General features: G+C 42.2%; 47 protein-coding genes (2 of these 47 running past the window's edge). 30 read left to right on the top strand and 17 right to left on the bottom strand.

The annotated features are described in order from the left end of the window. The 8 genes from OC25_RS17320 to OC25_RS17285 form a co-directional block, all read left to right on the top strand. On the top strand, positions 1-2,270 hold the 3' portion of the coding sequence (locus tag OC25_RS17320) for a SusC/RagA family TonB-linked outer membrane protein (protein ID WP_039478585.1). Its footprint begins 715 nt before the window's first position; 2,270 of the gene's 2,985 nt are visible here — the last part of the coding sequence; the start codon falls outside the window, past its left edge; the stop codon is at positions 2,268-2,270. A 27-nt stretch (positions 2,271-2,297) separates the two neighbouring features. Next, the gene (locus OC25_RS17315; protein ID WP_039478678.1) at positions 2,298-3,905 is read left to right on the top strand and encodes a RagB/SusD family nutrient uptake outer membrane protein; all 1,608 of its coding nucleotides are present in this window, start codon (positions 2,298-2,300) and stop codon (positions 3,903-3,905) included. An 11-nt stretch (positions 3,906-3,916) separates the two neighbouring features. Then, complete coding sequence (locus tag OC25_RS17310) at positions 3,917-5,032, top strand: SusE domain-containing protein (protein WP_039478583.1); 1,116 nt, start codon at positions 3,917-3,919, stop codon at positions 5,030-5,032. 7 nt (positions 5,033-5,039) lie between these two features. Beyond that, positions 5,040-6,098 carry a glycoside hydrolase family 53 protein gene (locus tag OC25_RS17305; RefSeq protein ID WP_082018633.1) on the top strand — a complete coding sequence of 353 codons (1,059 nt, stop codon included), beginning with the start codon at positions 5,040-5,042 and terminating at the stop codon, positions 6,096-6,098. 125 nt (positions 6,099-6,223) lie between these two features. Beyond that, positions 6,224-8,653: a beta-galactosidase GalB gene (galB, locus tag OC25_RS17300; protein WP_039478581.1), complete on the top strand. Its 2,430-nt coding sequence runs from the start codon at positions 6,224-6,226 to the stop codon at positions 8,651-8,653. Positions 8,654-8,952: 299 nt separating this feature from the next. Then, positions 8,953-9,243, top strand: a complete 291-nt coding sequence (locus tag OC25_RS17295; RefSeq protein ID WP_039478577.1) for a hypothetical protein — start codon at positions 8,953-8,955, stop codon at positions 9,241-9,243. Between the two features lie 167 nt (positions 9,244-9,410). Further along, the gene (locus OC25_RS17290) at positions 9,411-9,599 is read left to right on the top strand and encodes a cold-shock protein (protein ID WP_039478673.1); all 189 of its coding nucleotides are present in this window, start codon (positions 9,411-9,413) and stop codon (positions 9,597-9,599) included. Between the two features lie 277 nt (positions 9,600-9,876). Further along, positions 9,877-10,545, top strand: a complete 669-nt coding sequence (locus OC25_RS17285; protein WP_039478572.1) for a hypothetical protein — start codon at positions 9,877-9,879, stop codon at positions 10,543-10,545. Positions 10,546-10,553: 8 nt separating this feature from the next. Here the strand turns inward: OC25_RS17285 and OC25_RS17280 are convergent, their stop codons facing one another. The 14 genes from OC25_RS17280 to OC25_RS17210 all read right to left on the bottom strand — a co-directional run bounded on the left by OC25_RS17280 (position 10,554) and on the right by OC25_RS17210 (position 21,295). After that, positions 10,554-10,895 carry a hypothetical protein gene (locus tag OC25_RS17280; RefSeq protein WP_039478569.1) on the bottom strand — a complete coding sequence of 114 codons (342 nt, stop codon included), beginning with the start codon at positions 10,893-10,895 and terminating at the stop codon, positions 10,554-10,556. A gap of 231 nt (positions 10,896-11,126) precedes the next feature. Continuing rightward, positions 11,127-12,035 carry a bifunctional molybdenum cofactor biosynthesis protein MoaC/MoaB gene (moaCB, locus tag OC25_RS17275; protein WP_039478566.1) on the bottom strand — a complete coding sequence of 303 codons (909 nt, stop codon included), beginning with the start codon at positions 12,033-12,035 and terminating at the stop codon, positions 11,127-11,129. 1 nt (position 12,036) lies between these two features. Further along, positions 12,037-12,480 (bottom strand): molybdenum cofactor biosynthesis protein MoaE, encoded by a 444-nt coding sequence (locus OC25_RS17270; protein ID WP_039478564.1) that lies wholly within the window; start codon positions 12,478-12,480, stop codon positions 12,037-12,039. 1 nt (position 12,481) lies between these two features. Continuing rightward, positions 12,482-13,588, bottom strand: coding sequence for a ThiF family adenylyltransferase (locus OC25_RS17265; protein ID WP_039478561.1), 1,107 nt, complete (start codon positions 13,586-13,588; stop codon positions 12,482-12,484). A 3-nt stretch (positions 13,589-13,591) separates the two neighbouring features. Continuing rightward, positions 13,592-13,825, bottom strand: coding sequence for a MoaD/ThiS family protein (locus OC25_RS17260; protein WP_039478559.1), 234 nt, complete (start codon positions 13,823-13,825; stop codon positions 13,592-13,594). 4 nt (positions 13,826-13,829) lie between these two features. Beyond that, on the bottom strand, positions 13,830-14,327 hold the full coding sequence (locus tag OC25_RS17255; RefSeq protein WP_039478557.1) for a molybdopterin-binding protein: 498 nt from the start codon (positions 14,325-14,327) through the stop codon (positions 13,830-13,832). A 1-nt stretch (position 14,328) separates the two neighbouring features. After that, positions 14,329-15,069 carry a sulfite exporter TauE/SafE family protein gene (locus OC25_RS17250; RefSeq protein WP_039478555.1) on the bottom strand — a complete coding sequence of 247 codons (741 nt, stop codon included), beginning with the start codon at positions 15,067-15,069 and terminating at the stop codon, positions 14,329-14,331. Positions 15,070-15,071: 2 nt separating this feature from the next. Continuing rightward, positions 15,072-16,250 carry a molybdopterin molybdotransferase MoeA gene (locus OC25_RS17245; protein WP_039478553.1) on the bottom strand — a complete coding sequence of 393 codons (1,179 nt, stop codon included), beginning with the start codon at positions 16,248-16,250 and terminating at the stop codon, positions 15,072-15,074. Positions 16,251-16,257: 7 nt separating this feature from the next. Next, positions 16,258-17,238: a GTP 3',8-cyclase MoaA gene (moaA, locus tag OC25_RS17240; protein WP_039478550.1), complete on the bottom strand. Its 981-nt coding sequence runs from the start codon at positions 17,236-17,238 to the stop codon at positions 16,258-16,260. Positions 17,239-17,457: 219 nt separating this feature from the next. Next, positions 17,458-17,688, bottom strand: a complete 231-nt coding sequence (locus OC25_RS17235; protein ID WP_039478548.1) for a hypothetical protein — start codon at positions 17,686-17,688, stop codon at positions 17,458-17,460. A 546-nt stretch (positions 17,689-18,234) separates the two neighbouring features. Then, on the bottom strand, positions 18,235-19,470 hold the full coding sequence (locus OC25_RS17225) for an RNA polymerase sigma factor (RefSeq protein ID WP_039478542.1): 1,236 nt from the start codon (positions 19,468-19,470) through the stop codon (positions 18,235-18,237). Positions 19,471-19,496: 26 nt separating this feature from the next. Continuing rightward, the gene (locus OC25_RS17220; protein WP_039478540.1) at positions 19,497-19,844 is read right to left on the bottom strand and encodes a YciI family protein; all 348 of its coding nucleotides are present in this window, start codon (positions 19,842-19,844) and stop codon (positions 19,497-19,499) included. 133 nt (positions 19,845-19,977) lie between these two features. After that, positions 19,978-20,430, bottom strand: a complete 453-nt coding sequence (locus OC25_RS17215; RefSeq protein WP_039478537.1) for a carboxymuconolactone decarboxylase family protein — start codon at positions 20,428-20,430, stop codon at positions 19,978-19,980. 160 nt (positions 20,431-20,590) lie between these two features. Further along, positions 20,591-21,295 carry a FadR/GntR family transcriptional regulator gene (locus OC25_RS17210; RefSeq protein WP_039478534.1) on the bottom strand — a complete coding sequence of 235 codons (705 nt, stop codon included), beginning with the start codon at positions 21,293-21,295 and terminating at the stop codon, positions 20,591-20,593. A 179-nt stretch (positions 21,296-21,474) separates the two neighbouring features. On the opposite strand from OC25_RS17210, the gene OC25_RS17205 reads away from it, so the two are divergent. From OC25_RS17205 to OC25_RS17170, 8 genes are all read left to right on the top strand, one after another. Next, a complete protein-coding gene (locus tag OC25_RS17205; protein WP_039478531.1) occupies positions 21,475-24,753 on the top strand; it encodes a SusC/RagA family TonB-linked outer membrane protein in 3,279 nt (1,092 codons plus the stop codon). A gap of 18 nt (positions 24,754-24,771) precedes the next feature. Further along, entirely contained in the window at positions 24,772-26,313 is a 1,542-nt protein-coding gene (gene nanU / locus OC25_RS17200) for a SusD family outer membrane lipoprotein NanU (RefSeq protein ID WP_039478528.1), read from the top strand. A 64-nt stretch (positions 26,314-26,377) separates the two neighbouring features. After that, positions 26,378-27,301: a dihydrodipicolinate synthase family protein gene (locus OC25_RS17195; RefSeq protein ID WP_039478525.1), complete on the top strand. Its 924-nt coding sequence runs from the start codon at positions 26,378-26,380 to the stop codon at positions 27,299-27,301. Between the two features lie 91 nt (positions 27,302-27,392). Continuing rightward, positions 27,393-28,535 (top strand): hypothetical protein, encoded by a 1,143-nt coding sequence (locus tag OC25_RS17190; protein ID WP_039478523.1) that lies wholly within the window; start codon positions 27,393-27,395, stop codon positions 28,533-28,535. Then, positions 28,532-29,764 carry an MFS transporter gene (locus tag OC25_RS17185; RefSeq protein ID WP_039478521.1) on the top strand — a complete coding sequence of 411 codons (1,233 nt, stop codon included), beginning with the start codon at positions 28,532-28,534 and terminating at the stop codon, positions 29,762-29,764. Before OC25_RS17190 ends, OC25_RS17185 begins: the two co-directional genes overlap by 4 nt. Next, complete coding sequence (locus OC25_RS17180; protein WP_245222040.1) at positions 29,757-31,331, top strand: sialidase family protein; 1,575 nt, start codon at positions 29,757-29,759, stop codon at positions 31,329-31,331. Before OC25_RS17185 ends, OC25_RS17180 begins: the two co-directional genes overlap by 8 nt. A 7-nt stretch (positions 31,332-31,338) precedes the next feature. Then, on the top strand, positions 31,339-33,411 hold the full coding sequence (locus OC25_RS17175; RefSeq protein ID WP_039478518.1) for a GDSL-type esterase/lipase family protein: 2,073 nt from the start codon (positions 31,339-31,341) through the stop codon (positions 33,409-33,411). A gap of 1 nt (position 33,412) precedes the next feature. Further along, positions 33,413-34,594 (top strand): AGE family epimerase/isomerase, encoded by a 1,182-nt coding sequence (locus OC25_RS17170; RefSeq protein WP_052266277.1) that lies wholly within the window; start codon positions 33,413-33,415, stop codon positions 34,592-34,594. A 6-nt stretch (positions 34,595-34,600) separates the two neighbouring features. On the opposite strand, the gene OC25_RS17165 is transcribed toward OC25_RS17170, so the two are convergent. Further along, positions 34,601-35,218: a Crp/Fnr family transcriptional regulator gene (locus OC25_RS17165; RefSeq protein ID WP_156131510.1), complete on the bottom strand. Its 618-nt coding sequence runs from the start codon at positions 35,216-35,218 to the stop codon at positions 34,601-34,603. Positions 35,219-35,417: 199 nt separating this feature from the next. Then, complete coding sequence (locus OC25_RS17160) at positions 35,418-36,629, bottom strand: helix-turn-helix domain-containing protein (protein ID WP_167335406.1); 1,212 nt, start codon at positions 36,627-36,629, stop codon at positions 35,418-35,420. Between the two features lie 333 nt (positions 36,630-36,962). Here OC25_RS17160 and OC25_RS17155 point away from each other — a divergent pair, with 333 nt between their 5' ends. After that, complete coding sequence (locus OC25_RS17155; protein ID WP_039478511.1) at positions 36,963-38,348, top strand: arylsulfatase; 1,386 nt, start codon at positions 36,963-36,965, stop codon at positions 38,346-38,348. A 43-nt stretch (positions 38,349-38,391) separates the two neighbouring features. On the opposite strand, the gene OC25_RS27005 is transcribed toward OC25_RS17155, so the two are convergent. Next, positions 38,392-39,285 carry a helix-turn-helix domain-containing protein gene (locus OC25_RS27005; protein WP_052266276.1) on the bottom strand — a complete coding sequence of 298 codons (894 nt, stop codon included), beginning with the start codon at positions 39,283-39,285 and terminating at the stop codon, positions 38,392-38,394. A gap of 519 nt (positions 39,286-39,804) precedes the next feature. Here OC25_RS27005 and spt point away from each other — a divergent pair. The 13 genes from spt to OC25_RS17085 all read left to right on the top strand — a co-directional run. Next, positions 39,805-41,010 carry a serine palmitoyltransferase gene (gene spt / locus OC25_RS17145; protein WP_039478666.1) on the top strand — a complete coding sequence of 402 codons (1,206 nt, stop codon included), beginning with the start codon at positions 39,805-39,807 and terminating at the stop codon, positions 41,008-41,010. Then, a complete protein-coding gene (locus OC25_RS17140; protein WP_039478509.1) occupies positions 41,007-42,128 on the top strand; it encodes a hypothetical protein in 1,122 nt (373 codons plus the stop codon). Before spt ends, OC25_RS17140 begins: the two co-directional genes overlap by 4 nt. Then, positions 42,125-43,114: an NAD-dependent epimerase/dehydratase family protein gene (locus OC25_RS17135; RefSeq protein ID WP_039478507.1), complete on the top strand. Its 990-nt coding sequence runs from the start codon at positions 42,125-42,127 to the stop codon at positions 43,112-43,114. Before OC25_RS17140 ends, OC25_RS17135 begins: the two co-directional genes overlap by 4 nt. An 18-nt stretch (positions 43,115-43,132) precedes the next feature. Continuing rightward, the gene (locus tag OC25_RS17130) at positions 43,133-44,458 is read left to right on the top strand and encodes an inositol-3-phosphate synthase (RefSeq protein ID WP_039478505.1); all 1,326 of its coding nucleotides are present in this window, start codon (positions 43,133-43,135) and stop codon (positions 44,456-44,458) included. Next, positions 44,458-44,913 (top strand): phosphatidylglycerophosphatase A family protein, encoded by a 456-nt coding sequence (locus OC25_RS17125; protein WP_245222038.1) that lies wholly within the window; start codon positions 44,458-44,460, stop codon positions 44,911-44,913. The genes OC25_RS17130 and OC25_RS17125 overlap by 1 nt, the downstream gene beginning before the upstream one ends. Position 44,914: 1 nt before the next feature. Next, positions 44,915-45,292 (top strand): GtrA family protein, encoded by a 378-nt coding sequence (locus tag OC25_RS17120; protein WP_039478501.1) that lies wholly within the window; start codon positions 44,915-44,917, stop codon positions 45,290-45,292. Next, positions 45,289-47,829 (top strand): DUF5686 and carboxypeptidase-like regulatory domain-containing protein, encoded by a 2,541-nt coding sequence (locus OC25_RS17115; protein WP_039478499.1) that lies wholly within the window; start codon positions 45,289-45,291, stop codon positions 47,827-47,829. The genes OC25_RS17120 and OC25_RS17115 overlap by 4 nt, the downstream gene beginning before the upstream one ends. Positions 47,830-47,839: 10 nt before the next feature. Further along, positions 47,840-49,132, top strand: coding sequence for a DUF4833 domain-containing protein (locus tag OC25_RS17110; protein ID WP_039478496.1), 1,293 nt, complete (start codon positions 47,840-47,842; stop codon positions 49,130-49,132). 3 nt (positions 49,133-49,135) lie between these two features. Then, positions 49,136-49,780, top strand: a complete 645-nt coding sequence (locus tag OC25_RS17105; protein ID WP_039478494.1) for a sterol desaturase family protein — start codon at positions 49,136-49,138, stop codon at positions 49,778-49,780. Then, positions 49,758-50,693 (top strand): phosphatase PAP2 family protein, encoded by a 936-nt coding sequence (locus OC25_RS17100; protein ID WP_052266275.1) that lies wholly within the window; start codon positions 49,758-49,760, stop codon positions 50,691-50,693. Before OC25_RS17105 ends, OC25_RS17100 begins: the two co-directional genes overlap by 23 nt. Before the next feature lie 903 nt (positions 50,694-51,596). Beyond that, a complete protein-coding gene (locus tag OC25_RS17095) occupies positions 51,597-52,982 on the top strand; it encodes an IPT/TIG domain-containing protein (protein ID WP_039478491.1) in 1,386 nt (461 codons plus the stop codon). A 20-nt stretch (positions 52,983-53,002) separates the two neighbouring features. Then, positions 53,003-56,086, top strand: coding sequence for a SusC/RagA family TonB-linked outer membrane protein (locus OC25_RS17090; RefSeq protein WP_039478489.1), 3,084 nt, complete (start codon positions 53,003-53,005; stop codon positions 56,084-56,086). A gap of 12 nt (positions 56,087-56,098) precedes the next feature. After that, positions 56,099-57,671 carry the 5' portion of a RagB/SusD family nutrient uptake outer membrane protein gene (locus OC25_RS17085; protein WP_039478487.1) on the top strand. Its footprint extends 506 nt past the window's final position, so the window shows 1,573 of its 2,079 coding nt (coding positions 1-1,573); it begins with the start codon at positions 56,099-56,101; its stop codon lies beyond the right edge, outside the window.

Here is a 57,671-nt window from a genome sequence, read left to right as displayed (position 1 = left end):
TCATTATAATTACCACTAAAAAAGGTTTGAGTGATGGACTAAAAGTGAGTTTCAATTCGGTTAATTCGATTTCGAAAATCGTTAAGCAACTGGATGTACTAAGTGCAGATCAGATCAGATCGATTGTAAATGCAAACGGTACTGCTGCACAAAAAGCACAATTGGGTGGCTTTAATACCAATTGGCAAGATTTAATTTATCAGGATGGCATTTCTACCGATAACAACATCAGCATTAGCGGCGGGATAAAAAAACTACCTTACCGTTTATCTATCGGCTACCAAAACCAGAGCGGTATTTTAAGAACCGATCAGCTGGAAAAACGATCGGCTGCATTTATACTGAATCCACGCTTTTTTGATAACCATTTAAAAGTAGACCTGAACTTAAAGGGAAGTATGCAGAAAACCCGTTTCGCCAATACATCGGCTATTGGTGGAGCACTGAATTTCGATCCTACACAGGCTACCTATACCAACCGTACAGATTATAACGGTTACTGGGAGTGGCTCGATCCCACCAGCCCAACAGGTTTGGTTAACCTGGTTGGACGTAACCCTGTTGGACTTTTAGAACAACGCGAAGACCGCGCTAAACCCTTGCGCAGTATCGGTAATATCCAACTCGACTATCAGTTTCACTTTTTACCGGAACTGCATGCCAATTTTAATGCTGGTTACGATGTAGCTTCGGGCAAGGGAACGGTATATGTAGATCCGAATGCGGCCGAATCTATTTTAAGCAAAGGGGTAAATAACCAGTACAAAACTAACCGGAGAAATACGGTGGTAGATTTTTACCTCAACTATATCAAAGAATTTAAATCGATCAAGAGCAGGATAGATGCAACAGCAGGTTATTCGTACAACGATTACTTAACTACCCAATATTTTTATCCCTCTTTTGATGCTTATGGCACTAAAGTACCCAATTCAGATCCTGCTTTTGCCACTAACAAACCGCAATACCGTTTAATATCTTATTTCGGCCGGTTAAACTACAATTACGATGAACGCTTTTTGTTGACAGCAACAGTTCGCCGCGATGGTTCATCCCGTTTCGGACCTGCTTATAAATACGGTATTTTCCCATCGGTAGCTTTAGCCTGGACGGTTAAAAACGAATCATTTTTAAAAGATATCAAAGCCATTTCGGCTATGAAACTGCGCGCCAGTTACGGTATAACCGGTCAGCAGGATGGGATTGATAATTATGGCTATTTATCTACCTATGGTTTAAGTACACTTAATGCGCAGTATCAGTTTGGCAATAGCTTTTACCAGATGTACCGCCCGAGTGCCTACATTGCCAACATTAAATGGGAAGAAACGGCAACAGCTAATATTGGTTTGGATTTTGGCCTTTTCGATAACCGTATTATCGGTAGTTTGGATGTTTACCAGAAAAAAACAAGTGATTTGTTAAACCGGATTCCACAACCTGCAGGAACCAATTTTGCCGCTACGGCTGTAGTTAATGTGGGCGATATGAAAAATGAAGGGGTAGAGCTTACCTTGAATTTTAATCCGGTTAAAGCAAAAGATTTCGATTGGAATTTCAGCTTTAATGCTACTTACAATAAAAACACCATTACCAATTTAACTGTGGTACCGAACGATCCGAATTATGCAGGTTTCCCGAGTGGTACCATTGCGGGTGGTGTTGGTGGGCAAAATGCATTTATTAATGCTGTTGGCGGACCAAAAAATACCTTTAACCTGTTCGAACAGGTTTACGATCAGGCAGGAAATCCGATTGAAGGCGTATATGTAGATCAGAATGGCGATGGCATCATTAGTCCAGGCGATTTTAAGAAAGGTAAACAGGCCGATCCAAAAGTATTTCTGGGTTTTAGCAATAACCTGAGCTATAAAAAATGGAACCTCTCTTTCACGCTAAGGGCTAACCTGGGCAATTACGTATACAACAATAACTTTAGCCAAAGCGGCAACCTGGCGCAGATTTTAGGTACTGCAGTTATTTTAAATGGCTCGCCCAATTACCTGCTTACCAATTTTAAAGGCCAGCAATTGCTGAGCGATTATTATGTGCAGAATGCTGCTTTCCTGCGTATGGATAACATCAATCTGGGGTATTCTTTTGGTCAGCTGTTTAAAAGTAAGGCCAATCTTCAACTTACTGGCAGTGTGCAAAATGTATTTGTGGTTACCAAATATAAAGGACTCGATCCAGAAGTGGCTTCCGGTGTAGATAATAACATCTATCCAAGGCCGCGTGTATTTTCTTTAGGCTTAAACCTTAATTACTAAACCATGAACTGCTTTAACAAAAAATATATGAAACCGCGTGTTTTACAACTCTTCATACTTGCCTGCACAGCTGTAATTTTTACCACATCGTGTAATAAACTGGATTTGGTACCTACCAACGATTTAACAGCAGATAAAGTGTACACCAGTGCCGCGGGTTACAAACAGGCTTTGGCCAAAGTGTACGGCGCTTTTGCGCTTACCGGAAATGCATCAGTAGGGCAGCCCGATATTCCTTCAGAAATTATTAAAGACGAAGGTAACTCCGATTTCTTACGCCTGTACTGGAACTTACAGGAGTTAACCACCGATGAAGCGGTATGGTCGTGGAAAAACGATGCCGGTATTCAGGGATTACATGAGTTAAGCTGGTCATCAATCAATTCGATCATCAATGGTCTGTATTACCGTTCCTTTTTTCAGATCACCTTGTGTAATGATTTTATTAACCAATCTTCTGATGATAACCTGAGTAAAAGGGGCATAACAGGTGCTGATGCCGATCAGGTACGTAAATTCAGGGCTGAGGCGCGTTTTATCAGAGCTTACCAGTATGCTGTGCTGATGGATATTTATGGCAATCCGCCACTGGTAACCGAGAGTACCGAAATTGGAGGGAAAGACCTGCCAAAGCAAATTCAGCGGAAAGATCTGTTTGTTTATGTAGAATCTGAATTAAAGGCCATAGAAAACGACCTTGCAGCCCCCAAAGCCAACGAATATGGCCGTGCAGATCGGGCTGCAGACTGGGCTTTGCTGAGTCGCATTTACCTCAACGCTGAAGTGTACACCGGAACAGCAAGGTATACCGATGCCATTACCTATTGCAACAAAATTACTGCCGCTGGTTACACCCTTCATGGCAATTACCGCGAATTGACCATTGCCGATAACCACTTAAATACCGATGAAAATATTTTTACCATTAATTATGATGGTACCAGTACCCAGAACTATGGTGGTACAACTTATTTAATGCACGGTCCGGCAGGTGTACCGGCTGATGTTTCAGGCTCAAATGGTAACTGGGGTGGTTTACGCATTACCCAACAGTTTGTAAATCTATTTGCCGACAAATCAGGTAATACCGATACCAGGGCACAATTTTACATGTCGGGGCAAAATATGGAAGTAAATGATCTTTATACTTCTACCGATGGCTACTCAAGTACCAAATACCGGAACAAAACCCGTTCTGGCGGACCTGCACCGCATCAGGATGTGGCTAAAGATTTTTCGGATATCGATTTCCCGCTTTTCCGCCTGGGCGAAACCTATTTAACCTATGCTGAAGCTGTCTTACGCGGCGGATCGGGTGGTAGTTTAGCAACCGCATTAGATTATGTAAACAAATTGCGTACAAGGGCATACAATGGCAGTACAGCCGGTAACATTACTTCGAGTGCCTTAACTACTGATTTTATTCTTGACGAACGTGGACGTGAGCTTTGGTATGAGGCGGCCAGAAGAACAGATCTGATCCGCTTTGGCAAATTTACTACCGCTGCCTATTTATGGGCCTGGAAAGGTGGAGTTAAAGCAGGTACGGCAGTAAACAGCAAGTATAACCTTTATCCATTGCCACCAACCGATCTTTCGGCCAATCCAAATTTACGTCAAAACACAGGTTATTAATTCCATTTAGCATGAAAACGATATTTAAGCCATTTTCTATTATTCTTCTTTTGTGCAGTGTTTTATTTGCCTGTAAAAAAGATGCGAGTACCAACGTGGTAACTCCTCCGGCTTCAGCTTCACTGGCCTTTAAAAGCTCAGCAGGAGCGGTGGTTCTAACGGCTGCAAACGATGCCGAAAAAGTAATAACTTTTAGTTTTAAAGCTGCAAACTTCGGTGTAAGCGTAACCCCAACTTATTCTTTAGCTTTCGATTTGCCATCCGATACCAGTGGTGCCAATGCCTGGGGCAATGCCATAGAGGTAAAATTGCCGGCCGGAGCATTGGAAAAAGTTTATACAGGTGCCGATTTAAATGCGTTGGCTGGTGTTCAGCTTAATTTACCTACAGGTGCGGTTAGCACTTTAGCGGTACGGTTAAAGGCCGAGGTTACACAAAATACCGGGGTTGCCTCGAGCATTAAACCCATCTACTCGACCATTACTTTTACGGTAAACCCTTACAAAGCAACTGTCGAATATCCTGCGTTGCTGGTTAGGGGCGGCAATTCGTGGAAAACGCCTGAAGTGCGTACCAATGGATTGATTTTAACCTCATCAAAATTCAATTCGAAATATGAGGGGTACCTGAACCTGCCAAATGCCGATGGATGGGGAGGTGATGGCTTTCAATTGGTATCTTCAAAAGAACCTGCTAAGGTTTATGGCTGGGGCACTTCGGCTACAACCATGAGTCTGGGCGGTGGTAATTTGTGGCTAACCCCTTCGCCAGCTTATATGAAAGTGAATGCCGATGTAGATGCGCTAACCATTTCTTACACTCCGGTTAAGTTTTTCATTTCGGGCGATGATAACGGATGGAGCACTTCATCAACCCCAATGGTTTACAATGCCGGTACCGGTAAATGGGTGGCTGCCAATGTAAGTTTAACTGCCGGAAAAACCTTCGTTTTTACCTGTAATGGAGGTTACGATATCAGTTACAAAGTAGATGCAAGCGGAGCTCTGGTTTATGCAGGTGCACCAACCTGGGGTGGTATCAATATTCCGGTAGCCAAAACAGGTGTATACACTGTTACTTTAGATTTAAGTGCAGGAGATGGAAATTATACCTATTCAGTTAAATAAAATGATTATGTTAACCATAAAAAATATAAAACGCATGAAATGTTTTGCACTAATTGCTTTGTTAATTACGGCTAATGTGAGCTGCAAAAAAAACGTCAAAGGTGAAACGCAGCTTTATCCTGCACCCGATCCGGTGGGTACTTATGCCAAAGGTGCCGATGTAAGCTGGATTACCGAAATGGAAGCTGCAGGTAAAAAGTTTTACAACAACGCCGGCGAACAGCAAGATATTTTTAAAATATTGAAAGATAAGGGGATGAATACCATTCGTTTACGGGTTTGGGTAAATCCTTCATCGGGTTATTGCAATACGGCAGATGTACTGGCTAAGGCTAAGCGGGCACAAGCAGCCAATATGCGCTTGCTGATCGATTTTCACTATAGCGATTCGTGGGCCGACCCTGGTCAGCAGAATAAACCTGCCGCCTGGGCGAATCAGGATTTTGCTACTTTAAAAACTTCGGTGTACAACCATACTGTAGAGGTATTAACAGTTTTAAAAAACAACAAAATTGTGCCGGAATGGGTACAGGTGGGCAACGAAACCAACAATGGTATGTTGTGGAATGATGGGAAAGCCTCGGTAAATATGAAAAACTTTGCCGATCTGGTACTATCGGGCTACAATGGCGTTAAAGCAGTTGATCCGGCTACAAAGGTAGTGGTGCATATTTCCAATGGTTATGATAACGGCTTGTTCCGCTGGATTTTCGATGGATTGAAAAACAACGGAGCCAAATGGGATGTAATCGGTATGTCCATGTATCCTTCGGCAAGCGACTGGGCTGCAAAAAATACACAGTGTTTAACCAACATGAATGATATGATTTCGCGTTACGGTTCAGAAATAATGATTTGCGAACTGGGGATGCCGGTTAGTGACGCTGCTGCCTGCAGGGATTTTATTAAAGATTTGATGGCAAAGAATAAGTCGTTGCCCAACAATAAAGGCCTTGGTATTTTCTACTGGGAGCCACAATCTTACAACAGCTGGAAAGATTATAAGTTAGGCGCTTTTGATGATTCGGGCAAACCAACAGTTGCCATGGATGCCTTTTTACCCTAATTCTGCTGGTCCGGATGTTGGTCCGATGTTGGTCCGGATTTGCAATCCGGACCATTTAATAATCCCGACTAGTGAATCCCGACTAATGAAAATCATCTATTTATTTTAAGTAATCATTTCTATACATGTCCCTATTTAGAAAAATATTTTTTACCGTTTTAGCGCTTAATCTTTTTTATTTTAATGCCATTGCCCAGCGAACAGAAATACTGTTAGATGAAGGCTGGAAGTTTTCGAAAGGGAGTTTTCCTGCCGCTATTGAACCCGGTTTTAACGATACACGTTGGGAAACCGTAACGGTACCGCACGATTGGGCCATAAGTGGCCCCTTTGATAAAGAAATTGATAAGCAGGTTACCGCCATTAAGCAGAATAATGAAACCAAGGCCACCGAAAAAACCGGTAGAACCGGGGCTTTGCCTTATATTGGCGAAGGCTGGTACCGCAAGAAGCTCAGTTTGCCTGTAATTCAGCCCGATCAAAAAGTTTTATTGCAGCTTGATGGTGCCATGAGCGAACCCCACGTTTACCTGAACGGAAAACTGGTGGGGCAATGGAACTACGGTTACAATTACTTTTATATCGATATTACCAATGCGCTAAGGGCGAAGGATAATGTGCTTGCTATTCAATTGCAGAATAAACCCAAATCCTCACGTTGGTATCCTGGGGCAGGTTTATATCGTAATGTGCATATCATTATTAAAGATAATAAAAGCATCGATCAGTGGGGAATTACCGTTACTACACCTGTAATAAAAAAAGAATTTGCCAAGGTGAATCTCAAAACCAGATTCACCGGCAAAGGATTAAAACTGGTGACAAGGATTTTAGACAGTTTAGGTCATCAGGTGGCGGTTGATACGGCAAAATCAATTTTTGGTAACGAAGCAGATCAAAATATAGCGGTACAAAATCCACACCTGTGGAGCCCTGAACATCCTTATCTCTACACTGCCGTTTCAACCCTTTACGAAGGGAATGTACCAAAAGACGTTGTGCGCACCCGCTTTGGGATCAGGGAAATAAAATACACTGCAGGCACAGGTTTTAGCCTGAACGGTCAGGTGCGCAAATTTAAAGGGGTTTGCCTGCACCACGATCTCGGCCCGCTGGGTACGGCGATTAATACAGCAGCGCTGAAAAGGCAGCTTACCATTTTAAAGGAGATGGGTTGCGATGCTGTTAGAAGTGCGCATAACATGCCTTCGCCCGAGCAGCTGGAGCTTTGCGATGAGATGGGTTTTATGTTCCTGGCCGAAAGTTTTGACGAATGGGCAAAAGCCAAGGTGGAAAATGGCTATCACCTGTATTTCGATACCGATGCCGAAAAGGATGTCGTGAATCTTGTACAGGCCAATAAAAACCATCCCTGCATTGTGATGTGGAGTTCAGGAAATGAAGTGCCCGATCAGTTTGGCGCCGAAGGGGTAAAAAGAGCAAAATGGTTACAGGAAATCTTTCACCGCGAAGATCCAACCCGGCCCGTAACCGTTGGGATGGATCAGGTTAAGGCCACCATGCAATCGGGTTTCGGCGCATTGTTGGATATACCCGGCTTAAATTACCGCGTACACCTGTATGAGGAGGCCAATAAAGCTTTTCCGCAGGGTTTTATCCTCGGTTCAGAAACCGCTTCAACTGTAAGTTCGAGAGGCATATACAAATTTCCGGTAGAAAAAGGAGCAGATAAGCAATATCCTGATTTTCAGTCTTCATCTTATGATCTGGAATATTGCAGCTGGTCTAATGTACCTGATGATGATTTTGTGCTACAGGACGATAAGCCCTGGGTAATTGGCGAATTTGTTTGGACAGGTTTCGATTACCTCGGTGAGCCTACGCCTTACGATACCAGCTGGCCATCGAGAAGCTCTTATTTTGGGATTTCTGACCTTGCGGGCTTACCAAAAGACCGTTACTATTTATACAGGAGTCGCTGGAATAAAACCAAACCAACTTTACATTTATTGCCACATTGGAACTGGGAGGGTAGAACCGGGCAAACTACACCAGTTTTTGTGTACACCAGTTACGATAGCGCCGAATTATTCTTAAACGGTAAAAGTTTGGGCATTCGAAAAAAAGATAAATCTTCGCCTCAAAACCGTTACCGTTTAATGTGGATGGATGTTAAATACGAACCCGGTACTTTAAAAGTTGTGGCATTCGATAGCCAGGGCAAGCCGGTAGCCGAAGAACAGATTATCACAGCAGGCAAACCTGCTAAAATTGTGCTTAGTGCTGACCGAAAGGAAATTATGGCAGATGGTAAGGATTTATCTTTCGTAACCGTTTCGGTGGTAGATAAGGATGGAAATCCATGTCCTACGGCAACTGATCAGTTAAATTTTGAGGTAAGCGGTGCAGGTAAGTTTAAGGCCGTATGTAATGGTGATGCCACCTCGCTCGAATCGTTTGTAAAACCTACCATGAAACTTTTTAGTGGTAAACTGGTGGTTGTAGTACAAGCGGATAAAAAACCTGGGGAGATAAAACTGAAAGTAAGTGGCAAAGGTTTAAAAGCGGCACAGGTTGAAATGCTGGCTAAATAATTTTAGCCCAGGTCGCATACTGGCTTTTTTGAATATATAATTTCTAAACCAAAAGTTTAACCGGCCATTTGTGTTAAATACCGCTAAAACTGAAAGTTTTAAAAGGTTGCAGCATTTTGCTGTGGCCTTTTAAATTTCCCTCCAATTGTAAAAATAAACATACCCCACAATTTCTGTTTCAAAATTGGGTTTAATGATAAAGGTTTTTATGCATAAACTGAATGTATAGGTACTGTTACAATTCACCTCCATTCAGATAATTTTTTAAATTAGCATATATTAACAAACCTGATCAGCTTATGGAAAAACTTAAAGAAGAAACCAAAATCAAAGCTTTCTTAAGCAGGATAAAAACAGAGTGGCCTGGAATAGTGGAGCGCTTTGAGTTTAAAACAAAAAGTGTAATCTACGTACATTTAAAAGAGGGCGTATCCAGTATGGATTTTCTGGGTAAACTTTCAAGACAGGTTGAACGTTTTGTCGATTTTACCATGCCAATTATCCTTTATCACATCGAAAGTGACGGTATGAATTTAAGATCACATCCAATTAACTGGTATTCATCCATTGCGCAAAGAAATAGTCAATAAACGGGGTTTTATACCTGCTTAACGCGTATTTAATGGTCAAAGTGTAAAGTTAAACGGAATAGTTGTGAAACTTTTTTTCCATTATTGTCAAATTTATTTGCCTGTAATTTTGGTTTTTGGGTTTTAATCCTATTTTTGGGTCTTTAAATTTAAAAACATCCAGTATAATGAAAAACGGAACAGTAAAATTTTTTAACTCAGAAAAAGGCTTCGGCTTTATTAAAGAAGAAGGCGGAACTGAGATTTTTGTGCATGCATCAGGCCTGATTGACGAAATCAGAGAAAATGATACAGTTGAATACGATGTTCAAGAAGGCAAAAAAGGCCTTAATGCAGTGAAAGTAAGAGTTGTTTAATTCTTCCCCTAAAAAGATTTTGAGCAGGATTTAGTCCTGCTTTTTTTATGCCTTATTTTTGGGGTTTGACTTCTTCCTGCCCAATTAAACGGAAATTAAACCTACAATAATGTCGTTCAGAAAATGAACAGTATCCGTTGAAAAAATTTCAGGCTCATTTCTAGTGAATTACCTTTTTTAACACTTTAGCCGGGCTTTTGCATAGCTGTTTTCTGGATTGGATTTTTATTTTTGTTATTGTCGATACAGTCGGCCGGAACCAGAAAACTACTTATTTTTGCAACTTTCTATTTTTTCAGTATCTACGCCCGCTACACACAATAAACGTCTGGATGAAGGCACTTTTATGGCAGCAGCCCAGTTTGTGATGGCACTTAACTTTGCGGCTGAATTTGAACTGCTAAGCCTTTCGGCCATGAATGTGCAGGCAGCCGCTAAAAAAGGCGGATTGGTATTTGTACGAAATGGAAAACTGAAAATGCATCCCGAAATTTACGATCACCTTTCGCTCATTTCCATTTCTTCTATTTGCGCCTCGAGCGTATATGTTCACGGACTCGATAAGATTTCAACAGCAATTATACACCTGCCTTACAGCGATGGTTTGTTGGATGTGAAAGGAGCAGAAGAAGATTATATGTCGTTTAAGCGCTTATGTAGCCCCATTTGCAGGTTTTTCCTCCTTCACCCTAAGAAAGTGCAATGGTCGGCAATTCTGGCTGCATTCAGGTTCTTTTTAATGGATGGCATTTGGGAAGTTGTTGGTTTTGTAGCCAGAGCCATTCACCAGGCCGATGCTGATGTGTGCTCGTGTGCACAACTTTTAGATGAAATGCAAAAACAGGATTGGTACTCCGGTTTTGCTGCAACCCTCCAAAATTTTCACCAATCCAGATATCCGTTAAGCAAGCAGGGTTTAACTGCTGAGCTTCCTGAGATGGCTTAAAACGGGTTTTATTTCAGATAATTTTCGAGCATTTCAACAATAGGACCGTCAATAGTTCTGTTGCCCATATTATTTAGCTTTTGCTGAGAAGAATTGTGTTTTTCGATGTATGTAGCTTCGGTTTTGTTGAACTTTAGATAACCTTGCTCAAAATACCGCTCCTCAATCTCAGAAGAAGAATCCAGTGAACGGAACCATAGTTTGATCAATGAACCTGTCATTTTATCAAAGTAAAGCCAGTGGTAAGTTGTTTCTGCATCTGCATTTGGAGGTAAATCAAGACGTTGTATTTCCAGGATAATTGTTTCTGAATTTTGGAAGAAGTATAAAACCTTGTATTTAGCCGACATGCGGCAAAAATAAGACTTAATTTTTGATCAGAAAAGGGAATTATGTTGTTTAGATTGAATTAAGATTAATACGTTAGTTGTATAAAATGCAGATGGGCTGGTAATCAGGAGGGTATTGGATAGGTTGTCATCCTGAGCCTGTCGAAGGATCTATGTAAATTGCTAATGAGGCGTTTCGACAGGCTCAACGTGACAAGCTTAAAGAGAAAGCAAGGTTTGATACAACAAAACCTAATGTTTTTCGCCTTTAATTACTTTGAACAGGTGAAAAACATGCGGAAATAATACATCCATACTTTCTTCTACACCATTTTTGGAGCCGGGGAAGGTAAGCACAAGCGTTTGGCCAATAAAACCTGCCACTCCGCGCGAAAGCATGGCATAAGGCATGCGTTCCTGTCCATAATGGCGGGCAGTTTCCATAATGCCGGCTATGGGTTTATCAATTAGGGGCAAAATGGCTTCTGGTGTTACATCGCGGGGAGAAAGGCCTGTACCTCCGGTAAAGATCAACAGCTGGAAACCAGCATTGCTCAATTCCGTAGCTTTATCGCCAATGGCTTTAACTTCATCAGGCACGATTTCGTATTTTTCAGTATCGATACTAAATTGCTCCAGGCGGGCCATAATGGCTTTGCCAGAGCTATCTTGCGCTTTATTTTCGTAAACAGAATCAGAGCAAACCACAACCGCTGCCTTTATTTCAGGAAACCGTGCATTTTTAAGATCGGTTTTGCCACCCGATTTTTTAAGCAATTTAATATTGGCTATTTCTACACCTTTATCAATCGGTTTCAGCATATCGTACATGGTCAACGCTGCAACAGAAGCACCGTGCATGGCCTCCACTTCTACACCGGTTTTGTAAACGGTATGCACTTCAACGGTAATAATTACCTCCAGATTAATGATTTCGTAAGTAATTGCCGTATATTCTACCGGGAGCGGATGACAATCGGGAATAACATCACTGGTTTTTTTAACGCCAAACAGCCCGGCAGCGCGTGCAAATTCGAACACATCACCCTTGGGTATTTTGCGCTGTTCAATGGCATCAATCGTTTCCTGTTTCGATACTTTTACCGTAGCGGTAGCAATGGCAATCCTTAAGCTGTTCGTTTTTTTTGTGATATTAACCATGTTACATATTTTCTTTCCACTGGTGGGTGGAGTCTTCAAAAATTTCTTTTCCCCAAACCGGTAATTCGGCTTTTAAACGTTCTACCACTTCACTGCAGGCATCAATGGCTGGTTTGCGGTGAGCAGATGAGGTAAACACAAATAAGCAGATTTCGCCTGCATTTATGGTGCCTAAACTGTGGTAAACGTGCATGCAGCTAAGCGGATATTTCGCAAAAACAGCTTCTCTGATCTCGTGCATTTTTTCGAGCGCAAGGGGTTCGTAGGTGGTGTATTCGATTGCAGCAACCAATTTGCCGGCTATTTCATCTTTGCGCACCTGGCCCATAAAAATGCTGTGGCCACCAATGCCTGTTTTGCTGCTGTGTTTGGCAATGCTATCGGCAATAAAAGCGGGTTCTATTTTGCCTTGTACAAATATGTTTTTGATCTTCTTGTCGCTCATGTTAAGGTCTCATAAAATAGTCTCTCCATTTAACAATTCCACCTTTTAAGCTGTATATTTTCTTGCTGTTGCCAAATTTTTCCTGGAGTGTTTCGGCAGCGGCAACACTTCTGATGCCATGCTGACAAATTAAAACCACATGTTTTTGCGAAAATCCTTTGGTAATAAAAGCGTTCAATTCTGACATCGGCACCTGTGTGAAAACCTGTTTATCCAATACCGGTACCTCATGTTTTTCGCGTACATCGATCAGGATAACAGATTCTTGTTGCCTGAGTTTGGTAAGTGCCGCGGTATCTATTTCTTCGTATCCGTGGGGCGCTTCGCTGGTATCCTGATATTCCATATTTAAAAATTCAGCAACTGATTTGGGCAGTACATAATCACTGCTCTGGCTAATGTTGATGATATATTGCTGGTGTGTAAGTAAGTTGTAGTTTAATATTTTATTGTTTAGCGGCTGGCCGGTTTTGGTAATCAGTTTAATGGTTTCTGCCGCTGCCATGGTACCAATTATCCCCGGTAATACTCCAAGAACCCCATTTTCTGCACAATTTGGGATTTCGCCCTTGCCGGGAGGCACTGGAAAAATATCGCGGTAGTTGGTGCTTCCTGCTAAATTATCTGCAGCATTAAATATGGCCAGCTGGCCTTCAAATCCCGAAACGGCTGCAAATATTAAAGGTTTGTTAAGCAGGGCACAGGCATCGTTAATCAGGTATCGCGATTCAAAATTATCGGTACCATCTAAAATATAGTCGTAGCGGGATAAAATATCGAGGATATTGCCTTTTTGTAGCCGGATAGGGTGGGTAACGATCCCAATCTGGGGATTCATTTCCTGTAATCTTTTTGAAGCAACCTCTGTTTTTAATTTTCCGATATCGGGCGTCGTAAACAGAATCTGACGGTGCAGGTTGGATAAAGAAACGGTATCATCATCAACAATACCCAAATGGCCTATTCCTGCCGCTGCCAGGTACTGTAATGCCGGACAGCCCAGTCCGCCCGCGCCAATAACCAGCACTTTTGCTTTTAAAAGCTGCTGTTGCGCTGCTTCACCAAATCCTTTCAGGATAATTTGCCTGTTGTATCGTTCTGCACTCATTTTTTATCCCCCGGAAAAAGGCGGCATGATGGCCAATATATCGTTTTGGTTAATGATGCTGTTTGCCTGTACCAGTTGATTGTTTAACGCAAATTTGTATTTCATACCTTTTAACTCCGGGAATAAAGTTTCCAGGTGCATTTTTAAGCTATCGGTGTCGGCAATTTCAGCGATATCAATTTTTTGATCGCTGATAAACTCGGCAATTTTTCCAAAACTGATGATTTCAATTTTCATGGGGCTAATTTACCTGTAAGATGTTGATTTTGCTCAATCCTTTTACAAATCGTCTGCCAGTGGCAAAATCGCTTGCAGTAATTACGGCAATATTACCTTTTTCGGTTTTGGCCGGATCTGTATCGTAACTGGTAAGTACCAGCAACTGGTTACCGGTTGGCGAGTTAAAAATTTCATTCCATGAATATACCACCTTATAATTGTCGGTAGCCGTAAATACCAGGTAGAACTCGCTCAGCTTTTTAGGCGAATCGGTATCGATTTCTACTTTGGCCAGAATATCTTTCAATAACACGCCTTTTACATTTTTAATGCTGCTTTTGCGCTGCATTAAGTGGTTAAAAACGGTAATACTATCCAAACTAATGGTTTTGTATTGTTTTAAATCGGCCATGGCAACCGTTAGGTTTGTCTTAACCTTTCCTTCAATTACAAATTGTTTGCTTTCTTGTGCCTGGGCAGCAAAAGCTGTAAATAATAAAGCTATAAATAAATATTTCATCTTAAGCATGGGTAAAAAGGAGTTTATAAGCAGCTAAGGCCAGCACGCAGGCCAGTACATTTTTTAATACGGTTTGCGGGAATTTCAGCGCACCAAAATAGGCACCACAAATGCCACCTGCAAAGGCAACACCCACATAAGCCAGCATGTGGCTGTTAAATTCAAAACCTTTGATTAATTGGCCACCCAAACCCGAAACTGAGTTAACAAAGATAAAAGCAGCGCTAATGGCTGCGGTTTGTTTCTGATCTGTCCATTTTAACAGCAGTAATACAGGTGAGAGGATAATGCCGCCGCCGATACCGATCATGCCCGACAAGAGGCCAATAATGCCACCAATGGCCAGTGATAAAGGAATATTTGATGGTTTAAAATCTTTGGGATCGGTGTTTTTAAAAAAGAAAAAACGAATTACAGGGATCAGTAACAGCACACCCAGTATTTTTTTGTAGATGGAACTTTCGATTGCCATCATACCGCCCACAAAGGAGAGTGGGATAGAGGCTAAAGCAAAAGGCCAAAAGGTTTTCCATTTAAAATGCCCGCCACGATAAAATTGAATAAAAGAAGTGGAGGAAACAAAAAGATTGAGTAACAGGGCTGTGGGTTTCATTACGGCAGGCGAAATGGCAAAAATGGCCATTAGTGCCAGATAGCCACTTGCCCCGCCATGACCTACTGAGGCATATAAAAAGGCAACAATAAATAGTAAACAGTAAAACAGGATAAAGCTCTCTTGCATAGTTATTGGGGTAAAATGAGTACTGTTACAGTTTCTCCTGCTTCGAAATTTTCTTGCGTTTCGTTTAAGCAAATAAGGCAATTGGATTGGGCGAAGGAACTCAGCCGGTATGATTCCTGCGCACCTAGCGGGCTAACTTTTCCGTTTTCATATTTACCTTTCAGGAAATGGGTGAGTCCGGCAGGTTTGTTATAGCGATGGCTAAGCACGGCCTGAACTTCGGTTACAGGATTGCTTTTTAGCGATAAAACCTTAATAGCTGGCAGTACATAATTATAATAGCAGCTTAGTACAGAAGATGGATTGCCGGGTAAACCAAATACCAGTTTTTGGTTATATGTACCAAAGTACAACGGTTTGCCTGGTTTCTGTTTAACTTTATGGAAAACCTGCTTTACCCCGCAACGCTTAGCCGCTTCAATCACGAAATCATAATCACCTACACTCACTCCACCAGTTAGGAGCACTAAATCATGTTTATCTAATGCTGTTTGAAGCACGTTTTGCAGGATGTTCAGGTCATCATCGGCCTCATAAACTGTAAGATCGGCTATGCCTTCAGTTTTTAGAGCAGCTGCAAGTGAATAAGAATTAGATTCGTATACCTGACCAAAAGCCAGTGCCTCACCAGGTTTTTGCAATTCCTTACCAGTTACAATCAGGGCAATCTGTGGCAATGGAAATACGCTTACTTCGGTAATGCCGATACCTGCTAAAAAACCAATGGCGGCCGGACTCAGCAAATCTCCTTTTTCCATGGCCAATGCACCGGCAGCAATTTCAGAGCCTATGCCGCGTACGTTTGAACCTGATTTTAAGTTGGTATCCTGCAAGGTAATTTTATCGCCTGTCCGGGTAATTTTTTCCTGCATCACCACGGTATCGGCTCCATCTGGTAAGGGTGCGCCGGTAAATATCCTGCTGGTTTCGCCTGCATTAATAGTAAGATTGGTTGAGGTACCCGCTGCCATTTCGCCAATCAACTGCAATTCTTTTTCACAATCTGCAAATTTCAGGGCATAACCATCCATTGATGATTGTCTGAAAGCGGGAATATCGAATCGTGCATAAATATCGGCTGCCAGTACATAGCCAGAGGCCTGTTCGAGATTGATCACAACAGGGGCTAAGCGTGTAATATTTTCAGAAATAAGGTCTTTTGCTGCTTTAACGCTAATCATGAATGTTTTATCCTCCAATGGTAATCATACTCCGGTTTTGAATGGTGGTGGCATCAATTTTTTCAAAATCGGGTACCAATTGTCCGCCAAGGGCTTTTTTCTTGCTCCAAATGGCTGCTTCAATAAGTGGGAGTATGGCTTCTTTTTTTCTGAGCGCCGTAAGCAAATCGGTTTCGCTATCCGAAAAGAGGCAGTTTTTTAATTTGCCATCAGCCGTTAGGCGCATGCGGTTGCAGGTATCGCAAAATGGGTTGGTCATGGTGCTGATCACGGCAAATGAGCCATCGTGACCGGGTATCATAAAGTTTTTAGCGGTATCGTGTGCTTCACCTTTTAGTGCCAGTACCGTAAAATCTTTTTCTATAATGGCTAAAATTTCAGCTAACGAAAACATTTTGTTGCTGGTCCATCTGTTACCGCTAAAGGGCATAAACTCAATAAACCGCACCTGGATGGGGTTGTGTTTGGTCCAATTGATAAAATCGGTAATTTCATTATCATTGAGGCCTTTCATTACCACCATGTTAATTTTGACCCTGATTTTGTGCTGCAAAAGCAGTTCTATATTACCACGTACCTGATGGAATACATCTCTCCGGGTAATGAGGAAAAATTTTTCGGGTTGCAGTGTATCGAGACTAATATTGATGGATTTAATGCCGGCTGCGGTTAAAACAGGTAACATTTCGGCAATTCGGGTTCCGTTGGTGGTAATCGTCAGCTCAACAGGCAGTTTACCCAGCGCGGTAATAATTTCAGCGGCATCTTTACGTACCAGGGGTTCGCCACCGGTGAGCCTGATTTTCTTTACCCCATTTGCTACAAATATTTCGGCAAGCTGGATAATTTCGGCTGTTTGCATTAACCGCGAAGCAGGAGTGAAATCGTATTCTTCTTCGGGCATGCAATAAAAGCAGCGGAAATTGCAGTTATCAGTAAGTGATATCCGTAAATAATCGTGCACCCTACCGAAAGAATCTGTTATCATTTACCACGTGTGATTTGATGTAATCCCGTTCTTGTTGCGCTTTAATTAGCAATATTGAACAGTTTTAAATCGGGTTTTCTGGTGAAATACGTTGGCTGATGCTAAAATATTCCGTTATTTAATGCTAATTTATGCATTATCTGTTAAAAGGTAATGAAAAAACAGTTAAAAGAACGCAGAAAATGACAATTCGTTTCGGTAAAAGCAGTTGTAAGCTTATTAGAACGGATCGGAATGGAAAGCTTCTAGATGGGTACAGTTTAAACCAATGCTGTTAAATAGTTCGGTAATTTCTTTTGTCCAGTCTTTATTCGAATCTACGCGGAGAATCTTATCGTTATCCCACAAATCGATATTCCATTTAATTTCTTTGAAGTAACGGTTCAACAGCGGACTAATTTTACTTAATTCGCTATCGGTGAATACATTTGTTTTGAAAACAGAGATCATAACGTAAGATTTTAGGTTTATTTTATGCTGTAGACGGATGACTTCAGGAATTACTTTAAATTTTTTGAAAATAATTAAGTTTTTTCTCAGCGGGAGGCATTATTAGTTTTTCCCGCAGATTTAAGGAGATAATCGCAGATTTTATTTTAGTTTTTTCTGCGTGCATCTGCGTTATCAGCGGGAGGCTTATTAGTTTTTCCCGCAGATTTAAGGAGATAATCGCAGATTTTATTTTAGTTTTTTCTGCGTGCATCTGCGTTATCAGCGGGAGGTTTATTAGTTTTTTTCCGCAGATTAAAGAAGATTTTCGCAGATTTTATTTTTTATTTTACTTTTTCTCAGCGTGCATCTGCGTTATCAGCGGGAGGTTATTAGGTTTTTCCCGCAGATTTAAGGAGATATTCGCAGATTTTATTTTAGTTTTTTCTGCGGTCATCAGCGCCATCAGCGGGAGGTTTATTAGTTTTTCCCGCAGATTAAAGGAGATATCCGCAGATTTTATTTTATCAGCTAATTATGCTTTTAACATATCAGCGGGAGATCTTATCACCAATTAGCGAGCTTTTGGATGCTCTTATCAATCATCTTTTTATCCGCTTCGGTAACCGCTAAATCAGTCGCAGTTTTAAAATGTTTTAACGCCTTTTTATTGTCAATACCGCTATACAGGTTGCCCAGTAACGAAAAATAAAGGTGGTTATCGTTGAGCTCCAGCTTTTCTGCCTCTGCTATTGCGGCCACTTTTCCGTTGGTTTTAGCGAGTGCAAAAGTGCGGTTCATGGCTATAATGGGCGAATATTCGAGAATGAGCAGCTGGTTGTACAATTGCAAAATGTTTTCCCACTTTTCAGTGCTGTCTGCTTTATGGGTATGCCAGTAGGCTATGGCTGCTTCCAAATGGTATTTACTCAGTGTACTGCCTGTTGATGCCCTGTTGAGGTAATAAATGCCCTGATCGATTAACTCCCGGTTCCATAATTTTTCGTCTTGTTCTTCGTATAAAACAGGAGTGCCATCAGCATCCGTACGGGCATCGAACCTGGAAGCATGGAAACACATGAGTGCAAATAAAGCATTAACTGCCGGTAAATCGGTAATGGTATTGCTAATGAGCAGGTAATTTAGCCGCATGGCCTCTGCACAGACATCTTTACGGAGCGTAGTATCGTTTGACACAGAATAATAACCTTCTGAGAAGAGGAGATACAAAGTAGTGAGCACAGTTTCGAGTCTTTGGTTAATAGCTGTAACTTTAGGCTGCTCGATTTTGATTCCCGTTTCTTTGAGCTTTTCTTTGGTCCGTTTTAATCTTTTGTAAATGGTATCCTTACCGGTCAAAAATCCATCGGCAATTTCCTGTACCCCAAAGCCACACAAGAGATTTAATGCCAAAGCAATCTGGGCTTCTTTCGAAATTACCGGATCACAAATGGTAAACATCATGGCCAGCTGGCTGTCGTTAATGTTTTTGTCTGATAAATCGAGATCGATTTCCGTTTCTTTTTCTACTTCGATCTGAATTTGGTTAACCAGTTTTTGTTCGAAAATAGTATGATGCCTTAGGTAATTTTTGGTTTTGTTTTTAGCAACGGTATACAGCCAGGCAGTCGGATTTTCAGGGATGCCTTTCATACTCCACGATTCGGTAGCGGTTAGAAAAGTGTCGCTCACAATATCTTCGGCTGTTTCGATATGCGCTATGCCGAAGCGGTAACAGAGCACCGAAACGATTTTGCGGTACTCTGTTCTGAATAAATGTGGTATCAGTGCGCTTTCTTCCATTTACGGCTTAAAGATAGGCTTTTTGATTATGCAGTTGGGGTAACAGCCATTCTGATTTCTACATTACCACCTAATTTTAGAATCGGGCAACCCTTGGCAATTTCTGCTGCTTCATCATAATCTTTGGCTCTGATTAACACCAAACCGCCAATAGATTCTTTAATTTCTGCGTAAGGACCGTTGATTACATTTTTATCGGCATGCACTACGCGGCCTTCCAGATCCCAGCGTTGCAGGGGCCTAACCAATTTGTCTTGCGCGGCTATCCCACCAAACCAGTCTTGCCATTGTTTAATCGAATCCTGAAGCATCTCAGGTGAGGGTTGGTCTTCGTGGGTAAATGCCCTACGGAAGATCAATAAAAATTCGTTCATTTTATTGCTTTAAAGGTTAATTATTTTGTTTCGCGCAGAGGTCGGTGGCGACACCAACTTCTAAGACTAATACTTGAATTTTGTATGAAGGAAAAGATATTATGCTGAACATTCACTTATCCAATCATTTCTCTTATCCAAACATACCAACTTTATAGCTACCTACTGCATTTGGAAAAGCAAGATTTAAGCGGTTCCAGGTGTTGATGTTGGTTACCAAGAGCGTAAGTTCGATCATTTCTAACTCTGAAAAATGTGCAGTAGCTTCCAGATATACCTCATCGGTAACATGTGCAGCGGTAACAGCTTCGGCCCAGGCTAGTGCAGCTCTTTCGCGATCAGTATAATATGGGGTTTCTCGCCAGGCGCTCAATCCGTAAAGGCGTTGCTCGGTTTCGCCGTTGGCGCGGGCATCTTTCGAGTGCATATCCAGACAGTAGGCGCAGGCATTGATTTGAGATACACGGAAATCAACCAGCTCGATAATGGTAAGGCCAATTGACGATTTTTTTAATTGCTGTCCCATTTCCAATAAAGGTTTTAAAGCGTTCATTCCTTTTGCGAATACATTAATTCTCTTTTCCATTTTGTTTTAATTTTGATTGTTAAAACCTAATGACACGCGAACGCCAGAAATTGGACAGATTTTGAAAGTTTTTTAAAATAAAATTTTGAAATTTATTTAATATATTGATTATCAGTTAAATAAATTTATGTGTTAGGCTTTCGTCTATTGGATTTTAAGTCTAATCCTCAGCAAAGAGCCGGTTAAAATGATTTTCGAGGTGATTGCGCATGGCATTGCGAAAAAGTTCGGGCGATCCGTTTTCCAGAATATCAACCAGGCCTTTGTGCGATACGAATTTGTGCAATTGGCCCTGTTTTTTGAGCAAGCCACTGTTGTGCACAAAATCAAATATTGGCAATAGCATACTCTGGAATTTCCTGAGGGTCTCATTACCGGTAATATCGTACAGTTTACCATGAAAAGCAATTTCGTGTTCGATATTAAACAAATGATCCTGCGAGGCGTCGGGTTCGTTATCAACAATCGTTCTCAGTTCTTTTAAATCCTCGTCTGTAATGCGCTGGAATAAAAAATCGGCCATTCCGATTTCGAGCACCAGCCTGATCTCGAAGATTTCTTTTAGGGTGCCCTGATCCAGAATGTGGGGGTTCATGCTTTTAGAGAGGATGCCAAATAAATCCGGACTGGTAATAACGGCACCTTTTTTCTTTTTCGATTCGATCAGGCCCATCATACGCAAGCGCAACATGGCCTCGCGCACCACAGTACGACTAACGCCCAGTGCAGCACAAAGTTCGAGCTCGGTAGGGATGCTGTCACCAACCTTTAATTTACGCTCCTGCAAAAGCTGAACAAGCTTATCTTCTACACGATCAACCAACGAACTGGTATCCACTTGTTTAAAATCACTGATGCTATCCATTATTATGTATAATTTATTTTTATTCCAAAAACGGCTTTTAAGGCTGCTTAAAGCGCAAATATAAAGCTAAGTACTTAAACTATAGTTGAGAATAAGCAGAAATTATTTGCAATTAAATAAAATAAATCGGTACTTAGTATTATTATGTATAACATAATACAAATAAAGATAACCAAATTATGAAAGAAACTTACTTCAAACTCATCAGGCTTAGCTTGCCCATGTTGCTACTCTTTGCAACGATTTCGGCATTTGCCCAGCAAACCATTACCGGTAAGGTTACCGACGCCAGCGGGCAGGGGATTCCGAGCGTTACAGTAATGATTAAAGGAACTAAAAACGGAACTTCAACAAGTCCGGCGGGCGCATACAGCATTAAAGCCAATAAAGGCGATGTGCTGGTTTTCAGTTTTACCGGCTACTTAAGTCAGGAAATCAATATTCAGGAACAAAGCAGCATTAACATTAAGCTTTTAGAAGATAGTAAAGGTTTGGATGAAGTAGTGGTGGTGGGCTATGGAACGCAAAACCGCCGCAGTGTAACCAACTCTATTGCTAAACTGGATAAAGAAGTACTGGCCAATACGCCACGTTCAAATGCAGCTTCGGCATTACAGGGTACTGTTCCAGGTTTGCAGGTGGTTACAACTTCTGGTCAGCCAGGGGCTGCACCTGCTATTTTACTGCGTGGTGGAGCATCTATTAACAGCCCGGGAGCGCCACTGGTAATTGTAGATGGGGTAATCCGTTCGTTGAGTGATATTTCTTCGGAGAATATCGAATCAATCGAAACCTTAAAGGATGCTTCTGCAACAGCCATTTATGGAGCAAGAGCCAATAACGGGGTGATTTTAGTGACCACCAAAACCGGTAAATCAGGCAGTTCGCAAATTGCCTATAAATTTACCGGAGGCTACAACCAGGAACGTAAAGGCTACAACTATATGGGGGCCGGCGATTACATTTATTATACCCGTTTAGGTTATTTAAATGCCGGTCGTACCCTGGCACAAGCCAATGCATCGCGCGGTTTAGGCCTTTCTACCAATGCTGCAGATCTGGCCAGTTTTGATATCAGGACTTATGTTCCAGGTACTACCGTACTACCTGCTGGCTGGCAAGTGCTAAACGATCCTTATGGCGGACAGATTATGTACAAAGACCATGGCGGAGAAGTTGAAGATCTTGTTTTTCAGAATACTTATACCAAAGACCATTATGTAAGTGCCAGCGGTGGTAACGACAAAGGCAAATATTTTGCAGCTTTTGATGCTTTTAACGAAGACGGGGTAATTGTGGGTTCTAAATACAAACGTTATACAGGCGATATTAATGGCTCTTACAAAATTAAACCGAATCTGGAAATCAGTTCAGGTGTAACGCTTTCCACTTCATCACAGCTGGGTACCATTGGCGGCGAGGTGAATACTTTATACAGGAGTTTGGCCATCTGGCCAACTTTTAATCCCTGGATTGACGAAGCCAAAACCGTGGCAAACCCAGGCAATAGCGCCAGTGATGGTAACCCTTTATACTGGTTGGGGCGTTTAGACCGCTCGAACGAAGTAAACCGTGTGGTAGCCAATGCAGCTGTGAAATGGGATATCATTCCCGGGCTTTACTTCAAAGCAACCGGAAATGCTTACTTGTTTGAAACCCTTGATCAGTCGTTTCAAAAATCGACACAAACCTACGCACAGGTTTTTGCCAATTCAGGAAGCAGTACTACCAGGACTTCGAGCAGTACTTTTGGCCGCGATTTCCAAACCCAATACAATGGAATATTGAACTACACCAAAAGCTTTGGCAAACACAATTTTAATGTAATGGGTGGGGGCGAGTATTTCGATGTAAAATCTTACGGTTCGCAGGTATTAGGGCAAAATGCGCCTACTGATGATATCCCGACAGCAAATGCCTCAACCACTTTTGCCGCAGGAAACAATTATACCACCCGTACTGAATATAAAATTCAATCGGCGTTTGGCCGTTTTGCTTACGATTTTGATCAGAAATATCTTTTTACAGCGGTATTCAGGATGGATGGAGCTTCAAGTCTGGCCAAAGACAACAGAAATGGTTTCTTCCCGGGCCTTTCGGCAGGATGGAATGTACACCGTGAAGCTTTTTTCAAAAATTCTAAAATCAGTCAGGTAATTTCGAGTTTAAAACCAAGAATCAGCTACGGACAGAATGGAAATATTGCAGGTTTAGGCCGGTACGAAACACAAGGGGTTTACAGTTTGCAGGGAAATTATAACGGAAGCGCAGGCTTTTTAAATACCGGCATTATCAACAGCGAGCTGCGTTGGGAAAAAAGTAAAACCACCGATTTAGGTTTGGATATGGGTTTACTGAACGACCGCATTACCGTAATTTTTGATTATTATAACCGTAAAACAAGCGATCTGTTAACCAATTTGGATCTACCCAGTTATACCGGTTTCTCTAGTTTCAGGACCAATTTAGGAACTTTTCAGAATAAGGGTGTAGAGATTGGGGTAGATGCGCGGATCATTAGTAAAGGCGATTTGAAATTAAATGCTGGTGCCAATGCCTCTTTTGTTAAAAATAAAATCTTACAACTGCCATTTAACGGCAACGCCAATAACAGACAAGGTGGATTACAGATTTACGATCCGGCAGTAGGCCAGGTAGTTTGGGTAGGTGGTTTACAGGAAGGTCAGCCATTAGGCAATATTTATGGTTACCGTCAGGTTTCCATTTTTAAAGATGCTGCCGAGATTGCCGCTGTTGCAGGTAACCGAACCGATGCCATTGCGGGCATAACCGGCCCTAATTTACCAGCTGGAACCAACGGAAGAATTACTCCAGGTGATGTAAACTGGGAAGATGTAAACGGCGATAACATTATCGATACGCGTGATCAGGTGTATTTGGGCAATATTTATCCAAAATGGACAGGTGGATTTAACTTCAATGCCAGTTATAAAGGCTTTGGTTTATACAACAGATGGGATTTTGCATTGGGCCATACCATTTACAACGATTTGGTAGCGCGTACGCTGGGCAACTATCAGGGTACCTTTAATTATATCGATTTGCAGGCACAGGCCTGGTCGCCAACCAATACTGATACCGATATTCCAAAAGTTTATTATGCCGATCAGGTTGCTGGTTCGAAACAAAATTATACCCGTGCCAACAATGGTAATGCTGTGTTAAATGGCAACAATTCGCGTTTTTACGAAAAAGGCGATTACCTGTGCCTGAGAGAAGTTACCCTTTCTTACGATTTACCGAAAGGATTGCTGCAGAAATCGAAATTCTTTAACAATGCCAAAATTTATGTAACGGGCAGTAACTTGTTGTACATCACCAAATTTTCTGGCCCATCGCCCGAACCACCGGTATCACTCGGCGCAATTACCGGCATATATTCGGGAACTTACCCAACACCGAGAACATTTATTATGGGCGTACAACTTGGGTTTTAACAATAATTAAGGATAGACATGAAAAAGATATTTAGAAATATAGGATTAGTAATTGGCCTGTTCGGATTAACCTTAAGCGGATGCAAAAACGGATTAGACCTGAGTCCGGTGAGCAGTTTAAGCGATGCCAGTTACTGGCAAACGGCCGATCAGTTTGATGCTTTTGTAAATGGCGTGTATGCCAGGTTCAGGGGGCACAATTCAAGTTTTCAGTATTTGGGTGAGCTGCGGTCTGATATTTTTGGTACTGATCCCGGATCTACAGCCACATTTACCGGTGAGGCAACCCAAGGTTTGGAGCGCATGTGGCTACAAACTTTAGATGCCGATAATGCCGGTGTAAGTGCATTTGGTGGTTTTTACAGCAATATTAACCAGATCAATTTGCTCATTCAGAAATTAAACAGCACCAGTATTTTAGCCGATGCCAAAAAGAAAAACTACCTGGCCATGGCTTATGGTTTGCGTGCTTTTTATTACTTCCAGATGTACCGGAGCTGGGGAAAGGTAATTATACAAACCGAACCAACCACCACTGTTGATGTAGCCAACCTCGCCAAACCCGCTTCCAGCGAAGCTGAGGTAATGGCATTAATTAAAGCGGATATCGACCTTTCGAACAACAATTTCGGAACAAGCTATGCTTTTGATAGCAAAAACAAAAAAGGATTCTGGTCTAAAGCCGCTACTCAAATGCTCAAGGCCGAGGTTTACCTGTGGAATGCACACCGTGATGGAGGCAATGCTGATGCTACCGTGGCTAAAACAGCTTTAACAGAAATTCAAAGCAATGTTACCACCTCTTTGCTGCCTAACTATGCCGATGTTTTTTCAACCACAAATAAGGATAATAATGAAATTATTTTCGCTTCGAAAAATAAGCTCGATGAAGCAACTTTAGGTTTTATTGGCAACTTTGTGCCTCAAACCGGGCTGATAGTTAACTTTTACGATTCGCTGGCTAACCGCAAATTTGATGTAGCTACCGATAATTATGGAGGATTGTTGCGGGCACCGACTAAAATTGCAACTTACCGCAAATTCAGTAACCTCGATGTTCGGAAAAATATCAGCATACAGGCGGCCTACGCTAAAAATACAGCAGGTGCTTATACCATTGCAGGGGCTTTCCTTAAAAAATACCTGGGCGAACAAAACGCAGGAAACAGAGTTTATACCAACGATTACGTAATTTACAGGTATGCCGATTTGTTGCTTTTATTGGCCGAAGCCAAGGTAATGCTGGGCGAAAACCCTGCAACGGAAATTAACCTGGTAAGGGCAAGGGGTTATGCTGCAAATTACAACGTGGCTACTTTGGGCTATCCGAACCAAACGGTAGACAGTAATCCGAACGAAGCCATTTTAAAAGAACGTTTTCTGGAATTTGTAGGCGAGGGCAAGCGCTGGTACGATTTAAGACGTATGGGCGACACTTATGTTTACGAATATACACCAGTTACAGCGGCAACAGCTTATAAATTGTTGTGGCCATTAGACCGTGGTACATTAACCAATAACAGGGCGCTTAACCAAAATCCGGGCTATCCTGTATTTTAAAACATTGCTGGTATGCGCTCGGGGTGCATACCGGCACTTAAATTAATTATTACCAATATATCATATGCAAAACATTAAATTAGAAGGTCTTATCGCAGCTCCTTTTACCCCCTTTCATGCTAACGGCGAATTAAACCTGGAAGCGATTCCGAAATACTATCATTTTTTGAAAAAAAATGGTGTTACAGGTGCCTTTATCTGTGGATCAACAGGCGAGGGAGTTTCCTTAACCAAAGAAGAAAAAATGAAGGTTGCTGAAGCATGGGGCAAAGCAACAGCGCAGGATGCTGATTTTAAAGTAATGACTTTATTAGGAGGCACCTGTCTGGCCGACTGTAAATCGCTGGCTAAACATGCTCAGGAAGTAGGGTTATACGGGGTTTCCTTTACCGCGCCTTCTTACTTCAAACCTGGTAATGTTGCTGTTTTAGCCGAAATGTGTGCCGAAATTGCAGCCGAAGTTCCCGATATGCCCTTTTATTACTATCATATTCCCGTATTGACAGGTGCAAATCTCAATATGATCGATTTGCTGGCCGCTGTAGATGGTAAGATCCCCAATTTTGCCGGTGTAAAATACACCCACGAAGATTTTATGGATTTTCTTTCCTGCATGAATTTTAATGGTGGTAAATACGATATGCTGTGGGGCCGCGACGAAAATATGCTTTCGGCATTGGTTTTAGGCACAAAAGGGGCTGTAGGCAGTACCTTTAATTACCTTACGCCCTTATATAAACAGTTAATTGATGCTTTTGAACAGAACGATCTGAAAACTGCAGCCACACTTCAGCAAAAATCGATAGATTTTATTCGTTTACTGGGTAAATATGGCGGCATTGCAACAGGTAAAGCTTATATGAAACTCGTAGATATGGATTGTGGCGAATTCAGGCTACCTGTAAAAAATATGGGCCAACAGCAATTTGAAAAATTTAAAAGTGAAGTCGAAAGTTTAGACTTTGCGGCTTTCAGGTCTGCACATTAAACAAATTAACAGAAAAGGTTTAAAGGTAAAGTGCATCGGCTTAATTATCGTTAGGCAATTGTTATCTTTATTTAAATCCCGATTCGCATTAATGAAAAAACTCTTTTTATACCTTATTTTCTTGCTCACCGCTATTTCATTTTCAAAATTACAGGCGCAGCAGCATATTCAAACCATAGGTTGGAATGTGGTAGCTAAAATTCCGCCTGCGCCAATACAAAGCCAGTCTATTGGTTTGGCCGGCGCCATTACGGGTAGTCACCAGCATTTACTTTTCATTGCCGGGGGAACAAATTTTCCAGATAAAATGCCTTGGGAGGGCGGGAAGAAGAAATATTACGATGATATTTTTATCTACCGTAAAATGGCTCGTGGATTAGCCTTAAGGCCCTATCAAGCCAAATTACCTTTCCATCTGGCTTATGCGGCAGTATGCAGCACACCCGGTGGAATTGTTATCGCCGGTGGCGAAAATGAAACCGGTCTGAGCCAAAAAGCTTTTATCATGCAATGGGAAAACGGGAAGGTAACCCTTAATTCCCTTCCCGATTTACCCGAAGGCCTAACCAATGCTGCTTTAACCCTGGTGGGCGATATTTTATATCTGGCAGGGGGCGAAACAACCGGTGGGGCCACCGATCAGTTTTTAACGCTCGATTTGAAAAATACAGCAGCAGGCTGGAAAAAATTAATTAACCTGCCTCAACCCGTTTCGCATACGGTATTGTTAACCGCAGGAACGAAAATTTTTGCAATCGGCGGCCGAAAAGGCAATTCGGGCGATACCAGTACCATTTATAAAAATGTATGGATGTTTGATATCAAAAATCCCGTTTGGAAAGCCAAAACATCTTTGCCTGTCCCATTATCTGCAGCTTGTGGTGTTAGTGCGCAACAAGAATTGCTGGTATTTAGTGGCGACGAGGGTAAAACTTTCCATCAGGTAGAAAGGCTGATCGGGGAAATAAATCGAGAGAAAGATGAAGAAAGAAAAGCAAAACTGAACCAAAGTAAAGCGGTTATTCAGGCTGCACACCCTGGTTTTAGCCGCAAAGTATTGAAGTATGATATTGCACATAATGTCTGGACAGCAATTCCGGGCGCAATGCCTTACGGAACGGTTACCACCCAGGCTGTGTGGTTCGAAAATGAAATTATTATTGCAGGAGGGGAGATTAAAGCAGGCGTACGCACGCCTAAAATTCTATCTGGTAAAATAAAAACAGCCAAATGAAAGAAACAAAAAGATATGCATGGGTAGTGGTTGGTTTACTTTGGTTTGTGGCCCTGCTCAATTACATGGACCGCCAAATGCTCTCTACCATGCGGCCGGCCATGCAGGTAGATATACAAGACCTGCAATCGGCAACCAATTTTGGCTATTTAATGGCCATTTTTCTGTGGATTTATGGTTTTATGAGCCCCGTATCGGGCATTATTGCCGATAAACTGAACCGTAAATGGCTCATTGTGGGGAGTTTACTCGTATGGTCGGCAGTTACTTTTTTAATGGGCTATGCTACTACTTTTAATCAGATTTACTGGTTAAGGGCTTTAATGGGAGTAAGCGAAGCATTATATATTCCTGCAGGTTTATCGCTCATTGCCGATTACCACAGCTCCAAAACACGGTCGGTGGCCATTGGTATTCACATGACGGGTTTATACATGGGTCAGGCCCTGGGCGGTTTCGGTGCAACCATTGCTTCGAAATTTTCGTGGCAGGCCACTTTCCATTCCTTTGGCTTGGTAGGCATTGTTTACGCACTGGTGCTGGTTTTCTTCTTACGGGAGAAAAAGGCTTCCACCGTGCAGGAAAGTGAAAGTATTCGGGTAAAGCCAAATCTTTTTAAAGGCCTGGCACTGCTTTTTAGCAACATTTCTTTTTGGGTAATCCTCATTTATTTTGCCATTCCGAGTTTACCGGGCTGGGCAACCAAAAACTGGTTACCTACTTTATTTGCCAATAATCTGAAAATAGATATGGCACAGGCTGGGCCAATTTCGACCATTACCATTGCCGCATCATCATTTTTAGGGGTAATTTTTGGCGGGATTTTGTCAGACAGGTGGGTGCAGAAAAATATTAAAGGCCGTATTTATACCAGCGCCATTGGTTTGGCCTTAACCATTCCATCGCTATTGTTAATTGGTTTTGGCCATTCCTTATTTAATATTATCGGGGCGGCATTTTGTTTTGGTTTTGGTTATGGCATGTTCGATGCCAATAATATGCCTATCCTGTGCCAGTTTGTTTCGGCAAAATACCGGGCTACAGCCTACGGGATCATGAATATGACCGGTGTATTTGCGGGTGCTTTTATCACCGATTTTCTGGGTAAATCGACCGATTCGGGGAGCTTGGGTAAAGATTTTGCCATGCTCTCGGTTATTGTGCTGATTGCTTTACTGGTTCAGCTCTATTTTCTGCGACCGAAGTTTAATGATTTTGAAGATGCTTAATTCAACAAAAATGATGATGAAATTGATTAAAAATAAAATACAGTTTGGATTATTAGTCCTGCTTACACTTAGTACACTCCAGGCTTTTTCGCAAAAAGGTATCGAAATTAGTTCCACTGCGCAGGTTATTCCGGTTTTGAAGGGGATGGAAAGCAATCAGCTTTTGCGCTTAAGGATATATGTTCCGGCCGGAACAGAAATCCCGCTTAAAAAAATCACTACAAAGCTTAATCCGGAAGGCATAAAGGCCATCGAAAAGCTGGATCTGTATTTTACGGGTGCAGAGCCGCTTTTTAACGAAAAAAATAAACTGCTTGCCCTTAATCCTTCAACTGTAAATATCAGTTTCGATGTAAATCTTAACCTAAAACCGGGGGTTCATTACCTTTGGTTTACCGCTAAACTTAAGGCCGATGCCGATATCGATTCGAAAATTGAATTTCATGTTAACCAGCTGGAAGATGCCCATGCAAAAACTTATCGTGTTGCTGAAGAGGGTGCAGGATATGTGAAAAGATTAGGCGTAGCGGTTAAAAAAGCCGGCGATGATGGCGTGAATACTTTCCGCATTCCGGGTATCGCTACTACCGACAAGGGCACCTTAATTACCGTTTACGATATCCGCTATAAAAATTCAGGCGATTTACCGGGCAATATTGATGTAGGAACAAGCCGCAGTACCGATGGCGGCCGTACCTGGCAAGCCACAAAAGTAATTATGGACATGGGCGAACCCAATGAAAATAACGGGGTGGGCGATCCGGCTGTGCTTTTCGATCCAATTACCAAAAAAATATGGGTAGCTGCCTTGTGGAGCAAAGGAAACCGCTCTATTGCCGGCTCTAAACCCGGCTTATCAGAAGACGTTACCGGGCAATTGGTACTGGTAAGCAGTGATGATGACGGTCTTACCTGGTCGGCACCCAAAAGCATTACTGCGGGCACCAAAGACCCTGCCTGGAACCTGTTTTTTAACGGACCTGGAAGCGGTATCGCCATGGCCGATGGTAAACTGGTATTTGCCGCTCAATATTGGGATGAGCATGCCATGCCTTATTCTACTTTGGTGTACAGCGTCGATCATGGTAAAACCTGGAAAACTGAAGACGGGCCTAAACCGAATACCACCGAGAGTCAGCTAATAGAAACTACACCAGGTGTGCTGATGTTAAACATGCGCGATAACCGCGGGAGTTTTAGGAGCGTAGCCACCACCAGTGATATGGGTAAAACCTGGCTCGAGCACGCTACTTCTTACCGAACCTTAGCCGATCCGGTTTGCATGGCCAGTTTCATTAAAGCAATTGTAAATGTTAAAGGAAAGCAAAAAGAAGTGGTGTTTTTCGGTAACGATAATGCACAAACTGCCCGCTACAATTTAACCATTAAAGCCAGTTTAGACCTGGGCGAAAGCTGGGATGCTAAAAACCAGTTACTTATTGATGAACGGAAATTTTACGGCTATTCTTCGCTGACTAAAATCGACGATAAAACCATTGGTTTCTTTTACGAAGGGGTGAGGGATTTGTATTTTGTCCGCATTCCGGTGAGCGAAATTATCAGGTAAATCAATCATGAAGATTTTTTGGAGCTTAATTTTGCTGGCTTTTTTAGTCCAAACCAAAGGCTACAGTCAAAAAATAAAAGTGGCCTGTATTGGTAATTCCGTTACCGCTGGTTATTTGTTGGCCCAACCTGAAAAACAGGCTTATCCCACGCAATTACAACAACTTTTGGGCGATAATTACCAGGTAGGTAATTTCGGACATAGCGGAGCAACCTTGCTAAAAAAAGGCCACAATCCTTATTTTAAAACAAAAGAATTTCGCGAAGTGCTGAATTTTAGGGCAGATATTGCCATCATTCACTTGGGTTTAAATGATACAGATCCGCGTAACTGGCCAAATTATAAAGATCAATTTCAGGCCGATTACCAATGGTTAATTGATACCTTAAAACAGCAAAACCCGAAGCTTAAAGTGTACATCTGTAAGCTTACACCGATTTTTAGCGGTCACCCCAGGTTTAAATCGGGTACGCGCGACTGGTATTGGCAGGTGCAGGAAAAGATTCTATCCGTAGCTAAATTCAATAAGGCGGTGCCGGTTGATCTGAATATACCTCTACACAATCGCCCGGAGCTTTTTGCCGATAATCTGCATCCCGATAGCACAGGAGCCACAATAATTGCCAGAACAATCTACCGTGCCATAACGGGTAATTTTGGTGGCTTTCAACCAGACAAGCTGTTTAGCAGCAATATGGTGTTGCAACGCGATAAAAACATCCCCGTTTATGGTAAAGCCAATGCAGGTGAGGAAATAATGGTCAGTTTTAACGGGAAAACCAGCCATACAGTTGCCGGTGCCGATGGAAGGTGGAAGATTATTTTTCCTCCCATGCGATACGGAGGCCCTTACCAGATGAAAATCAGCGGACCGGGAAATAGCCTCGTACTTAAAAATATCCTCATTGGCGATGTCTGGCTTTGTTCCGGGCAATCGAATATGGCCTTCCCGCTAAAATCATCAGCTACAGGGGCAGCTACCTTACAGTATTTAAACACCAAAATGCCCCTCAGGCTCTTAAAATTTAAGCCTTTGGCCGAAACCGATAACACCGCATGGGATAAAACAACATTGGATCAGCTCAACCAGCTTAACTATTTTTCGGGTACCTGGCAAAACTTGAGTGATGATGCTGCCAGAGATTTTTCAGCCGTAGCTTATTACTTTGGTGAACAACTAGCCAGGGATGAAAAAGTTCCCATTGGTTTAATTGAGCTGGCTGTAGGTGGTTCTCCGCTCGAATCATGGCTCGATAGAAGGACTATGGAACAAGATAATTTACTGGTTGACATGCTGGATAATTGGCGCAAATCAGACTTTTTGCAAGATTGGGTACGCGAAAGAGCCGGTGTAAACCTAAAAAATGCGGTTAATCCAAAGCAAAGACATCCTTATGCACCTGCTTACAATTATGAGGCAGGCGTAGCAGCTATTACGGCATTCCCGATTAATGGTGTAATCTGGTACCAGGGTGAGAGTAATGCCCATAATGTAGAACTTTTTAACAATGAGTTTCCTTTGTTGGTTAAGAGCTGGCGGGCAAAGTGGAACGATAACTTCCCTTTTTATTATGTACAGCTATCGTCTATTGACAGGCCATCATGGCCCTATTTTAGAGATGCACAGCGAAAATTACAGGCAGCTATTCCCAATTCGGGCATGGCAGTAAGCTCCGATCTGGGCGACTCGCTAAACGTGCATCCTATACACAAAAAAGAAATCGGCGAACGGTTGGCTTTGCTGGCGCTTAGAAATACCTATCATCAAAATGTAGTGGCCAGTGGCCCCATAGCTTTGAAAGCAGTGAAGGTTAAAACTTCCATTGTGATCAACTTTACCAGTGCTCAAAAGCTTAAAACTACCGGGACAAGCGTATTAACAGGATTCGAACTGGAGGACATTACAGGCGCCCATTTTCCGGTTAAAGCCAGCATTGTTAAAAATGAGGTACACCTAAACATCCCGCCGGACAAAACCATAAGTCGGGTTTTGTATGCCTGGCAGCCTTTTACCAGGGCCAATTTAATTAACGAAGCAGGATTACCCGCTTCTACATTTTCTATTTCTATACCCAACTAACATGAGTTATACTTCAAAAGATTTGCAGGATCTGGCCGCATTTTACCAAAACCAGTTGCTTAACAATACCGTTCCATTCTGGTTTCCGAGGTCAGTTGATCAGGAACATGGTGGTTATCTGTTTATGCGCGATGCTGATGGCAGTCTGATCGACGATGATAAGGCCGTTTGGATTCAGGGGCGTGCAGCCTGGCTGTTATCGACCCTCTACAACACCATTGAACCCAAACAAGAATGGCTCGATGCCGCAAAATCGGGTATTGATTTTTTGAATCAACATTGTTTTGATACCGACGGACAGATGTTTTTCCACGTTACGCGCGAGGGGAAACCTATCCGCAAAAGGCGCTACTATTTTTCTGAAACGTTTGCCGTGATTGCGAATGCCGCCTATGCAAAAGCCAGTGGCGATGAAACAGCAGCTGAAAAAGCCAGATATTTGTTCGGAAAATGTATTGAATATGCTACCCAACCCGGTTTACTACCTCCGAAATTTACCGATACCCGGCCTGCTAAAGGAATTGGAGTGCCTATGATTATGATGAATACGGCGCAGCAGTTGCGCGAAACCATTGGCGATCCGCGCTGTGACGAATGGATTGCGAAATGGATTGAGGAGATTAAAAATGACTTTGTTAAAGACGATATTCAATGTGTAATGGAGCAGGTGGCGCCCGATGGTGCTATCATCGATCATATTGATGGCCGTACCTTAAACCCGGGACATGCTATTGAAGGGGCCTGGTTTATTTTGCACGAAGCCAAATACCGTAACAACGATCCTGAACTGATTAAACTAGGCTGTAAAATGCTAGATTACATGTGGGTAAGGGGCTGGGATGAGCAGTATGGCGGTATCCTGTATTTCAGGGATGTGTATAGTAAACCTGTGCAGGAATACTGGCAGGATATGAAATTCTGGTGGCCGCAAAACGAAACCATTATCGCTACTTTACTGGCCTATACTTTAACCGGCGACGAGAAATATGCACGCTGGCACAAAATGGTGCACGATTATGCTTACAGTAAATTTCACGACCCTGAGCATGGCGAGTGGTTTGGCTACCTGCATCGGGATGGTTCAGTAGCCCAAACCGCTAAGGGCAACCTGTTTAAGGGGCCTTTCCATTTGCCGCGGCAAGAATGGTATTGCGCACAGTTATTGGCCAGTTTAGGTTATTAAACAGGCTTAAGATGCTGCGTGAAGATCGTCGACTAAAAATTTCGTGCTAATTCTGCTCATGGTTTCCAAACGTATACCTAAATAGCTGGCCAGGTAACGTTTGGGAACTTTATCAAAAGCCAATCCGTTCGATTCCAGCTTACGGTACCTTTTCGATGCATTAGGGATCCGGGCCAGAATAGCCCTGTCAGATGCCGCATAATAATGCAATTCAAAAAGTTTTCTTCCAATCAGATTAGCTTCCGGATAGTGGGAGTAAGCGGCTTCAATCAGGTTGTAAGGGATGCTGATTAAAACACAATCTTCAAGCGCCTGTAAATATTCTATCGAGTGGTTGTCGTGATCGTATGGGTGGCGAATGGCACCGATAATCTCATTCCCGAAACTAAACCAGGTGCTGATATCTTTTTTACCATCCTTAACAAAACCACGAACCAATCCACTCACCAAAAAGTAAAGCGAAGTATTATGGTCAATGGGTGAGAGCACATGTTTATACTTTTTTACATGAATTACCTTACAGTTTTTTTCGTAAGAAGCTTTAAATTCTCCCGATAGGGGATGAAACTTTTCCAGGTATTGAAAAAGCGGAAGCATAGAAGAATGAGTGCTTGAGTATTGCATTTATTAAACCTGCTAAATAGAAAAATTAATGGGACAGTTTTTCGCTATTACCTTAAATCTGCTCGCCCTGGCAAGCCACCGGATTTGTTTGGTTAACTATGCAAAGTTATCTGCGGACGGCAAAATCATGCGCTAATGGGGAGCAATCGGCCTCTAACTATTCAGCCGTTAGACCAAAAACAGGCCAAAAAGGGGCTTTTTAGCTCAATTCTTTGTTGAAATAGTTGGTTGGCATTACACCCTTTTCTTTTTTAAAAGCATTGTAAAAAGTAGCCAGACTTTTAAAACCCGATTCTGAAGCAATGGCTTCGATGGTTAATTTATCACTTTTTAAAGGATGCTGGATTAAAAAATGAGCTACCCGGTAACCGTTAATCCAGTCACGAAAATTTTTACCAATGGTGTTGTTAATAATATAAGAACAATGGTGAACAGGAATATTGAGTTTAGCCGCAAGATCAATAATCTGAAAATCGTGAAGCAGGTAAAGTTGCTCCTGTTGCATCAAAGTTTCCATCGCATGGGAAAGTTCGGTTAGTTGTGCTTCAGATAAGTTTACTTTTTTTGCTGGTTTTGCCGGTTGTTCACCCTTAGTTATTTGTATGCCAGAACTTACAGCCCCTGTCAGGGTTTCATCAGGTTCAACCTGTTCGGGCATATTTTTTTTATCCAGCTCTACCGATACTAGTAAATAACCATAAAAAATATGTGGTTTATGCAGCGCGTACAATACCAGTAGCAGCAGTAAAATACAATTGGTAATTACAAAAGAGGGCTGGGTATAGGTGATGTGCAAGCCCCTTAAAACTACCGGCGTTAAACTCATTAACTGAAAAAATGTAGCCACGCGAAGAAAGAACACAATCCAGCGTTTTCCGGGTTCATCCCTTTTGTTGGTTTTATCCATTTTTCGGTAATAATGTATCCAGGCCAGGCATAAATAAGTAAATACCAGGATGGGCCGCAGGGTATAATGGAAGTAGTTTGGAAATAGCCCTGTTTGGGTTTTAAGCGAAAAATAGCCGTTATCTGCCAGCTGTTTCGGAATGGTATCCCAATCGAGTTCAGGCCAGCCATGCCAGGGTAGCACATGAATGAGCGCCAGCAAGGCAGGGATAAAATGCAGCCACTGCCACTTTCGCAACCCCGTACTTTTATCAATAAAACCCGAAATGTAGAGGTAAAAACAAGCCGGTGCAGCGTAGTAAAGCGGCGTAAAAGCCTGAAAAACATATACAAGTGCTACAGGTTTTTGGGCGGCAATGAGTGCAGAAATTAAAATCTGGCCAAAACGGGCAAAAAATAAAAGTGAAAGTAAAATATTGAGTGTTTTATTCCCTTTTTTAGCAAAAAACAGGTTTATAGCGAATAGAAGCAGAAAGAGACAACAGATGCCGACTAAAAGATTCAAAAACTGCATATTTTCAGCCAAGATAAAGCTTTGTTGGAAAATTGTGCTGTACGAATTTGTTTACAACCTTATCGGCTTGTTTTGTAAACGAAAAGCCGCAATACCGATTCAAATTAAGGGCGTTATTGCTACAAATTACTCATTTGGGCGACTTTTAATGATAAAAATTGCATAGAAAAGAATAGGTAGCCAGGGATTGAAAATAAATGAGTACGCATAGTGGTTACATTTCGTGTATTAAAAAAGCATGTTCCCATATATTGGGGGTTTTTGACGGTTATAATTTTGCATTGATTAGGTTATATTTACGGGCAAATAGCTTTCAATTTTAAAATGATCAATAGAAGTTTAATTATAGCCGCCATAATCATCTTTTTTAGTGCATTCGCTTTTGCCCAGCGAAAAATAGGAGAAAGACCTAATATCATTTTTATTATGGCCGATGACTTGGGGTATGGCGATGTAGGCGTTTACGGACAAAAACTGATCCTGACACCCAATATCGATCAGTTGGCTAAGGAAGGAACAAGGTTTACCGATTTTTATGCCGGTGCCCCGGTTTGTTCGCCTTCAAGGGGTTCTATCCTTACCGGGCTAAATACCGGTCATGCTACCATCAGAGGAAATGCAACAGATCAGGGTGGTCTTCCGGGCAAAAAAGGAAAAAATGTGGTGTACCGGGCTAACCTGACAAAAAACGATTACACCATAGGTAACCTCATGCAGGATGCAGGATATCATACTGCGCTGGTTGGGAAATGGCATGTTGACGGCTACGATTCGCTGGCTACACCTTTGCAAAGGGGATTTGATCAGTTTTCGGGCTGGCTCGTCAACATACCGGCTACATACGCCAGTACCTATTGGCCCGACCATCGTTATGTAAACGGCAAAATCCAAACAGTTGAAGCCAATACCAACGCCAGAAAGGGTTATTACGAAACTAACATTTGCACCGACGAAGCATTGGCTTACCTGAAAACACAAAAAGACAATACAAAACCTTTCTTTTTGATGGTGAATTTTAACAATCCGCATTCGCCACTCGATGTGCCCGATCAGGCTATATACAAAAATAAAAACTGGCCTGAGGATATGAAAACCTATGCCGCCATGGTTTATTACATGGATCAATCCGTAGGGAAAATAAAAGATTACCTGATCAAAAGTGGTTTGTCAACCAATACCATCGTCTTTTTTGCTTCCGATAACGGTCCGCGGTCAGAACCGACCAGTCAGCTCAAAGCCGTTTCGGAGTTTTTTGATTCGAACGGACAGCTAAAGGGCTATAAACGGGATTTGTATGATGGCGGCATCCGTATCCCGTTTATTGCATGGGCGCCGTTTATTAAAAATGCACCCAAAACGAGCAGTGTACCGGGATACTTCCCCGATATTATGCCCACATTTGCCGAAATTGCAGGTAAAACCAGTGGCTTTAAAACAGATGGCGCCAGTATTTATCCGGTAATTAAAGGGAGCAAGGCTAATGCAGACCGTTTTCTGTATTGGGAGTTTTTTGAGCTGGGTTTTGAACAAGCCCTGCGTTATGGTCAGTGGAAAGGCGTAAAAAGGCATCATAAACTGGAACTTTACGATCTGAAAACCGATATCGGAGAGACCAGGGATGTAGCTGCAGCCCACCCTGATTTGGTAAAGAAAATGGAAGATTACCTGTTAACTGCAAGAACGGATTCGCCTTACTGGACGGTAAAATAAAACAGCACTTAGAACTTGTCTTGTAGCTTGCCAAAAAGGTTAGCTACAAGGCGATATTATGATCTCTTTTAAACGATAGCGGAGATAAACCTGCATGTTTTTTAAAGTATTTTCCGAAGAAGGAAGGATTACTGAAATGGAGCTCTTCGGCAATTTCCGAAATGTTCATTACATGCCCGGTAAGCAATAATTTGGCTTCTCTGATTACAAAATCGTCGATATGTTCTCCGGCCGATTTTCCGGTAACCTGTTTAACCACTTGCGAAAGATGCCTCGGCGTAATGTGGAGGCAGTTGGCATAATAAATTACCCGCTTTTCTGCTTTAAAACGCTCCGCTACCAGCGATAAAAAACGGTTGGTAAGCTCTACCTTGCTGTTAATAGCCGCTTCCGGCAGTTTCTTTTGCTTCTCGTTTAGTAAAAAGATATCGTAAACAATAGATAAAAAGCTGTTGTGTATAATATCATCAATGTGGCGGGTATGTTTAGAGATGGAAAGCCGGTTTTGAAGCGCCATCATATCGGCCAATACCTGCTCATACTCCGCTTTCGAAAGTGAAAACTTCAGCAGTTCTTTTCCGTTAAATATTTTATAGGTTTCGGCAATATTAAAGAATATCCCTTTCCGCACCAGGTAGCTTTTGTTAAAATGGGTAAAAATAACAGTAGCATCGGGTTCTTCTGGTATTTCGTAAATATGATCGGGCAGCATACATAAAATATCACGGTAGTTTAAAGTATGCTCAATAAAATTGATCTTTATTTTCAGGCTTCCTTTCTTTACCATTAAAATCCCGAAATCGGTTGCCCGGAAAGGTGATTTGGGGCACTCATTTCCACTGGCACTGTTGTATATCGAAACCATCAATTCAACACCCGTTAAGGTATCGGGATAACCCGACGATGATGGCTGTTTGCCCGCATGCAATTGTCCCATTGTGGTGTTAATTTATTAGTCTTATTAGTCCTTAAAATTGTTTAGGTTTTTGCGTTTTCCATTGGACTGAAAACACCCGGTTTTTCCTGTCTTCAAATGTATGTTTCGGGCGATAATATTTTTTTATTTTTTAAAAATTTGACGAAAATTTGATTAAAAATCAATCGTTTGATTAATTTTTATAATATTGTTTTATTCAGTTAATTTATTAAATATTAGTGTTTTGTGTTTGTTTTTAAGGGTTTTAAAGCCTTTTTTAGGTCTATTTTTTTATTTTACCTTTTTATTTAAAAAGTCAGATAGTAGAACGGTCAATTCATCTAAATGTCATATTCAGCCGATCCACCTTTTTGACCAATATATCCCACTTTTCAACCTTTTTTTAGGTCAGATTCTGCGTTAAAATTGTGTTAACAAAACATCAGATAAAAGTGAAGGGCTACCGGCTTTTTGCTAATGGAATTGATGCGTTTGGTGTAAAATGATATGCTTCAAACAAGACAGAATAATAGCATTGGCATGCGTAAAAAACTACAGGATAGAATTGCTTCATTTAAAGATGCAACACTTATAAAAGAAAAAGGATTGTACCCTTATTTCAGGTCAATTGAATCGGCGCAGGATACCGAGGTGGTAATTAAAGGTAAAAAGGTGCTCATGTTTGGTTCAAACTCTTATTTAGGGCTTACCAATCATCCCGAAATTAAAAGAGCTTCAAAAAATGCCATCGATAAGTATGGTACAGGTTGTGCAGGTTCCCGTTTTTTAAACGGTTCACTCGATATCCACCTCGAACTTGAGCAACGCCTGGCAAATTATGTCGGAAAAGAAGCTGCAGTATTATTTAGTACAGGTTTTCAGGTAAATCTGGGCGTAATTTCCTGTTTGCTCGATCGCAACGATTACCTTATTCTGGATGAATACGATCATGCTTCAATTATCGATGGGAGCAGGCTATCCTTCTCCAGAACGATAAAATACGCCCATAACGATATGGACGATTTGCGCAGTAAACTGAGCCGTTTACCGGCCGATTCGGCTAAGCTTATTGTTTCTGATGGTATTTTTAGCATGGAAGGCGATTTAGTTAATTTGCCCGAAATGGTCGAAATAGCCGACGAGTTTGGCGCCAATATCATGATGGATGATGCTCATAGTTTGGGTGTAATTGGTTTTAATGGGGCAGGTACCGCTTCGCATTTTAACCTGACCAATAAAGTCGACCTGATTATGGGAACCTTCAGTAAATCGCTGGCTTCTCTGGGTGGTTTTATTGCCGCGAATACCGAAACCATCGAATTTATTAAACACCGGGCCCGCTCGCTCATGTTTAGTGCAAGCATGCCACCTTCGGCTGTAGCCAGTGTAATTGCCGCACTCGATATTATTGAAAGGGAACCTGAGCGCATTGATAAACTCTGGGCCAATACCAATTATGCCAAAAAACTTTTGCTCGATGCCGGATTTGATATCGGCCACAGCAATAGCCCCATCATTCCGGTGTATATCAGAGACAATACGGCAACTTTTATGATCACCAATATCCTGCAGGAGAATGGCATATTCGTTAATCCGGTGGTATCGCCAGCTGTGCCGTCTGATTCTTCGCTCATCCGTTTTTCGCTGATGGCTACACATAGTTTTGAGCAAATAGAAATGGCTGTTGAGCAATTGAAAGCTGCCTTTGTTGCGGTGAATGTTAACCTCTTAAATGTAAGGTTATGAGGATAATTAAGCCGGTTACAGATAAAAAAGATTTAAAGGCTTTTATTGATTTCCCGCATACGCTTTATGCCGGCGATCCCAATTACGTGCCCGAACTTTTTATCGCTCAAAGAGATTTGCTTACTCCGGGCAAACATCCGTTTTTTCAGCATTCTACCATAGCGCTTTTTTTGCTGTTGGATGGAAGTGAGATTATCGGCCGTATTGCGGCCATTGAAAATACCCGCCACAATCAGGTTTACGAGTCAACAGATGGTTTTTTTGGCTTTTTCGATTGTATAAACGATGAGGATGCGGCCAGGCTATTAATCCAAAAGGTACATCAATGGCTCGAGGCCAGAAAGCTTACCCGTGTATTAGGACCGGTAAATTTTTCTACCAACGAAGTTTGTGGTTTATTAATTGAAGGTTTTGATGGTCCGCCTGTGGCCATGATGCCTTACAATGCGCCTTATTATTTGCCTCTGCTCGAAAAAATGGGCTATGTAAAAAATGTCGATCTGCGCGCTTATCGCTATACCGTAGAAAATTATAGTGACAGGTCGCTTAAACTGATGGACCGGATTAAGGAAAGATTGCTCCGGAACAATATCACCATCCGCCACATCAACATGAAAAAATTTGCTGAAGAGCGCGATGCCCTGAGAGAAGTGTACAACAAGGCCTGGGATAAAAATCTGGGTTTTGTACCCATGAGTGATGCCGAATTTGAGTATACGGCCAACGATCTTAAGCTGATTCTTGATCCTAAATTCTGCATCATGGCCGAGCAGGAGGGGAAGATTGTCGGTTTCGCGCTGGCCATACCCGATATCAATCAGGTGCTCATTAAAATCAAACGAGGCAGGTTGTTTCCAACGGGGTTAATTAAGCTATTGGCTAACAAAAAGAAGATAAATGGCATCAGGATTATGCTGCTTGGGGTAGTAGATGGCTACCGGAAGATGGGCATTGAGGCTTGTCTTTACGGCGAAATCATCAGGCATTTTCTGGAAAAGAAAATGAAATATGCCGAGGCCAGCTGGACGCTCGAACATAATGATATGGTAAACAGGCCGATTGAAGATATTGGCGGAAAACTCTATCGCAAGTATCGGATTCTGGAAAAAAATCTATGAAAAAGCGGATTCTGATTACCGGTGCTACAGGTTTTGTGGGTTTTCATTTAATCGAAGCAGCCTTATCAAATGGCCTGGAGGTTTTTGCCAATGTTCGTAAATCGAGCCAAACCGGTCATTTACAGGGTTTAGCCATCAGTTTTGTGGAGCTCGATTTCGAGTCTATTTACCAGATGACCAGGCATATTGAGGAGTACAAATACGATTATGTAATCCATGCGGCAGCGGTAACCAAGGCCGAAAACCTCGATCAGTACAACAAATACAATGCAGCCTATACCCGCAACCTGGCCATAGCGGTTACGCAGGCAACGCATCAGGTAGAAAAGTTTGTGTTTGTAAGCAGTCTTGCTGCATTGGGGCCGCTAAAAGAGGTTGGCTATCAGTTGAGTGATAATGGGGCGTCAAATCCGGTAACCTACTATGGTAAAAGTAAAGCTTTGGCCGAAACCTATTTACAAAATATAAATAAGCTGCCCTGGCTGGTGTTTCGCCCAACAGCGGTTTATGGGCCACGAGAGCGCGAAATACTGATGGTAATTAAAGCCATAAACCGCGGCGTTGAGGTGTACATGGGCGATAAAGAACAGCAGTTGAGCTTTGTTTATGTCAAAGATCTCGCTCAAATTATGGTCAGCTCGCTGCAATCGGCAGTGGTTAACAAAAGCTACAATGTTTCTGACGGGCAGGTTTACAGCAGGTCTGCCTTTTCTGAGCATACGCGGGCCATTATGCAAAAGAAAACCTTTAAAGTGCAGGTGCCGTTGCCACTCATTAAGGGCATTGCCTGGAGCCTCGAAAAAGGATATAAGCTCCTTCGTAAAATACCTACGCTAAACATCGATAAGGTGAATGAGCTTACGGGCATTAACTGGAGCTGCGACATTAAAAATATTAAAAACGACCTCGGTTTCAGTCCACGATACCAGCTGCAACAAGGTTTAGAAGAAACAATAAAATGGTATCAGCTTAACAAATGGTTATAAGCATTTAAATAAGATAAGATGACAGAACAAGTAAAATCAGCAAATGGCAAACTGGGAATATTAATGCCAGGTCTGGGTGCGGTAGCTACAACCATGATTTCGGGCGTAGCAGCGGTTAAAAAAGGGTTATCAAAGCCAATTGGTTCACTTACACAAATGGGTACCATCCGCATTGGTAAACGTACAGAGAAGAAAGAACCTAAAATAAAAGATTTTGTGCCATTGGCTGCACTGGAGGATTTGGTTTTTGGTGGCTGGGACGTTTACGAAGATAACGTTTACGAAGCAGCTATGAATGCACGCGTACTGGATGCCAATTTACTGCGCGATGTAAAAGAAGAATTGCAGGCCATTAAGCCTATGCGTGCCGCTTTCGATCGCAATTACGTTAAAAACCTGGATGGCAAATTTGTAAAAGATATCGATAACCGTTACGAATTGGCACTGGCTGTAATGGATGATATTACCAATTTTAAGGCCGATAACAATTGCGATCGTATTGTATTGGTTTGGTGTGGCTCTACCGAAATTTACTTCGAGCCTTCGGAAGTACACAACTCGCTGGCTGCTTTTGAGCAGGGTTTAAGAGACAACGATCCGCGGATTGCGCCAAGTATGATTTATGCCTATGCAGCACTAAAACTTGGAATTCCTTTTGCCAACGGTGCCCCGAACTTAACAGTCGATATTCCGGCCTTGATTGAGCTGGCTAAAGAAACCAATACCCCAATTGCCGGAAAAGATTTTAAAACCGGACAAACCTTAATGAAAACCATTCTGGCTCCGGGCCTTGCTGCCCGCTCGCTGGGTGTAAATGGCTGGTTTTCGGATAATATTTTGGGTAACCGCGATGGTTTGGTGTTGGATGATCCTGACAACTTTAAAACCAAAGAAGTTTCTAAGCTGGGCGTACTGGAAGATATTTTCAAGCCTGAAATCAATGCAGATTTATATGGCGATATGTACCACAAAATCAGAATCAATTACTATCCGCCACATGGCGATAATAAAGAAAGCTGGGATAACATTGATATTTTTGGCTGGTTGGGCTATAAAATGCAGATTAAAATCAATTTCCTTTGCCGCGATTCGATTTTAGCCGCCCCAATTGTACTGGATTTAGCTTTATTTATTGATTTGGCTAAACGTGCAAACCTTTCGGGCATTCAGGAGTGGCTTTCGTTCTATTTAAAATCGCCGCAAACCATTCCGGGGGTACCAGCAGAGAACGATATTTTTAAACAGCTAATTAAGCTTCAAAATACCCTGCGCTACATCATGGGCGAAGAGTTGATTACCCATTTGGGGCAGGATTATGAAGAAGAAGTGGTAGAAACGGCATAGTGTTTTTTCACAAGTTCATATCTACTGCCTTCGGCATTGGCTACATTGGCAAGGGTGCAGGTACCGTCGCTGCGGTGGTTACCTGCGCCCTTTGGTGGTTTTTGCAAACCCCATACACCAACCCGTATCTGTGGCCTTTTTTATCGTCTATATTTATTTTACTGATTGGCGTAATTACCGGAGATGAGGTAGAAAAAGTATGGGGAAAAGACCACCAAAGGGTAGTGATAGATGAAGTAGCCGGAATGGGCATTGCCTTGCTCTGTGTACCCTTAAAATGGCCGTATTACTTAATGGCTTTAGTTCTTTTCAGGTTTTTCGATATAGCCAAGCCCTTCTACATCAGAGATATGGAAGTATTACCCGGTGGATGGGGCGTAATGGCCGATGATGTGCTGGCGGGAATTTATGCCAATGTGGTGTTGCAGGGGATTATCCTTTTAGGTCTGTTTTAATATGCTTACTTTTTTAAAAGCCCAGGCTTCTTCGCTAACCGCTTCGGCTACCGATTTTTTAGTTACCGCCCTTACCGTAAGCATTTTTGGCTGGTGGTACCTGGCCGGAAGCATTACCGGTACCGTGGCTGGCGGACTTGTTAACTTTTACATCAACCGGAACTGGGTTTTTAATGCCGGCAGGGCAGAAGTGAGGCAACAAATGATCAGGTACATGCTGGTTTGGGTTGGCAATTTATTACTGGTAACCTTATTTGTTTACCTGCTTACCCATTTTTTTAAGCTCAATTACCTGTTCTCCAAAATAGCAGTTTCTGTGGTAATCGGAATCAGCTACAATTATTATATGCAAAAGCAGTTTATTTTTCCCTTAAAATGAAAGTTGTTTATTCATTTTTTATAGCCATGGTTTGGTTGGCAACAGGCTTAAGTGCTTTTGCACAAAAAACGGTTGTTAGCGGTACCGTGCGCGATGCCGTTTCTAAAGAGCCCTTGCCTTATGTATCTGTTTTTTTTAAAGGTACCACTATCGGCACCCAAACCGATCTTAACGGGAATTATGCACTTAGTTCGGTGAGCCCGCAAGAGGGATTGAGTTTTAATTATGTGGGCTATATCACCCTGTCGAAGCATATAAATCCCGGTTTTGAGCAAAAGCTTGATGTTGCCCTGGTACCCGATGCAAAAGCGTTGGGCGAGGTTACGGTAGTGGGTGGCAAAAAAGCGCGTTATCGCAATAAAGATAACCCTGCCGTGGAGCTCATTAGGCAGGTAATTGCCCACAGGGAGGAAAACCGGATCAGCAATTTTAATACAGCCGCTTTCAGGCAGTACGATAAAATGCTTTTTTCGATGAGCAATGTCTCTGAAAAGTTTAAAAACAAGCGGATTTTCCGGAATTATCAGTTCCTTTTTCAGGAGCAGGATTCGACCCTTATTGGAGGCAAAAATTTGTTGCCCATTTACATACAGGAGAAGTTAACCGATAAATATTTTGCCAGCGATCCAACACGGAACAAATCGTTGATAATTGGTGAAAAACAGGTTAATTTCGATCAGCAGTTGGTTGATAATAACGGGATGAAGGTTTATTTTGAGCGGATGTACCAGGATATTGACATTTATAAAAACAATATTTCGGTAATCAGCAACGAGTTTTTAAGCCCCATTGCCAATGCAGCTCCCTCTTTTTATAAGTTTTTTATTACCGATACCATTAAAACGGGCAATGGCGAGGTGATTGAGCTTGCTTTTACGCCTAGAAACGGTACCGATATGCTGTTTGAGGGTAAATTGTACGTGAGCAACGACAAGCATTATGCCGTTACAGGTGTATCAATGGGGGTAAATAAAAATATCAACCTTAATTTTGTGAGGGCTTTAAAAATCGACCTTGATTTTGAACCTACCGTTTCCGGTAAATACAGTTTAGCCAAAAGTAAGCTGATTGCCGATTTCGGATTGGGCAAAACCAAAGGCATGGGCTTTACCGGAGAGCGTTCTTCTACCTATAAAAATTACCGGTACGATATTAAACTCCCCGATACCATTTTTCAGGGCAGGAGCATTGTTGCCGTTGAAGGCGCATCTGCACGCGATGAGCAATATTGGGAAAAGAACCGTTTAGATCCCTTATCAAAAGAGCAGGCGAAGATTTATCACAACATCGATACCCTGCAAAAAATACCTTCTTTTCAGCGCACGGTAAAGATTGCCACCTTGCTTTTTGCAGGCTACGGTAATCTTGGCCCTTACGAAATCGGTCCGGTTAATACCTTTTATAGTTTTAATAACGTAGAGGGTTTTCGCCTGCGTTTTGGCGGACGTACCACACCCGAACTCAGCAAGCGTTTTTACTTTGAAAATTATGCTGCTTATGGTTTTAAAGATGAAAAATGGAAATTCTTCCTTTCCGGAACCTATTCCATTAACAATAAATCCATTTATCAGTTTCCGCAAAATTATGTGCGGGCAAGTTTTCAGCGCGATACCAAAATTCCGGGACAGGAGCTGCAGTTTGTGCAGGAAGATAATTTCCTCCTGTCGTTTAAGCGTGGGCTAAACGATATGTTGCTCTACAATGATTTTTACCGGTTGGATTATGTGCACGAGTACGAAAACCACTTTTCTTATGCTTTTGGCTTTAAAAAATGGAGTCAAACACCTGCTGGAGGCTTGAACTATCTGGCCAATGGCGGAGGATTGATTAACCGCTTAACCACAAGCGAACTTTCAGTGGCTTTGCGCTATGCACCTAACGAGAAGTTTATTCAGGGCAAAATTTACCGTGTACCCATTGCCGATCGTTACCCGGTGTTTAACCTGCGTTATACGGCAGGGATAAAAGGTTTGCTCGGGGGCGAATACAATTATCATAACCTGACTGGAAGTGTTGATAAGCGCTTTTACCTATCGCAACTTGGGTATAGCGATGTTACGGTAGAAGGCAGTTACATAGCCGGCAAGGTGCCTTTTCCGCTGCTGGCCATCCACAGGGCTAACCAAACCTATGCCTATCAGCTCAATTCTTATAACCTCATGAATTTTCTGGAGTTTGTGAGCGACCATTATGTGAGTGTCAACATCGATCATAATTTTAATGGCTTTTTCTTCAATAAGCTACCCCTCATTAAAAAGCTGAAGTTAAGGGAGGTTGTCTCATTTAAAGCGCTTTATGGTGGTTTGCGCAATGAGAACAACCCGGCAAGCGGTAGTGGTATTTACCAATTACCAGCATTCGATAACGGTTTGCAAAGAACCTACTCGCTGGGCAACGAACCTTATATGGAAGGTAGCGTCGGCATTGGTAATATATTTAAGTTATTGCGGGTTGATTTGGTTAGGCGTTTTACCTATCTGGATAATCCTGAAGTAACTAAATGGGGGATAAGGGCAAGGGTTAAATTTGATTTTTAAATAAAAATATATGGAAAGCGTAAAATTAAGAGATCGCCTTCAGCTGGCTATTTACAAGGTGATTAATCCCTTTGTAAAAGGGCTCATTAAAATGGGCTTAACGCCTAACATGGTAACCAGCATAGGTTTGGTACTGAACATAGGAGTGGCGGTAATTTTTGTTTTGGGCGCCGAAAAATCTAACCGTGGCGACATGTCATACATTGGCTGGGGAGGTGCACTCGTGCTGTTTGCAGGCCTATTCGATATGCTTGATGGGCAGGTAGCCCGCCTGGGCAATATGAGCTCCAGGTTTGGGGCACTGTACGATTCGGTACTCGATCGCTACAGCGAAATGATTATGTTTCTGGGTATTTGCTATTATCTGGTTGCACACCATTACTTTTTAAGCTCACTATTTGCTTTTATTGCGCTTATTGGCTCAATGATGGTGAGTTATACCAGAGCCCGTGCCGAAGGTTTGGGCGTAGAATGTAAAGGCGGCTTAATGCAACGGCCTGAAAGGGTAGTAACCATAGGTGTATTTGCCATTGCTTGCGGTATAACCGGACATTTTATTGGTGGCGATTATAAAATTTACCTTCCGGGAATTTCTTTTCATGTATTCGAAACCATGTCGGTTTTTACTTTACCCATTACGTTAATGGCTGTTTTAACCAATATTACAGCGGTAAAAAGGTTGCGGGAAGCTAAAAAAGGCTTGGAGGAGCAGGAAAGAAATGAAAAAAAGACCAGCAATAAAGCAGCTTTAGTGGCTGCTGCCTTGCTTATTGGAGGAATGGTGGGCATGGCGCCGGCAAGTGTAATGGCACAGGGCGATAATCCATCGCCCATTGTTTTTCCAACACCAGAAGGCATTAGTAATCAGCTTTTTTACTTACAGCGCGATCCCAATACCAATACCATTGTTTGCCAGTTAAATGTAGATAAACATGGCGAAGTAATTAAAGAGCAGCCCATAAATGTTTTCTGGATGCGCTATGGCGATAAAGGAGAAAAGAAAGAACTCAGCTACATACAGCGCAAATTTGCCTACGGCATTGTGAGTAAAGATTTGGGCAACGGGCAATTCGAGCTTCGCTTTGTTTCCCATAAAAAACTGCCCATGTACCTGCGTAAATCAGCAGCCGATAAAAAGTACCATGTTTACGCCACCATCAACGATAAAAAGATGGAAATCGAACGCATATTTCTGCGCATAGAAGGGGGCACTTTCTGGTTTCCTAATGTAAAATATGTCGAAATAAAAGGTCGCGATGCTGCGGCACCAGCCAAAGCATTTACAGAAAGGATTAAAATTTAAAGTATGAAGAAGAATTTTGTATCCAACAGTACCGCATCGGTAAGGATGTTTAAAAGCGATTTGATGGAAAGCCTGTCGAAAGTTCGTTTTTATGTTCCCCTAATTGTATATGTTCCGGTAATTGCTTTTCTGAGCTATCAATCGCTGTGGCAAAACCAGATGTCGCTTGTTAATTTTATATTGTGGTTGCTGTTTGGGCTTGGGATATGGACCATTACCGAATATTTTTTGCACCGGTATGTGTTTCATTTTGAACCAAAATCGGGCTGGGGACAGCGCATCCATTTTATTTTTCATGGGGTTCACCACGATTATCCCAACGATGCCAAAAGGCTCGTGATGCCGCCTTCGGCCAGTATTCCGATGGCATTGGGCTTTTACTTTTTGTTTAAGTGGTTGCTTCCCCAAAATTGCGATTATCCGTTTTTTATCGGCTTTATAATTGGCTATCTGTTTTATGATATGGTACATTATGCCCTTCACCATGCCAATTTTAAAAGCGGTTTCTGGAAAAAATTGAAACAGCACCATATGCTGCACCATTACTCCGATTCGACCAAAGGTTATGGCGTAAGCTGGACATTCTGGGACCATATATTTCGCTCAAATTTTGAAAATAAGAAGGATGGAAGAACAACCGGGAACTAAAGATTTTTACCACCGCAGTTTCGTTTATGCGGCCTTATTTGTTTCAGTAGGCTATTTGTTACTTTCAAAGGTTCTGGTAGGCTTTAAAACCGATCAGCTGGTACTGGTTTTTATCTTTAACGCGCTGTTCTTTTTTTCGAAAGCAACGCGGAAGTTTATTTTGGGTTTTTCCATTTTCATCGTGTACTGGGTCCTTTTCGATTACATGAAAGCATTTCCCAATTACCGGTATAACATGGTGCATATTCAGGATCTTTACGAGGCAGAAAAACGCATTTTTGGCATTAACTTAAATGGTCTGATCGTAACGCCTAACGAATTCTGGAAAGCAAACAGCAGCGCTTTTTTAGATGTATTAACCGGCCTTTTCTACCTGATGTGGGTTCCTGTTCCTTTGGCTTTTGCAATATACCTGTTTTTTAAAAAGAAAACAGAATTTGTGCATTTTTCGCTGGTATTTGTTTGGGTAAACCTGTTGGGTTTTGTGGTGTATTATCTTTTTCCGGCGGCACCGCCCTGGTATGTGCAAACGCATGGTTTTAACTTTATAGCGGGTACACCCGGTAATACCGCTGGTTTGGCCCGCTTCGATCACTTTTTCAACATTACACTTTTTAAGGGAATTTACAGCAAAGGCTCTAATGTTTTTGCTGCGATGCCCTCATTGCACTCGGCTTACCCGCTTATTGTGGTATATTATGCCCTCAAAAATAAACTAGGTGGCATTAATGTCTTTTTTATTACTGTAATGATCGGTATTTGGTTTTCGGCAGTTTACAGTAGCCACCATTATTGTTTAGATGTGCTTGCCGGAATAACATGTGCCATATTGGGTATTGTTTCCTTTCAGTTTTTAGTGAAAAAAGCTCCGCTAAAACATTTTGTGGCTTATTTGGTGCAGAAAATAGCTTAAAAATAACCGGAAGGACCAGACCTGTATACCTTCCGGTTAATTATTCCCTTTCATTTGCCTGCCGCTCTGGCTGGTGTGCCCATTGTTGCACAATTGATTCCCTTGTTAAAACAAGCAGTTTCAACTCATTATTTTCTCAAACTGAATAATGTGTTTTGTTTGTAGTGTCTGATTTTCAGTGTGCTATGGGTTTGTGTTGTTGATTTTGTCTCACAATTTTGAGACAAATCGACAAAAGGTTGAACAGATAATAAAAACCGTATTGCTTTACTTTGATTCAGTTAACCAAATAATAAACCACACTGCAAACATCTTAAGCCGGTAACCCTGTGCTTTTTGCAGCTCTAGTACTTTTTATGAGAAATAAATTATTTAATCGCGACGGCTAATTCATGGCAATTTACCCCAAACCAATTTACTAACGGAAACCCAAAACTATTTTATATGATGCTCAAAAAACTTTACTCATCCTACCTACATCCCAATATCATTAAACAAATCTGTAATTGCTAACCTGACAAGTACCGAAAAAGGTATTTACAGACGTTTTTTTAAGTTCCAGACAATTTTCAGAAAACAGAACGGTCATCTGCGTTTAACGCAAATGCTTATCTCGCATATGTCTACTGAATAGGCTGGATCAAGAAAACGATCGCTGATATAGGTTTCAATTTTTAGCAACAGGCAGTTCAGGCTTCCATTTGGTGTGGTGTTTAAAAACATCGCAGGGATATGCTTATGCCATTTTTTTTGAAGGTATTCCGCTTGCTAATGTCTTCATTTTTAGCTAGAAAGCGCTAAGCGGTCTTTATAAAAACGTTTTATCAGGCTCAATTTAAACAGCAATCAATAAGTAAATGTGATGTAACCTGGCGCGGCAGCCGGGATTAAAGCAATATGTATATGAAAACAAAAAACAATGTTAAAACCAAATGTTGGCAAATCCATTGGATGTTGCTCAGTTTCATTGTGCTTGGCTTAACGCAGTGTAAACACGATGAGCTAACCGAAGAAGTAGGCTACGACCCGGGAAAAGAAGTGGTGATTACCGATTTCTACCCCAAGCAAGGCGCTGTAGGGAACAATCTGGTGATATATGGCGATAATTTTGGAAACGATCTTTCTAAAATAAAAGTAACCATAGGCGGAAAGCCCGCAAAAGTGATAGGCGTAAAAAACAACAGCCTGTATTGTATCATTCCCGAAGCAGCCTATGCCGGTGATATTAAAATTACCATTCTGGGAGGCGATAACCAGCAACTGGCCCAGGCCATATCGAAAGAGGCATTTTCGTATACCCGGAAATTGCTGGTTTCTACCTTTTTGGGGAAATATTATGAAGTAGCCAGTAATTTTGAAGAAAAAGAAGGCCCTTTTAACGATTGCGGTGCTTTTAAAGGTATTACCTGGCTCACCATTGATCCGAAAAACCCTGATCACATGTATTTTACCGGCGATGTAAATAGTTGCCGCTTTATCGATTTCGAGAAAAAATATGTAAGCTATTTCAGAACCGACCTGGATCGTGTATCGATCATGAACTGGCGAATTGACGGAAACCAGGACATGATTGTTTCGCACAACCACTCGAGCGATACCAAAAATGGCAATTACATTTTCAGCCGTGAATCTAATTTCCTTCAGAAAAAAGCCATTGAAGTATATGCACGTGGTGTAAACGGAACGATGGTGCATCCGCAAAATGGAGAACTTTATTATTCGAGATACAGGGCGGGCGATATCCGCAGGTACGATTTTAATACCAAAGAAGATAAGCTGGTATTCTCTAATCCCTATAGTGCGGTTGCGGTTTATATGGTTATGCACCCTTCGGGCGATTATGCCTATCTGGTTGAATATGAGAAGCATTATATCATGCGTACCGATTACGATCGCGATAAGAAAACCTTTAAAACACCTTATACCATTTGTGGTGCTGCCGGTACTGCCGGTTATGCCGATGGAATTGGTACCAATGCCCGTTTAAATAACCCTGTGCAAGGCGTATTTGTTAAAAATCCTGATTACGAGACCTCAGGAGGAGACCAGTACGATTTCTATTTCTGCGATAAAGCCAATCATGCCATCCGCACCTTAACGCCACAGGGTAGGGTAAGCACCTTTGCCGGTCGTGGTAATAACGGTACCAACGGATATGCCGATGGCGATTTACGTACCGAAGCCCGTTTCAATAGTCCGCAGGCAATTGCCTACGATGAGACCCGAAAATGCTTTTACATCGGTGATACCGGTAACTGGCTGATCAGAAAAATAGCGAAAGAAGAATAATTAAATATACCCACGATATAATGATGAGATTTATTTTACTAACATGCATCGTCTTGCTAGGCATTACCTTTAATGTTGCTGCACAGCAGGAGGTGATCATTAAAGGGACGGTAACAGATATCGGGAAACTCCCCTTACCCGGGGTAAGTATTTCTGTTGCCAATCGGCCCGGATTGGGTGCAATAACCGATGGAGACGGAAAATTCAGTATAAAAGTACCTCCATATCAAACCCTCGTATTTACCTCTGTAGGTTACGAAAAACAAGAAGTATTGATCAAAGAACAGCGCGTGGTAAATGTAACCATGAAAGAATCTGATGCCAGTGTGCTAAACGAAGTAGTGGTTACCGCTACCGGTGGGCAGAAAAAGATTTCCATTACCGGCGCCGTTACCACAGTAAACGTCGATCAGTTAAAATCAAACCCATCTACCTCCATGGCCGATGCCTTGGCAGGGGTAGTACCCGGTATACAGGCCATGCAAACTTCGGGTAGGCCCGGTAGTATTTCCGAATTCTGGGTGCGTAGTATCTCTACTTTCGGGGCCAGCAATGCCGCATTGGTATTAATTGATGGTTTTGAACGCGATATGAACGAAATCAACGTAGAAGATGTAGAATCCTTTTCGGTATTAAAAGATGCTTCTGCAACCGCTATGTATGGTAGCCGGGGTGCCAATGGGGTAATCTTAATTAAAACCAAACGCGGTAAAGAGGGTAAAGTAAACATAAATGCCAAAGTAGAAGGTTTTTATAATCAGCTAACCAAACTGCCCGAATTTGTTGATGGCTATACTTATGCATCGATGGCCAATGAAGCCAAGATTGTCCGCAATCAGGAACCTCTTTTTTCAAAGTCGGAGCTCGAAGTGCTACGTCTGGGTTTGGATCCTGATTTGTTTCCCAATGTGAACTGGATGGATGTGATTTTACGCGATGGCGCAAAAAGCCAGCGCAGCATGCTCAATTTAAGCGGTGGGGGAAAAACAGCCCGTTATTATTTGTCTGGTAGTTATCAGGATCAGGAGGGGATGTATAAGGTAGACGATGCACTGAAGAATTACAATACCAACGCCAATTTTAAAAAATATACCTACCGTTTAAGTGTGGATATGGACATTACCAAATCGACCCTGTTAACTGCAGGTGTTTCGGGTTCGTTGCGCAAACAAAACGACCCTGGAGTGGGTAGCGATGCCATTTGGACAGCACTTATGGGCTACAATGCCATTACAGCCCCGTTGCGTTATTCGGATGGAAAAATTCCGGCCAGCGATGACCGCGATGGCAATCCGGATAACGATCAGGATCGCTTTAACCCCTGGGTGCAGGGAACCATGACCGGTTATAACGAAAACTGGAGTAACAACATCCAAACCACCTTAAATTTAGACCAGCGATTGGATTTTATTACCAAAGGCCTTCGTTTTCTTGGCCGTTTTGGTTACGATACCTATAATAACAACTGGATTAAACGCTACAAATTTCCAGAATTGTGGAGCGCAAACCGTTATCGCAATACTGCCGGAGATCTGGTGTTTAAGCGTATCAGAGAAGAGCAGAAAATGACCCAGACTTCTGGTTCTGATGGCGAAAAACGCGAATTTTTTGAATGGGAAACCCACTACAATAACAATATCGGCGCACATAACTTCGGGGCTGTGATTAAATATACCCAGGCTTCGAAAGTATTTACGCAGAATATCGGTACCGATCTTAAAAACGGTATTGCACGCCGGAACCAGGGATTTGCCGGTCGAGCCAATTACAACTGGAACTCGCGTTATTACGTCGATTTTAATTTCGGCTATACCGGTTCAGAAAACTTTCATAAAGATTACCGCTTCGGTTTCTTCCCAGCTATTTCGGGAGCCTGGAATATAGGCGAAGAAGCAATCGTGAAAAAGTTAGGCTGGATCAACATGTTAAAAGTCCGCTATTCGTACGGAAAAACCGGGAACGACAATATGGGCGATATCAGATTCCCATACCTGTACACCATCGAGCAGATGGCAGGCGGAGGTTACAATTTCGGTGATTACGATTCTTCAAACCAATGGACCGGAATCCGCTATTCAAGTGTAGCATCGCCCAATGTAACCTGGGAAATTGCTACCAAGCAGGATTTAGGGATCGACTATTCCTTATTCCACGATAAGTTTAGCGGAGCTATAGATTTTTTCCGCGAGCGCCGCGAAGGAATTTACATGAGCCGTAATTCCCTGCCTGGATTTGTTGGCCTGGAGAACAATCCATCGGCCAACGTAGGGGAGGTAAAAGCCGAAGGATTTGATGGAAATTTTACGCTTAAACAAAAAATAAGCAATATAGATTTTACGCTGCGCGGCAATATCACCTACAGCAAAAACGAGATTATTGAACGTGACGAGGAAAACACCATTTACAAATACAAACTGCAGGAGGGCCACCGGGTTAACCAGGCCAGAGGGTTGATAGATTTAGGTTTATTTAAAGATTATGACGATATCCGCAACAGTCCGCGGCAATCTTTCGGCGAAGTAATGCCGGGCGATATCAAGTACAAAGATGTTAATGGCGATGGCTTAATTGATGATAACGATATCGTAGCCATTGGAGCCACAACCCGGCCCAATCTAACCTACGGTTTTGGTTTATCGGCCAGCTGGAAAGGTTTAGATATCAATGTACACTTCCAGGGGATCGGAAAGTCAACCTATTTCATTAATGGTTCGTCGGTTTACATGTTTAGTTTGGGCGAAAACTGGGGTAACGTGTTGAGCGATGTTGCCAATGGCAGCCGCTGGAAGTTAGGCGAAAATGAAGATGTGAATGCAGCTTATCCACGTTTAACCTATGGTGCCAATCCCAATAACTACCGGGCTTCTACTTTCTGGCTCAGAGATGGTTCTTACCTGCGTTTAAAAACTTTGGATATTGGTTATTCGCTACCAAAAACACTGGTAAACAAAGCGCATTTAAGTGGTGTACGCTTCTTTTTTATCGGTACCAATCTGTTTACGTTCACCAATTTTAAACTATGGGATCCCGAACTGGGAAGCTCAACCGGTAAAGCATACCCGCTTAACAAAACACTATCGGTAGGGGTATCAGTTAATTTATAAGCAATGAAGAATATGAAAAAAATAATTACGGCCTTAACCTTCGTAGCTGCCATATCAGTAATTAGCGGATGTAAAAAATACCTCGATTCGGATTATTTGTTTGATGAACGAATGACCACTGAGGAGGTATTTAGCAACCCCGATTATGCCAACAGATGGCTGGCACAGGCTTACTCTTTTATGGCGAGCAATTATATGCAGGATGTTAGCAGCAAAAAATATGTGCCCTTTAATTTTGCCGATGATATGTATTACGGCGATGAAAGCGACGGATACCGCCGGTGGAAAAATGGCCAGTACACCGAAAATGGCCTAAATGGCGAAAGCAAGGAGATCTGGAATACTGCCTACAAGGGTATCCGTCAGGCTTCTATTTTCATAAAAAATATCGATATCAATAAAAAGTTTACCGCAAAAGAAATTGCTGACCTAAAGGGGCAGGCACGCTTTTTAAGGGCTTATTTTTACTGGATATTGTTGCGTACCTATGGCCCAATACCAATTGTACCTGATGAAGGGATTGATTATACCAAAGAGTACGATGATATTGCACAGCCCCGTAACAGCTACGAAGAATGCGCAGTTTACCTCTCTAACGAACTGGCAGAAGCCGCCAAAGGCCTTTCGCTTCAACAGGGGATACAACAAATTGCACGGCCTACCCGCGGTGCTGCACTGGCCTTACGTGCCCGGATATTGCTGTATGCAGCAAGCCCCTTAGCCAATGGTAAAGCCCCGGCAGAAGTTGCCGCTGCACTGGTTACCAAAGATGGTAAACCTTTACTTTCGCGCACTTACGACGAATCGAAGTGGGCCAGGGCTGCAGCTGCGGCAAAAGATGTGATGGATTTAGGGCAGTACCGTTTATATGTTGCCTATAAAAAAACAACGGGCGATGCAGCTTACCCGGCAACCGTTACCCCTCCGTTTGACAGTAACTTTTCGAATAGTGCATGGCCTGCCGGCTGGAGCGATATCGACCCTTTCGAATCTTACCGCGCTTTATTTAACGGAACCGTTCCGGCTTACCAAAATTCGGAATTGATTTTTACCCACGGACAAAATCAAGGCGGCGAAGGCATTAACGTACTCGTATTGCATCAGTTGCCACGTTTAGAAGGTAAAGGTTATAATTCGCATGGCATGACCCAAAAACAGGTTGATGCCTATTACATGAACGATGGTACTGACATTCCGGGGATGAACAACATGTATGCCGGCAGACCGGGATATGAAGGCCGGTACAACACCGCAAACCGTACCGGAGGCTATGTTAAGCAGGAAGAGCTGGCCACTTACCCTGAATTAGGTCCGCTAGGGGTTGGGGTAAATAAACAGTTTGCCCGTCGCGAGCCCCGTTTTTATGCTTCAGTTTCTTATAATGGTGCTACCTGGAATCTGCTAAATGCCGAAAGTGTACGTGATGAAAAAAGCAATGTGCAGATTTTTTACTACCGCGGCGACCCGAATGGTTATAAAAATACCACTTACTGGCCACGTACAGGTGTTGGGATTAAAAAATATGTGCATCCGGATGATATCAGTAATGTATCGGTTACGGCTTACGATCAAAGCAGGATGAAGC

The organism is Pedobacter kyungheensis (genome assembly GCF_000812965.1).
GTDB lineage: Bacteria > Bacteroidota > Bacteroidia > Sphingobacteriales > Sphingobacteriaceae > Pedobacter > Pedobacter kyungheensis.
The sequence above is the reverse complement of the archived record's forward strand: the minus strand, read 5'-3'. Positions and strand labels throughout refer to the sequence as shown.

What these genes read in the sequence shown, in the direction of transcription:
- OC25_RS17315 (WP_039478678.1), top strand. Translation starts at nt 2,298, where the DNA reads ATGAAACCGCGTGTTTTACAACTCTTCATACTTGCCTGCACAGCTGTA.
- OC25_RS17310 (WP_039478583.1), top strand. Translation starts at nt 3,917, where the DNA reads ATGAAAACGATATTTAAGCCATTTTCTATTATTCTTCTTTTGTGCAGT.
- OC25_RS17305 (WP_082018633.1), top strand. Translation starts at nt 5,040, where the DNA reads ATGTTAACCATAAAAAATATAAAACGCATGAAATGTTTTGCACTAATT.
- galB (WP_039478581.1), top strand. Translation starts at nt 6,224, where the DNA reads ATGTCCCTATTTAGAAAAATATTTTTTACCGTTTTAGCGCTTAATCTT.
- OC25_RS17295 (WP_039478577.1), top strand. Translation starts at nt 8,953, where the DNA reads ATGGAAAAACTTAAAGAAGAAACCAAAATCAAAGCTTTCTTAAGCAGG.
- OC25_RS17290 (WP_039478673.1), top strand. Translation starts at nt 9,411, where the DNA reads ATGAAAAACGGAACAGTAAAATTTTTTAACTCAGAAAAAGGCTTCGGC.
- OC25_RS17280 (WP_039478569.1), bottom strand. Translation starts at nt 10,895, where the DNA reads ATGTCGGCTAAATACAAGGTTTTATACTTCTTCCAAAATTCAGAAACA.
- moaCB (WP_039478566.1), bottom strand. Translation starts at nt 12,035, where the DNA reads ATGGTTAATATCACAAAAAAAACGAACAGCTTAAGGATTGCCATTGCT.
- OC25_RS17270 (WP_039478564.1), bottom strand. Translation starts at nt 12,480, where the DNA reads ATGAGCGACAAGAAGATCAAAAACATATTTGTACAAGGCAAAATAGAA.
- OC25_RS17265 (WP_039478561.1), bottom strand. Translation starts at nt 13,588, where the DNA reads ATGAGTGCAGAACGATACAACAGGCAAATTATCCTGAAAGGATTTGGT.
- OC25_RS17260 (WP_039478559.1), bottom strand. Translation starts at nt 13,825, where the DNA reads ATGAAAATTGAAATCATCAGTTTTGGAAAAATTGCCGAGTTTATCAGC.
- OC25_RS17255 (WP_039478557.1), bottom strand. Translation starts at nt 14,327, where the DNA reads ATGAAATATTTATTTATAGCTTTATTATTTACAGCTTTTGCTGCCCAG.
- OC25_RS17250 (WP_039478555.1), bottom strand. Translation starts at nt 15,069, where the DNA reads ATGCAAGAGAGCTTTATCCTGTTTTACTGTTTACTATTTATTGTTGCC.
- OC25_RS17245 (WP_039478553.1), bottom strand. Translation starts at nt 16,250, where the DNA reads ATGATTAGCGTTAAAGCAGCAAAAGACCTTATTTCTGAAAATATTACA.
- moaA (WP_039478550.1), bottom strand. Translation starts at nt 17,238, where the DNA reads ATGATAACAGATTCTTTCGGTAGGGTGCACGATTATTTACGGATATCA.
- OC25_RS17235 (WP_039478548.1), bottom strand. Translation starts at nt 17,688, where the DNA reads ATGATCTCTGTTTTCAAAACAAATGTATTCACCGATAGCGAATTAAGT.
- OC25_RS17225 (WP_039478542.1), bottom strand. Translation starts at nt 19,470, where the DNA reads ATGGAAGAAAGCGCACTGATACCACATTTATTCAGAACAGAGTACCGC.
- OC25_RS17220 (WP_039478540.1), bottom strand. Translation starts at nt 19,844, where the DNA reads ATGAACGAATTTTTATTGATCTTCCGTAGGGCATTTACCCACGAAGAC.
- OC25_RS17215 (WP_039478537.1), bottom strand. Translation starts at nt 20,430, where the DNA reads ATGGAAAAGAGAATTAATGTATTCGCAAAAGGAATGAACGCTTTAAAA.
- OC25_RS17210 (WP_039478534.1), bottom strand. Translation starts at nt 21,295, where the DNA reads ATGGATAGCATCAGTGATTTTAAACAAGTGGATACCAGTTCGTTGGTT.
- OC25_RS17205 (WP_039478531.1), top strand. Translation starts at nt 21,475, where the DNA reads ATGAAAGAAACTTACTTCAAACTCATCAGGCTTAGCTTGCCCATGTTG.
- nanU (WP_039478528.1), top strand. Translation starts at nt 24,772, where the DNA reads ATGAAAAAGATATTTAGAAATATAGGATTAGTAATTGGCCTGTTCGGA.
- OC25_RS17195 (WP_039478525.1), top strand. Translation starts at nt 26,378, where the DNA reads ATGCAAAACATTAAATTAGAAGGTCTTATCGCAGCTCCTTTTACCCCC.
- OC25_RS17190 (WP_039478523.1), top strand. Translation starts at nt 27,393, where the DNA reads ATGAAAAAACTCTTTTTATACCTTATTTTCTTGCTCACCGCTATTTCA.
- OC25_RS17185 (WP_039478521.1), top strand. Translation starts at nt 28,532, where the DNA reads ATGAAAGAAACAAAAAGATATGCATGGGTAGTGGTTGGTTTACTTTGG.
- OC25_RS17180 (WP_245222040.1), top strand. Translation starts at nt 29,757, where the DNA reads ATGCTTAATTCAACAAAAATGATGATGAAATTGATTAAAAATAAAATA.
- OC25_RS17175 (WP_039478518.1), top strand. Translation starts at nt 31,339, where the DNA reads ATGAAGATTTTTTGGAGCTTAATTTTGCTGGCTTTTTTAGTCCAAACC.
- OC25_RS17170 (WP_052266277.1), top strand. Translation starts at nt 33,413, where the DNA reads ATGAGTTATACTTCAAAAGATTTGCAGGATCTGGCCGCATTTTACCAA.
- OC25_RS17165 (WP_156131510.1), bottom strand. Translation starts at nt 35,218, where the DNA reads ATGCAATACTCAAGCACTCATTCTTCTATGCTTCCGCTTTTTCAATAC.
- OC25_RS17155 (WP_039478511.1), top strand. Translation starts at nt 36,963, where the DNA reads ATGATCAATAGAAGTTTAATTATAGCCGCCATAATCATCTTTTTTAGT.
- OC25_RS27005 (WP_052266276.1), bottom strand. Translation starts at nt 39,285, where the DNA reads ATGGGACAATTGCATGCGGGCAAACAGCCATCATCGTCGGGTTATCCC.
- spt (WP_039478666.1), top strand. Translation starts at nt 39,805, where the DNA reads ATGCGTAAAAAACTACAGGATAGAATTGCTTCATTTAAAGATGCAACA.
- OC25_RS17140 (WP_039478509.1), top strand. Translation starts at nt 41,007, where the DNA reads ATGAGGATAATTAAGCCGGTTACAGATAAAAAAGATTTAAAGGCTTTT.
- OC25_RS17135 (WP_039478507.1), top strand. Translation starts at nt 42,125, where the DNA reads ATGAAAAAGCGGATTCTGATTACCGGTGCTACAGGTTTTGTGGGTTTT.
- OC25_RS17130 (WP_039478505.1), top strand. Translation starts at nt 43,133, where the DNA reads ATGACAGAACAAGTAAAATCAGCAAATGGCAAACTGGGAATATTAATG.
- OC25_RS17120 (WP_039478501.1), top strand. Translation starts at nt 44,915, where the DNA reads ATGCTTACTTTTTTAAAAGCCCAGGCTTCTTCGCTAACCGCTTCGGCT.
- OC25_RS17115 (WP_039478499.1), top strand. Translation starts at nt 45,289, where the DNA reads ATGAAAGTTGTTTATTCATTTTTTATAGCCATGGTTTGGTTGGCAACA.
- OC25_RS17110 (WP_039478496.1), top strand. Translation starts at nt 47,840, where the DNA reads ATGGAAAGCGTAAAATTAAGAGATCGCCTTCAGCTGGCTATTTACAAG.
- OC25_RS17105 (WP_039478494.1), top strand. Translation starts at nt 49,136, where the DNA reads ATGAAGAAGAATTTTGTATCCAACAGTACCGCATCGGTAAGGATGTTT.
- OC25_RS17100 (WP_052266275.1), top strand. Translation starts at nt 49,758, where the DNA reads ATGGAAGAACAACCGGGAACTAAAGATTTTTACCACCGCAGTTTCGTT.
- OC25_RS17095 (WP_039478491.1), top strand. Translation starts at nt 51,597, where the DNA reads ATGAAAACAAAAAACAATGTTAAAACCAAATGTTGGCAAATCCATTGG.
- OC25_RS17090 (WP_039478489.1), top strand. Translation starts at nt 53,003, where the DNA reads ATGATGAGATTTATTTTACTAACATGCATCGTCTTGCTAGGCATTACC.